The 57,102-nt window shown below is 65.0% G+C and carries 52 protein-coding genes and 2 tRNA genes (1 of these 54 only partly in view); 27 read left to right on the top strand and 27 right to left on the bottom strand.

From position 1 onward, the window contains the following. Positions 1–408, top strand: the final stretch of a protein-coding gene (locus FXV83_RS19480) for a serine protease (RefSeq protein WP_148741015.1). 954 nt of this gene lie to the left of the window's left edge; only the last 408 of its 1,362 coding nucleotides appear in the window; the start codon falls outside the window, past its left edge; it ends in the stop codon at positions 406–408. Between the two features lie 256 nt (positions 409–664). Further along, entirely contained in the window at positions 665–1,405 is a 741-nt protein-coding gene (locus FXV83_RS19475; RefSeq protein WP_148741014.1) for a ParA family protein, read from the top strand. A gap of 274 nt (positions 1,406–1,679) precedes the next feature. Here FXV83_RS19475 and mutM read toward each other — a convergent pair whose 3' ends face one another. Further along, the gene (gene mutM / locus FXV83_RS19470) at positions 1,680–2,561 is read right to left on the bottom strand and encodes a bifunctional DNA-formamidopyrimidine glycosylase/DNA-(apurinic or apyrimidinic site) lyase (protein ID WP_148741013.1); all 882 of its coding nucleotides are present in this window, start codon (positions 2,559–2,561) and stop codon (positions 1,680–1,682) included. Between the two features lie 81 nt (positions 2,562–2,642). On the opposite strand from mutM, the gene ubiE reads away from it, so the two are divergent. The 11 genes from ubiE (at position 2,643) to trxA (ending at position 19,674) form a co-directional block, all read left to right on the top strand. Continuing rightward, positions 2,643–3,404, top strand: coding sequence for a bifunctional demethylmenaquinone methyltransferase/2-methoxy-6-polyprenyl-1,4-benzoquinol methylase UbiE (gene ubiE, locus FXV83_RS19465; RefSeq protein WP_148741012.1), 762 nt, complete (start codon positions 2,643–2,645; stop codon positions 3,402–3,404). Further along, positions 3,401–4,975: a 2-polyprenylphenol 6-hydroxylase gene (gene ubiB, locus FXV83_RS19460; RefSeq protein WP_148741011.1), complete on the top strand. Its 1,575-nt coding sequence runs from the start codon at positions 3,401–3,403 to the stop codon at positions 4,973–4,975. Before ubiE ends, ubiB begins: the two co-directional genes overlap by 4 nt. A 56-nt stretch (positions 4,976–5,031) precedes the next feature. Then, a complete protein-coding gene (gene coaBC / locus FXV83_RS19455) occupies positions 5,032–6,483 on the top strand; it encodes a bifunctional phosphopantothenoylcysteine decarboxylase/phosphopantothenate--cysteine ligase CoaBC (protein WP_148741010.1) in 1,452 nt (483 codons plus the stop codon). Beyond that, positions 6,480–6,938, top strand: coding sequence for a dUTP diphosphatase (dut, locus tag FXV83_RS19450; RefSeq protein WP_148741009.1), 459 nt, complete (start codon positions 6,480–6,482; stop codon positions 6,936–6,938). Before coaBC ends, dut begins: the two co-directional genes overlap by 4 nt. Before the next feature lie 190 nt (positions 6,939–7,128). Further along, positions 7,129–9,633: a sensor histidine kinase gene (locus tag FXV83_RS19445; RefSeq protein ID WP_148741008.1), complete on the top strand. Its 2,505-nt coding sequence runs from the start codon at positions 7,129–7,131 to the stop codon at positions 9,631–9,633. Beyond that, positions 9,630–11,162, top strand: coding sequence for a tRNA (adenosine(37)-N6)-threonylcarbamoyltransferase complex ATPase subunit type 1 TsaE (gene tsaE / locus FXV83_RS19440; RefSeq protein ID WP_148741007.1), 1,533 nt, complete (start codon positions 9,630–9,632; stop codon positions 11,160–11,162). The genes FXV83_RS19445 and tsaE overlap by 4 nt, the downstream gene beginning before the upstream one ends. 86 nt (positions 11,163–11,248) lie before the next feature. Beyond that, complete coding sequence (locus FXV83_RS19435; RefSeq protein ID WP_148741006.1) at positions 11,249–11,566, top strand: PilZ domain-containing protein; 318 nt, start codon at positions 11,249–11,251, stop codon at positions 11,564–11,566. Between the two features lie 120 nt (positions 11,567–11,686). Beyond that, positions 11,687–12,409: a nucleotidyltransferase family protein gene (locus tag FXV83_RS19430; protein WP_148741005.1), complete on the top strand. Its 723-nt coding sequence runs from the start codon at positions 11,687–11,689 to the stop codon at positions 12,407–12,409. Positions 12,410–12,640: 231 nt separating this feature from the next. After that, entirely contained in the window at positions 12,641–15,787 is a 3,147-nt protein-coding gene (addB, locus tag FXV83_RS19425; RefSeq protein ID WP_148741004.1) for a double-strand break repair protein AddB, read from the top strand. Beyond that, entirely contained in the window at positions 15,781–19,290 is a 3,510-nt protein-coding gene (addA, locus tag FXV83_RS19420) for a double-strand break repair helicase AddA (RefSeq protein ID WP_187436009.1), read from the top strand. The genes addB and addA overlap by 7 nt, the downstream gene beginning before the upstream one ends. Before the next feature lie 63 nt (positions 19,291–19,353). Continuing rightward, complete coding sequence (gene trxA / locus FXV83_RS19415; RefSeq protein WP_148741002.1) at positions 19,354–19,674, top strand: thioredoxin; 321 nt, start codon at positions 19,354–19,356, stop codon at positions 19,672–19,674. A gap of 76 nt (positions 19,675–19,750) precedes the next feature. Here trxA and FXV83_RS19410 read toward each other — a convergent pair whose 3' ends face one another. The 13 genes from FXV83_RS19410 to aroA form a co-directional block, all read right to left on the bottom strand. Then, the gene (locus tag FXV83_RS19410; protein ID WP_148741001.1) at positions 19,751–20,179 is read right to left on the bottom strand and encodes an SRPBCC family protein; all 429 of its coding nucleotides are present in this window, start codon (positions 20,177–20,179) and stop codon (positions 19,751–19,753) included. 75 nt (positions 20,180–20,254) lie between these two features. Continuing rightward, positions 20,255–20,995 (bottom strand): metallophosphoesterase family protein, encoded by a 741-nt coding sequence (locus tag FXV83_RS19405; RefSeq protein WP_187436008.1) that lies wholly within the window; start codon positions 20,993–20,995, stop codon positions 20,255–20,257. 140 nt (positions 20,996–21,135) lie between these two features. Then, on the bottom strand, positions 21,136–22,479 hold the full coding sequence (locus FXV83_RS19400) for a bifunctional folylpolyglutamate synthase/dihydrofolate synthase (RefSeq protein WP_148740999.1): 1,344 nt from the start codon (positions 22,477–22,479) through the stop codon (positions 21,136–21,138). Then, positions 22,476–23,417 (bottom strand): acetyl-CoA carboxylase, carboxyltransferase subunit beta, encoded by a 942-nt coding sequence (gene accD / locus FXV83_RS19395; RefSeq protein ID WP_148740998.1) that lies wholly within the window; start codon positions 23,415–23,417, stop codon positions 22,476–22,478. Before accD ends, FXV83_RS19400 begins: the two co-directional genes overlap by 4 nt. A 111-nt stretch (positions 23,418–23,528) precedes the next feature. Next, positions 23,529–24,365 (bottom strand): tryptophan synthase subunit alpha, encoded by an 837-nt coding sequence (gene trpA / locus FXV83_RS19390; RefSeq protein WP_148740997.1) that lies wholly within the window; start codon positions 24,363–24,365, stop codon positions 23,529–23,531. Further along, entirely contained in the window at positions 24,362–25,579 is a 1,218-nt protein-coding gene (gene trpB, locus FXV83_RS19385; protein ID WP_148740996.1) for a tryptophan synthase subunit beta, read from the bottom strand. The genes trpA and trpB overlap by 4 nt, the downstream gene beginning before the upstream one ends. After that, positions 25,576–26,235 carry a phosphoribosylanthranilate isomerase gene (locus FXV83_RS19380; protein WP_148740995.1) on the bottom strand — a complete coding sequence of 220 codons (660 nt, stop codon included), beginning with the start codon at positions 26,233–26,235 and terminating at the stop codon, positions 25,576–25,578. The genes trpB and FXV83_RS19380 overlap by 4 nt, the downstream gene beginning before the upstream one ends. 66 nt (positions 26,236–26,301) lie before the next feature. Then, entirely contained in the window at positions 26,302–26,694 is a 393-nt protein-coding gene (locus FXV83_RS19375; RefSeq protein ID WP_148740994.1) for a lipopolysaccharide assembly protein LapA domain-containing protein, read from the bottom strand. A gap of 70 nt (positions 26,695–26,764) precedes the next feature. Next, on the bottom strand, positions 26,765–27,070 hold the full coding sequence (locus tag FXV83_RS19370; RefSeq protein WP_007598410.1) for an integration host factor subunit beta: 306 nt from the start codon (positions 27,068–27,070) through the stop codon (positions 26,765–26,767). Positions 27,071–27,242: 172 nt separating this feature from the next. Beyond that, positions 27,243–28,223 (bottom strand): signal peptide peptidase SppA, encoded by a 981-nt coding sequence (gene sppA / locus FXV83_RS19365; RefSeq protein ID WP_148740993.1) that lies wholly within the window; start codon positions 28,221–28,223, stop codon positions 27,243–27,245. A gap of 382 nt (positions 28,224–28,605) precedes the next feature. After that, positions 28,606–30,309, bottom strand: a complete 1,704-nt coding sequence (gene rpsA, locus FXV83_RS19360) for a 30S ribosomal protein S1 (RefSeq protein ID WP_187436007.1) — start codon at positions 30,307–30,309, stop codon at positions 28,606–28,608. Between the two features lie 264 nt (positions 30,310–30,573). Next, positions 30,574–31,212 (bottom strand): (d)CMP kinase, encoded by a 639-nt coding sequence (cmk, locus tag FXV83_RS19355; protein WP_148740991.1) that lies wholly within the window; start codon positions 31,210–31,212, stop codon positions 30,574–30,576. Further along, on the bottom strand, positions 31,209–32,546 hold the full coding sequence (gene aroA, locus FXV83_RS19350) for a 3-phosphoshikimate 1-carboxyvinyltransferase (RefSeq protein WP_148740990.1): 1,338 nt from the start codon (positions 32,544–32,546) through the stop codon (positions 31,209–31,211). Before aroA ends, cmk begins: the two co-directional genes overlap by 4 nt. A 160-nt stretch (positions 32,547–32,706) precedes the next feature. On the opposite strand from aroA, the gene FXV83_RS19345 reads away from it, so the two are divergent. The 3 genes from FXV83_RS19345 (at position 32,707) to FXV83_RS19335 (ending at position 33,643) form a co-directional block, all read left to right on the top strand. Next, positions 32,707–33,117: a TIGR02300 family protein gene (locus tag FXV83_RS19345; protein WP_148740989.1), complete on the top strand. Its 411-nt coding sequence runs from the start codon at positions 32,707–32,709 to the stop codon at positions 33,115–33,117. A 66-nt stretch (positions 33,118–33,183) separates the two neighbouring features. Then, a tRNA-Ala gene (locus tag FXV83_RS19340) sits at positions 33,184–33,259 on the top strand. Between the two features lie 141 nt (positions 33,260–33,400). Beyond that, entirely contained in the window at positions 33,401–33,643 is a 243-nt protein-coding gene (locus tag FXV83_RS19335) for a GIY-YIG nuclease family protein (RefSeq protein WP_148740988.1), read from the top strand. Positions 33,644–33,646: 3 nt separating this feature from the next. Here the strand turns inward: FXV83_RS19335 and FXV83_RS19330 are convergent, their stop codons facing one another. Then, complete coding sequence (locus tag FXV83_RS19330; protein ID WP_148740987.1) at positions 33,647–34,108, bottom strand: MarR family winged helix-turn-helix transcriptional regulator; 462 nt, start codon at positions 34,106–34,108, stop codon at positions 33,647–33,649. Positions 34,109–34,265: 157 nt separating this feature from the next. On the opposite strand from FXV83_RS19330, the gene FXV83_RS19325 reads away from it, so the two are divergent. The 8 genes from FXV83_RS19325 (at position 34,266) to FXV83_RS19290 (ending at position 41,826) form a co-directional block, all read left to right on the top strand. Then, positions 34,266–34,691: an organic hydroperoxide resistance protein gene (locus FXV83_RS19325; protein ID WP_148740986.1), complete on the top strand. Its 426-nt coding sequence runs from the start codon at positions 34,266–34,268 to the stop codon at positions 34,689–34,691. A 157-nt stretch (positions 34,692–34,848) separates the two neighbouring features. Further along, complete coding sequence (locus FXV83_RS19320; protein WP_148740985.1) at positions 34,849–36,069, top strand: CaiB/BaiF CoA transferase family protein; 1,221 nt, start codon at positions 34,849–34,851, stop codon at positions 36,067–36,069. A 422-nt stretch (positions 36,070–36,491) separates the two neighbouring features. Then, complete coding sequence (gene ugpB / locus FXV83_RS19315) at positions 36,492–37,808, top strand: sn-glycerol-3-phosphate ABC transporter substrate-binding protein UgpB (RefSeq protein ID WP_148740984.1); 1,317 nt, start codon at positions 36,492–36,494, stop codon at positions 37,806–37,808. A 50-nt stretch (positions 37,809–37,858) separates the two neighbouring features. Further along, positions 37,859–38,740 (top strand): sn-glycerol-3-phosphate ABC transporter permease UgpA, encoded by an 882-nt coding sequence (gene ugpA / locus FXV83_RS19310; protein ID WP_148740983.1) that lies wholly within the window; start codon positions 37,859–37,861, stop codon positions 38,738–38,740. Beyond that, positions 38,740–39,588 carry a sn-glycerol-3-phosphate ABC transporter permease UgpE gene (gene ugpE, locus FXV83_RS19305; protein WP_148740982.1) on the top strand — a complete coding sequence of 283 codons (849 nt, stop codon included), beginning with the start codon at positions 38,740–38,742 and terminating at the stop codon, positions 39,586–39,588. Before ugpA ends, ugpE begins: the two co-directional genes overlap by 1 nt. 20 nt (positions 39,589–39,608) lie before the next feature. After that, positions 39,609–40,697 (top strand): sn-glycerol-3-phosphate import ATP-binding protein UgpC, encoded by a 1,089-nt coding sequence (locus FXV83_RS19300; protein ID WP_148740981.1) that lies wholly within the window; start codon positions 39,609–39,611, stop codon positions 40,695–40,697. A 379-nt stretch (positions 40,698–41,076) separates the two neighbouring features. Then, positions 41,077–41,502, top strand: coding sequence for an Hsp20 family protein (locus FXV83_RS19295; RefSeq protein WP_007598583.1), 426 nt, complete (start codon positions 41,077–41,079; stop codon positions 41,500–41,502). Between the two features lie 51 nt (positions 41,503–41,553). Continuing rightward, positions 41,554–41,826: a BQ00720 family protein gene (locus tag FXV83_RS19290; protein WP_148740980.1), complete on the top strand. Its 273-nt coding sequence runs from the start codon at positions 41,554–41,556 to the stop codon at positions 41,824–41,826. Between the two features lie 599 nt (positions 41,827–42,425). Here FXV83_RS19290 and ptsN read toward each other — a convergent pair. The 9 genes from ptsN to FXV83_RS19245 all read right to left on the bottom strand — a co-directional run bounded on the left by ptsN (position 42,426) and on the right by FXV83_RS19245 (position 50,670). Further along, positions 42,426–42,887 (bottom strand): PTS IIA-like nitrogen regulatory protein PtsN, encoded by a 462-nt coding sequence (gene ptsN / locus FXV83_RS19285; RefSeq protein WP_011083550.1) that lies wholly within the window; start codon positions 42,885–42,887, stop codon positions 42,426–42,428. Positions 42,888–43,105: 218 nt separating this feature from the next. Beyond that, a complete protein-coding gene (hpf, locus tag FXV83_RS19280) occupies positions 43,106–43,696 on the bottom strand; it encodes a ribosome hibernation-promoting factor, HPF/YfiA family (protein ID WP_148740979.1) in 591 nt (196 codons plus the stop codon). Between the two features lie 77 nt (positions 43,697–43,773). Beyond that, positions 43,774–45,387, bottom strand: coding sequence for an RNA polymerase factor sigma-54 (rpoN, locus tag FXV83_RS19275; RefSeq protein WP_148740978.1), 1,614 nt, complete (start codon positions 45,385–45,387; stop codon positions 43,774–43,776). 90 nt (positions 45,388–45,477) lie between these two features. Further along, entirely contained in the window at positions 45,478–46,467 is a 990-nt protein-coding gene (gene lptB / locus FXV83_RS19270) for an LPS export ABC transporter ATP-binding protein (protein ID WP_148740977.1), read from the bottom strand. Between the two features lie 234 nt (positions 46,468–46,701). Beyond that, positions 46,702–47,448, bottom strand: coding sequence for an LptA/OstA family protein (locus FXV83_RS19265; RefSeq protein ID WP_148740976.1), 747 nt, complete (start codon positions 47,446–47,448; stop codon positions 46,702–46,704). Continuing rightward, entirely contained in the window at positions 47,445–48,173 is a 729-nt protein-coding gene (gene lptC, locus FXV83_RS19260) for an LPS export ABC transporter periplasmic protein LptC (RefSeq protein ID WP_148740975.1), read from the bottom strand. Before lptC ends, FXV83_RS19265 begins: the two co-directional genes overlap by 4 nt. Positions 48,174–48,329: 156 nt before the next feature. Beyond that, positions 48,330–48,944 carry a ribonuclease D gene (locus tag FXV83_RS19255; RefSeq protein WP_148740974.1) on the bottom strand — a complete coding sequence of 205 codons (615 nt, stop codon included), beginning with the start codon at positions 48,942–48,944 and terminating at the stop codon, positions 48,330–48,332. 115 nt (positions 48,945–49,059) lie between these two features. After that, on the bottom strand, positions 49,060–50,388 hold the full coding sequence (locus FXV83_RS19250) for a UbiA family prenyltransferase (RefSeq protein ID WP_148740973.1): 1,329 nt from the start codon (positions 50,386–50,388) through the stop codon (positions 49,060–49,062). 195 nt (positions 50,389–50,583) lie between these two features. Beyond that, positions 50,584–50,670 (bottom strand) — tRNA-Leu (locus tag FXV83_RS19245). Positions 50,671–50,831: 161 nt separating this feature from the next. On the opposite strand from FXV83_RS19245, the gene FXV83_RS19240 reads away from it, so the two are divergent. Further along, positions 50,832–51,788 carry a complex I NDUFA9 subunit family protein gene (locus tag FXV83_RS19240; protein WP_148740972.1) on the top strand — a complete coding sequence of 319 codons (957 nt, stop codon included), beginning with the start codon at positions 50,832–50,834 and terminating at the stop codon, positions 51,786–51,788. A gap of 175 nt (positions 51,789–51,963) precedes the next feature. Here FXV83_RS19240 and FXV83_RS19235 read toward each other — a convergent pair whose 3' ends face one another. The 3 genes from FXV83_RS19235 to FXV83_RS19225 all read right to left on the bottom strand — a co-directional run bounded on the left by FXV83_RS19235 (position 51,964) and on the right by FXV83_RS19225 (position 54,947). After that, positions 51,964–52,704 (bottom strand): SDR family oxidoreductase, encoded by a 741-nt coding sequence (locus tag FXV83_RS19235; protein ID WP_148740971.1) that lies wholly within the window; start codon positions 52,702–52,704, stop codon positions 51,964–51,966. A 3-nt stretch (positions 52,705–52,707) separates the two neighbouring features. Then, on the bottom strand, positions 52,708–54,039 hold the full coding sequence (locus FXV83_RS19230; protein ID WP_148740970.1) for an FAD-binding oxidoreductase: 1,332 nt from the start codon (positions 54,037–54,039) through the stop codon (positions 52,708–52,710). Positions 54,040–54,140: 101 nt separating this feature from the next. Beyond that, positions 54,141–54,947, bottom strand: coding sequence for an undecaprenyl-diphosphate phosphatase (locus FXV83_RS19225; protein WP_148740969.1), 807 nt, complete (start codon positions 54,945–54,947; stop codon positions 54,141–54,143). Positions 54,948–55,116: 169 nt separating this feature from the next. On the opposite strand from FXV83_RS19225, the gene FXV83_RS19220 reads away from it, so the two are divergent. Further along, positions 55,117–55,806 (top strand): glutathione S-transferase family protein, encoded by a 690-nt coding sequence (locus tag FXV83_RS19220; protein ID WP_148740968.1) that lies wholly within the window; start codon positions 55,117–55,119, stop codon positions 55,804–55,806. Further along, positions 55,755–56,945, top strand: coding sequence for a tRNA epoxyqueuosine(34) reductase QueG (queG, locus tag FXV83_RS19215; protein ID WP_148740967.1), 1,191 nt, complete (start codon positions 55,755–55,757; stop codon positions 56,943–56,945). The genes FXV83_RS19220 and queG overlap by 52 nt, the downstream gene beginning before the upstream one ends. Positions 56,946–57,102: the final 157 nt, after the last annotated feature.

Below are 57,102 nucleotides of genomic sequence, written 5' to 3'. Positions count from 1 at the left end.
TACGGCGCGCGCGGCCTGAAGCCGCTCGGTCTCGCCGGTGGCGGGGCCAAGACGAACGTCGATGTCATCGGCATCGCGGATCCGCAAAGCCAGGGCGGCGCGGCCGGCGTCTCAAGTGTCAGGTCCGCGCTGGCGCCGGTGACGAGCAACGATTCCGCACTGTCTCCGCCACCGGCCGTGGGGTTTTCCGGCAGCCCGGCGATCGACGGCGACGGCAAGTTTGCCGGCATCGCGCTGCTGAAGCCGGCGATGGTCGCGGGTCCCGCGACATCGGTCCCTGCGTCACAAGCGGTGATGGTGTCCGCGGAAACGGTGCGCGACTTCCTGAAAGCGAACGATGTCATGGCGAACGGCACGTCGACCGATGCAAAGGCCGCCGTGGTGCGCGTGATCTGCGTGCGCAAGTAGGCCAAGGGCAGCATCCCTAATTCCCCGCACCCTTGGGTGGTAACGAGCACGCCCACGTACGACTACGGGTCCAGTAGTGGTACGGATTCGCCGTCATTCCCTATTCCGCCATCATCTTTAGCGTTGATTCGGACATCCGCGGTCCCCTTGGACTGGGCAGGGCACGTCCTGAGCGAGAAGAGCTCAGCATCGAGAAGCGATGCACGTTCGCGTGGCGTTACCCAGAGACCCGAGCGCTCCAAAGGATTCATCTTCCATGCACACGATCGTACTGGCCACCCAAAAGGGCGGCAGTGGCAAGAGCACGCTCGTCGTCGGCCTCGCGCTGGCAGCCAAGCAGGCCGGCTTCACCGTTCGCCTGATCGAGACCGACCTGCAGGGTACCCTGTCCAACTGGCGGCGCCGCCGCACCGCGGATGATCTCGTCGTCGAGCCGATTTATCATGCCATCGACATCGAACCGCGTCTGAAGATGCTGGCCGACAGCGGCCTGCAGCTTGCGATCATCGACACCGCGGCCGGCCTCAGCGCCGCCACCACCGCCGCGATCCGCCATTGCGACCTTTGCCTGATCCCGGCCCGGCCGAGCGTCGCCGACATCGAGGCGACCGCTTCGACGCTCAGCGTCGCGCGCGCCTGGAAGCGGCCCTATAGCTTCGTGCTGAACCAGACCCCGATCCGCGGTCAACGTATCGACAACGCGGCCAACACGCTCGCCGAGGAAGCGGCGCACGATCTGACTGAGGTGCTCGCGCGCCCGCTGATCGTGATGCGCAACGACCACCAGGACTCGCTCGCAGCCGGCCTCGCCGTCAGCGAATTCGCACCGAACAGCAAGTCGGCGGACGAGGTCCGCGGCCTCTGGCAGTGGATCGAGACCCGTCTCGAGCTCGCCGCCACGACCAATGTCCGGAGCGACCAGGTCGTCACGGCCACGGACGGCATGCTGCACGCTGCCGAGCTCTCGTCAGACAAGACCACGATACTGGCGTCCTGAGCGGGGCAATCGCTCAGACGGCAGCCGGGCTCTTCACCATCCGATCGAAGAGCCTCAGCGACGAAGCAATCCGGCCACCAGCCCGGCCGGATTGCTTTGATTCGCGCCTTTCGGAGGCTTCATCCATCTCGTCATTGCGAGCGCAGCGAAGTAATCCAGACTCCTTCCGCGGAGAGATCCTGGATTGCTTCGTCGCAAGGGCTCCTCGCAATGACGGTTGTGGTCAGCTTACCGTCCTTGTCGAATTCGACGCCTCTCGGCCGCTCGCCAGCTCTCACTTCTGACATTTCGCGCACCAGAAGGTCGATCGCCCATTCTGGGTGAAGCGCTTGATCGTGCCGCCACAGCATGGCGTCTTGCAGGTCTCGCCTTCGCGGTCGTAGACCTTGAACGCGTGCTGGAAATAGCCGAGCTCGCCCGAGGTCTGGCGATGGTCGCGAAGTGAGGAGCCGCCGGCCTTGATGGCGTCGTTCAGCACGGTGTGGATCGCGCCAACCAATCGCTTCGCATGGTCGGTCGGCTCGCCCTTCTTGGTCGACAGCGTGGCGGCAATCCGGCGCGGCGACAGATGCGAGCGGTGCAGGGCTTCGCAGACATAGATGTTGCCGAGACCGGCCACCACGCGCTGGTCGAGCAGCGCGGCCTTCAGGCTCGTGGTCTTCCCTGCGCACGACCCCGCCAGCATCGCCGCATCGAACGCGTTGCCGAGAGGCTCGGGACCGAGCCCGCGCAGTAGCGGCTCCTCGTCGAGCGCGTTGCGCGCAATCACTTTCATGTAACCGAAGCGGCGCGGATCGTTGAAGACGATGTCGGCACCCGAGGACATCCGAAACAACACGTGGTCATGCGTGGAGTCCTTGGCCCGCGGATAGTGAAACTCGCCAGGCGCCGCATCGTTGTCCGACTTGATGACGCGGAACGAGCCTGACATGCCCAGATGCATCAACAGCACGTCGCCTGAAGCGAGATCGGCCATGAGATATTTTGCACGGCGGCCGAGCCCGGTGACGAGCTGCCCCTGGAGCCGGGCCACGAAGTCCGGCTGAAAGGGAAAGCGCAGATCCGGCCGCCGGGCCTCCGCGACGAGGATCTTTGCACCTTCCATGACGGGCTGCAGGCCGCGGCGGACGGTCTCGACTTCGGGCAATTCAGGCATGGTCAGGCATTCACCTTATGAGGGCGGTGTGATAGCGCCATTGCGGCGGGCGCGCTATGGTCCGCCTCGTGGAGTAGAGTAATGGATCGGCCGGGCGAAACCACGCATTTTGGCTTCAGGGACGTTCCCTTGGGGGACAAGCAGACGCTGGTGAACGATGTGTTTCACAGCGTGGCTTCGCGCTATGATTTGATGAACGACTTGATGTCCGCTGGCCTGCACCGGGTCTGGAAGGACATCATGATCAACGCGCTCGATCCGCCCAGAAGCGAGCGGCCGTTCGCGTTGCTCGATGTCGCCGGCGGCACCGGCGACATCTCGTTCCGGGCCGCCAAGGCGGCCGGCTCCGGCTTCCATGCCACCGTTTGCGACATCAATTCCGGGATGCTGGCCGTGGGTCGCGAGCGCGCCGCCAAGCGGCATCTCGAGACCCAGGTCGATTTCGTCGAGGGCAATGCCGAAGCGCTCGCCTTCGCCGATCGCAGCTTCGATGCATATACGATCGCTTTCGGCATCCGCAACGTGCCGCAGATCGACCTTGCGCTGCGCGAGGCCTATCGTGTGCTGAAGCCCGGCAGCCGATTCCTGTGCCTGGAGTTCTCCACCGTCGAGATGCCCGGCCTCGACAAGCTTTACGATCTGTTCTCGTTCAAGGTGATCCCGCCGCTCGGCCGCATGGTGACCGGCGACGCCGAATCCTATCAGTATCTCGTCGAGTCGATCCGCAAGTTTCCAAAGCCCCACGCCTTCGCCGACATGATCCGCAACGCCGGTTTCGCCCGCGTGGGCTGGCAGACGTTGACCGGCGGCATCGTTGCACTGCATTCGGGCTGGCGTTTGTGATCTCTGCAATTACCCACACTGCGCGCCTGATGCGCGCTGCGTTCGTGTTTGCGCGCGAAGGCGTGTTCGGCTCCGTCGATCCGAGCCTGGTGCCGCCGCCAGGGCAGCTCGCGCTGAAGGTTGCGCGCCTTATTGAACGGCGCGGTCCCAAGCAAGGACCGCGGCTGTCGCGTGCGCTGACCCGGATGGGCCCGGCCTATCTCAAGCTCGGGCAATTCCTGGCGACACGTCCCGACGTGGTCGGCGTCATCATGGCGCGCGACCTCGAAAGCCTCCAGGATCGCCTGCCGCCATTCCCGCAAGCCGACGCGGAAGCCGCGATCGCGGCTTCGCTGGAGCGTCCGCTGACGGACGCATTCGCGAGCCTCGGCCCGCCGGTTGCGGCCGCCTCGATCGCACAAGTGCATCGCGCTGAAGTCTGGCGCGACGGCATCCGCAAACCGGTCGCCGTGAAAGTGCTGCGCCCCAACGTGGCCTCGCGCTTCCGGCGCGACCTCTCCGATTTCTTCTTCGTCGCGCACAAGGCCGAATCTTACTCGTCCGAAGCGCGGCGCCTGCGCCTCATCGAGGTCATCAACACCATGTCGCGCTCGGTCGCGATGGAGATGGACCTGCGGCTCGAGGCCGCCGCGCTGTCGGAGATGGCGGAGAACACGCGCGACGATCCCGACTTCCGCATACCGACCGTCGACTGGGACCGCACCACGCATAACGTGCTGACGATGGAGTGGATCGACGGCATCGCGCTGAATGATCACAAGCGTCTGGCAGAGGCGCAGGTCGACCTGCCCGATCTCGGCCGCAAGATCATCCAGAGCTTTCTGCGCCACGCGTTGCGCGACGGCTTCTTCCATGCCGACATGCATCCGGGCAATCTGTTCCTGGATGATACGGGCCGGCTCGTCGCGGTCGATTTCGGCATCATGGGCCGGCTCGGCATGAAGGAGCGGCGCTTCCTCGCCGAAATCCTGCTCGGCTTCATCACCCGTGACTATCGCCGCGTGGCGGAGGTGCATTTCGAGGCGGGCTACGTGCCCGCGCATCATTCGGTCGAGAATTTCGCGCAAGCCATCCGCGCCATCGGCGAGCCGATCCACAACCGCACCGCCGAAGAGATCTCGATGGCGCGGCTGCTGACGCTGCTGCTCGAGGTCACCGGCCTGTTCGACATGACTACAAGGCCGGAGCTGATCCTGCTGCAGAAGACCATGGTGGTGGTCGAGGGCGTGGCGCGCGGCTTCGATCCCAAGCTCGACATCTGGAAGATCGCCGACCCGGTGGTGCGCGAATGGATCGAGCGCAATCTCGGTCCGCTCGGCCGGGTCCAGGGTGCGATTTCCGGCACCGGCGACCTCGCGCGCGTGCTGATGCGGCTTCCCGACATCGCGCAGCGCTCGGTCGTGGTGCTCGAGCAATTGGAGACCATGACGCGCGAGGGTCTGCGGCTGTCGCCGGAGAGCATCGCCGCGATGGGGCGCAGCGAGGGCCGCAAGAACCGCTGGCGCACCGTGGCGCTCTGGATCATCGCCGCGACGTTCATCGGCATCCTGATTGCCGTCCGGAATCTATGATTGCATTGCAATCACGCGGCTGATAGCATCGCTATCATTCCGCGCTGGAGAGCGTCATGGCGAGCCTGACCATCCGCAAGCTCGACGAGAACGTCAAAACCTATCTACGCCTGCGCTCGGCCAAGAACCGCAGGTCGGTCGAGGAAGAGGTCCGGGTCATCCTGCGGGAGCTGATCGAGGGCCGTGAGGAGCCGCTGACGCCGTTTGCGGTCCCACCCGCGGCATCTACCGCCACCACATCCCAGCGCACCGGCGCCCTCCCTGAGGCCAGCGTCACCCTGATCATCGGCGGCGGGATCGCGGCCTATAAGTCGCTCGACCTGATCCGCCGGCTCAAAGAGCGCCGCATCGAGGTCCGCTGCGTGCTGACCAAGGCGGCGCAAGAGTTCGTCACGCCTTTGGCGGCGAGCGCGCTCTCCCATAAGCGCGTCCATACCGACCTGTTCGATCCCCAGAGCGAGTTCGACGCCGGCCACATCCGGCTGGCGCGCGACTGCGACCTGATCGTGGTGGCGCCTGCGACCGCCGACCTGATGGCGAAGATTGCAGGCGGCCATGCCGACGATCTCGCCAGCGCGATCCTGCTCGCTACCAACCGAAAGATCCTGCTGGCGCCGGCGATGAATCCGCTGATGTGGAATAACGCCGCGACGCGCCGCAATGTGGCGCAGCTTCAGCGCGACGGCGTGGTGCTGATCGGCCCAAATTCCGGCGAGATGGCTGAAGCCGGAGAAGCCGGCACCGGGCGCATGTCCGAAGCGGTGGAGATCGCGGCCGCCGCCGAGCGGCTGCTGCGGCCGCCGATGCCGCGCCCGCTCGCCGGCAAACGCGTGCTGATCACCGCGGGCCCTACCCACGAGCCGATCGATCCGGTGCGCTATATCGCCAATCGCTCGTCCGGCAAGCAGGGCTTTGCCATTGCCGCAGCTGCGCAAGCCGCGGGCGCCGAGGTGATCCTGGTGAGCGGCCCGGTCGATCTTGGCGATCCCCAAGGCGTGACGGTGAAGCATGTCGAATCGGCGCGGCAGATGCTGGAGCAGGTTCGGGCTTCGCTCCCGGTCGACATCGCCATCTTCGCCGCCGCGGTCGCCGACTGGCGGGTCGCCAGTGAAGGCGAACAGAAGCTGAAGAAGACCGCAGGCAGCATGCCGCCGCTTCAGCTCGTCGAGAACCCCGACATCCTCGCCACGATCTCGAAGCTGACGGACCAGCGCCCGCCGCTGGTGATCGGCTTTGCCGCCGAAACCGAGCACCTCATCGACAACGCCAAATCCAAGCTGGCGCGCAAGGGCTGCGACTGGATCGTCGCCAACGACGTTTCACCCGCAACCGGCGTGATGGGCGGGGACCGCAACACCGTTCATCTTATCAGCCGCAAGAATGGCGAGAGCACCGGCGAGATTGAGGTTGATTCCTGGCCGGTGATGACCAAGGAACAGGTCGCCACCCAACTGGTCGCGCGCCTCGTCAAGAGCGTGACCGGCAAATCCCTGGAGCCCGCATCTTGAGCACGAAAGTCACCGTCGAACTGCAACGCATGGCTCATGCCCAAGGCCTGCCGCTGCCGGCTTATCAGACCACTGAAGCCGCCGGCCTCGACCTCATGGCCGCAGTTCCGGACGGCGAACCTGTGACGCTCGCCCCCGGCCAATATGCGCTGGTGCCGACCGGGCTTGCGATTGCCTTGCCGGCCGGGCACGAGGCGCAGGTGCGGCCGCGCTCGGGGCTCGCCGCCAAGCACGGCGTCACGGTGCTGAACTCGCCGGGCACGATCGACGCGGACTATCGCGGCGAGATCAAGGTGATCCTGATCAATCACGGCGCGGTGCCCTTCGTGATCCAGCGCGGCGAGCGCATCGCGCAGATGGTGATCGCCCCCGTGGTGCAGGCCGCGCTAGTTCCCGTGGCCGAATTGCCGGCAACCGACCGCGCCGCCGGCGGCTTCGGCTCGACCGGCCGCTAACGCGCAGCAATTCCAACCGAATCACACGAACAATGACGGGGCTTGGAACAACGCGGCCGGCATTTTTGTAGGACCGGCTTTGCGTTCACGATCTGGACTCTTACCGGTCGAGTCACGATGAGGATATTGTCGTTTGATTCGCGCGCGGCGGGGGTCGCCGCGCGCAAATCCGTGCGATCTTGGGGCAACTATGTCAGGCGTGATCGTGTCGATGCGTCGGACGCTGCTGTCTTGCACATCGTTGGTGCGCGACGGTCTTGTGGGAAGCGCTCTGGCGGCGCTGTTGCCGGCTGGCCCGGCGCAGGCCGCCGACCTCGCCGACACCCTCTCCACATTGCTGGACTTCAACCGGCAGGAACTCGCGGTGCTGGCGACTGCACTGGCCCTGCTCGGCTTCTCGGTCATGGCCGCAATTCTGCTGATGCGCACGCGTGTGCGCACTGCGAAGAACGAGGCCGGGCTGCGCGCGCGGATCAGGGAGCTGCAATTGCAGACCGATCGCTTCGGCGCGCTGCTGTTCGCCGAGCCGCAGATCCTTATCTCGTGGCCGGCCGGCGATAACCGCGCGCAGATTTCCGGCGACCTCTCGATGGTGCTGCCGCGCGACTCGTCGCCGCAACGCGTGCTGGCGTTCGGAACCTGGCTGCCGCCAGAACCGGCGCTCCGGATCGACCACGCGGTCGAAGCGCTGCGTGACCGCGGCGACGGGTTCCAGCTGACGCTGACCACCACCAACGGCCGCACGCTGGAGGCCCTCGGCCGCGCCATCGGCGGTCAGGCCATCGTCCGGATTCGCGAACTCTCGGGTTTGCGCCGTGAACTGGCCGAGACCAATCTGCGCCACAAGGCGCTCTCCGACGAGACCGAGATGCTGCGCGGCTTTGCCACCGCGGCGCCATGGCCGATCTGGGCCAAGGGCGAGAACGGCGCGCTGACCTACGCCAATCCCGCCTATGTGCGTGCGACCGAGGCGACCAGCGTCAGCGATGCCCAGGAGCGCAAGCTCGAATTGCTCGACAGCGACGACCGTACCGCCATGGAGCGCGGTCTGAAGGACGCCGCCAACTTCACCTCGCGGCTGCCGATCGTGATCGGCGGCGAGCGGCGCATCTATGACGTGCGCGCCGTCAATGTCGGCAGCGGCAGCGTCGGCGTCGCCATTGATGCCAGCGAGGCCGATGCGCTGAGCTCGGCCCTGGTGCGAATGGCCGAAGCGCACCGCCGCACGCTCGACCAGCTCTCCTCCGGGGTCGCCCTGTTCGACGGCCAGCGCCGGCTCGCCTTCTACAACGATTCCTATCGCCGGCTGTGGGACCTCGACCGCAGCTTCCTCGACGCCAGTCCCGACGATTCCAGCGTGCTGGACCAGCTCCGCGCCGCGCGCAAACTGCCGGAGCAGCCGGATTTCCGCGCCTGGAAAGCCAAGCTGCACGAGGCCTATCGCGCGGTCGAGACCGCCAAGGACACCTGGTTCCTGCCCGATGGCCGCGCGCTCTCCGTCGTCACCACGCCGAACCCGGAAGGCGGCGTCACCTATCTGTTCGACGACGTCACCGAGAGCCTCGACCTCGCCCGCCGCTTCGACGGTCTGATCCGGGTCCAGCGCGAGACGCTGGACAGCCTCGCCGAGGGCGTCGCCGTGTTCGGCAGCAACGGCAAGGCGCAGTTGTTCAATCCGGCCTTCGTCCGGATGTGGAAGCTGTCGAGCGACGCTATGCGCGATGAGCCGCACATCCAGACCGTCGAAGGCTGGTGCCATCAGCTGTTCGACGATCCGATTGTCTGGCGGCAGATCCGTGAGGCCCTCACCTCGATCGAGAATCGTGCCGACGTGCCGCTGAAGCTGGAGCGCAAGGACGGCAGCGTGCTCGACGGCATGATCCGGCCGCTGCCCGACGGCGCCACCATGCTGACGTTCCAGGACATCACCGACACCGAGAACGTCGAGCGCGCGCTGCGCGAGCGCAACGAGGCGCTGGAAGCCGCCGACCAGATGAAGGTGGATTTCGTCCACCACGTCTCCTACGAGCTGCGCTCGCCGCTGACCACCATCATCGGCTTCGCGCATTTCCTCAGCGATCCCTCCACCGGGCCGCTGACGCCGAAGCAGGCCGAATATCTCGACTACGTCACCAAATCGACCAACGCGCTGCTCGCGCTCACCAACAACATCCTCGATCTCGCCACCATCGATGCCGGCGCGATGAAGCTGGAGCTTGGTCCGGTCGACGTCGTCAAGGCCATCGAGCTTGCCGCCGAGGGCATCCAGGACCGGCTCGCCACCGACCGCATCCGCCTCAAGGTCGAGATCGCGCCGGATGTCGGCAGCTTCATCGGCGACGAGAAGCGCGTGGTGCAGGTGCTCTATAACCTCCTCGCCAACGCCGTCGGGTTTTCTCCACAGGATTCCACCGTCGGCATCAGCGCGCGCCGAACCGACCGCAATGTCGTCTTCACCGTGACAGATTCCGGGCCTGGAATACCGGCCGACATGAAGGACAAGGTGTTCAACTGGTTCGAAAGCCGCTCGCAGGGCTCGCGTCACCGCGGCGCCGGGCTCGGGCTGTCGCTGGTGCGCTCCTTTGTCGAGCTGCATGGCGGCAAGGTGCGGGTGGATTCGAGCGCGGGCAAGGGCACAGTCGTGGTCTGCGACTTCCCGACCGACCAGGCGGCGCATCGCGACGCCGCCGAATGACCGCGCCCAAGAACATGTCAACGACATTCTCCGTCGCGCTCGTCAACGAGACGGCCACGGCAGAGCTCATGGCCGATCTGGCGCTGCTGGTCGGGCCCGGCGACGTCATCACGCTCACCGGCGATCTCGGTGCCGGCAAGACCGCGGCCGCCCGCGCCATGATCCGCTACCTTGCCGGCGACGAGGCACTGGAGGTGCCGAGCCCGACCTTTACTTTGGTGCAGGGTTACGAGCTGCCGCCGTTCACGGTACTGCATGCGGATCTCTACCGCGTCGAGGACGAGAGCGAGCTCGAGGAGATCGGGCTGTCGCCGCTGCCGGAAGCCACGCTCATCCTGATCGAATGGCCCGAGCGCGCGCCGTCGGCAATGCCGGAGGACCGCATCGACATGGCGCTGACGCATCGGCCGGCGCTGGGTTCGACCGCGCGCGCCGCCGAAATCACCGGTTACGGCAAGAGCGCCGCGCAGGTCGCGCGGCTGAAGGCGCTGCGGGGATTCCTCGATGCATCCGGCTACATCGACGCGGCGCGCCGACGCATGGACGGCGACGCCTCGAGCCGTTCCTATGCGCGGCTGATCCGCGACGACGGCATCGTCATCCTCATGAACTTCCCGCAGCGCGCCGACGGCGCTGCGATGTACAACGGGAAATCCTACAGCGCCGCGGTGCATCTTGCCGAAAACGTCAAGCCCTTCGTCGCCATCGACCAAGGCCTGCGCGCGGCAGGACTCTCCGCGCCGGCGATCCATCATTCCGATCTCGACCACGGCTTCCTGATCACCGAAGATTTCGGCGGCGAAGGCGTGATCGAAGGCGATCCACCGCGCCCGATCGTCGAGCGCTACGAGGCTGCAACCGACGTCCTCGCCGTCCTGCACGGAAAGACGCTGCCAGACACGCTGCCGCTAGGGGGTCAGAGCTACGCCATTCCGGTGTTCGACGCCGAGGCGCTGCTGATCGAGATCGGATTGATGCCGGAATGGTATCTGCCCGACCGCAACGCTCCGCTGAGCGAGGCAGCCCGCGCGGACTTTTTCGCGATGTGGCGCGAGTTGTTGCAGAAGCCGCTGGCGGCGCCGAGGACGTGGATCATCCGCGACTATCACTCGCCCAATCTGATCTGGCTCGCCGACCGTGCCGGCATCGCGCGCGTCGGCGTGATCGACTTCCAGGATGCCGTGCTCGGACCGCAATCCTACGACGTGGTCTCGCTGCTCCAGGACGCCCGCGTCGACGTGCCGGAAAGCCTCGAGCTGACGCTGCTGTCGCGCTACATCAAGGCGCGCCGCGCGGAAGATGCGAGCTTCGACCCGGCCGGCTTCGCCGAGCTCTACGCCATCATGTCGGCGCAGCGGAATACGCGCCTGCTCGGTACCTTCGCTCGCCTCAACCGCCGCGACGGCAAGCCGCATTACCTCCGGCACCAGCCGCGGATCTGGACCTACCTTCAGCGCTCGCTGGCGCACCCCGCGCTTAGCCGTTTGCACGATTGGTACCTCGCCCACGTCCCGCCGCCCCAATCCTGATTCGGGGCCGATTTACCGGCTGTTAGCCAAGGCGCCGGTATTCTGGCTGCGAGGCAGCCGGATCATTACGGGCTGGAGCAGAGCAGATGGCGGTGAAGACGGACCAGCGCGGCAACAGCCGGGTTGTTTTCGAGCGCGGGATTGCAGCCCAGATGATGGGGATCGACGGCACCTGGCGGCGCGACTGCACCATGGAGGACGTCTCCGAGAGTGGCGCCAAGCTGACCATCGACGGCTCGGTCGAAGGCCTGCATCTGAAGGAATTCTTCCTGCTGCTGTCGTCTACCGGACTCGCTTACCGCCGTTGCGAGCTCGCCTGGGTCAATGGCGACCAGATCGGGGTCAATTTCCTCAAGCTGGGCGACAAGAAGAAAAAGGCGCGTTCCACAGCCATCGGAGCGTAAGTGCAACACCCGTCGTACAACCGTCACGGCGGGTGACTAAGGCGACTGAGACGCGGTGCGGCTGACCGGGGCCCGTGCTAGGATTGCTGCGAACGCTCACAAGGTCCGAGAAAGCGAAGGATGTCCGTCAAACCGACCAAAGCCATGGTGCTCGCCGCAGGGTTTGGCCTGCGCATGCGTCCGTTGACGGAGAAGATGCCGAAGCCGCTGGTGCCGGTGGCGGGCCAGCCGCTGCTCGACCATGTGCTCGACAAGCTCGACCAAGCCGGCGTGAGCGAGGCGGTCGTCAACGTGCACTATCTGCCGGACCAGATCATCAACCACGTCGCGCCCCGCCAGCATCCGCGCGTGATCATCTCGGACGAACGCGACGAGGTGCTCGGCACCGGCGGCGGCGTGGTGAAGGCGTTGCCGCTGCTCGGCGATGCGCCGTTCTTCCATGTCAATTCCGACACGCTATGGATCGATGGTGTCCGCTCCAACCTGGCCCGGCTCGCGGAAAACTTCGATCCCGCCCGGATGGATATCCTGCTCTTGATGGCGCCGACCGCGACCAGCATCGGCTATGGCGGCCGCGGCGATTACGGCATGATGCCCGACGGCGCCTTGCGCAAGCGTCGGGAAAACCAGGTGGTGCCGTTCGTCTATGCCGGCGCAGCAATTATGTCGCCATCGATCTTCGCCGGCGCGCCAAAGGGCGAGTTCTCGCTGACGAAAATGTTCGATCGCGCCAATGAGCAGGAGCGGCTGTTCGGCCTGCGGCTCGACGGTGTCTGGATGCATGTCGGCACGCCTGATGCCGTGCACGCGGCCGAAGAGGCGTTTCTGGAAAGCGTGGCGTAGGGCTGCTCTAGCGTCCCCAACGCGGTGCCGTAGGTACAGAGTGGGCAAATCGAGCGTGCCCACCGCTCAAGCTGATGCTTGGTGAGAGACATGGTGGGCACGCGCAAGTGCGCATTTGCCCACCCTACAAGACTACGAAGTGTAGCAAACAGCGGGGAAGACTCCGCCTGCGCGCATGACCATTTGAGTCCGCTTCCCTATATTGGCGCCTGATTCCGAATCAGGCAGCCTATGCGCGTTTTCAGCGTTCCAGTCTCAGTTCCGTTCCTGCGCACCGTCGTATCAGGCCTGCTCGACGGCCGGCTGGTCGATGGTTTCAAGGCGCGCAGCGAGCCGGCGCGGCTTGCGGATGCCACGCTCTATTTGCCGACGCGGCGCGCCATGCGCGTCGTCCGCGAGATCTTCCTCGACGAGATGAAGGCGGACGCGGTGGTGCTGCCGCGCATCGTCGCGCTCGGCGACATCGACGAGGACGAGCTCGCCTTCGCGGGCGAGGCCGAACAGCTTTCCGGCGCGACGCAGCTCGACATTCCGCCGCAGCTTGGCGAGCTGGAACGGCGGCTGACGCTGGCGCGCCTGGTCGCGGCCTGGGCCAAGGGCCCGGTGCTGGCGCCGCTGGTGGTCGGCGGCCCTGCCTCGACGCTGGCCTTGGCCTCCGACCTCGCACGCCTGATCGACGACATGGTCACGCGCGGCGTCGATTGGAGCGCACTTGATGGCCTCGTGCCCGACCAGCTCGATCAATATTGGCAGCACTCGCTCGAATTCCTGCGTATCGCCCGCATCGCCTGGCCTAGTCACCTCGCCGAGATCAACCGGATCGAGCCTGCGGCGCGGCGCGACCTTCTGATCGCGGCGGAGGCGAAGCGGCTGACCGCGCATCCCGGCGGTCCCGTGATCGCAGCCGGTTCGACCGGCTCGATGCCGGCCACCGCGAGATTCCTCCAGGCGGTCGCCTCGCTGCCGCATGGTGCGGTGGTGCTGCCGGGACTCGACACCGATCTGGACGAGGACGCCTGGCGGACCATCGGCGGCGTGCGCGATGCGCTGGGCAAATTCGTGGAGCATCCGGCGTCGAACCATCCGCAATACGCCCTGCACGCGCTGCTAGAGCGCTTTGGCATCAAGCGCGGCGATGTCGATATCCTCGAACCACCGGCGGAAGGCGGCCGCGATCTGCTGGCCTCCGAATCGATGCGGCCATCCGCCAAGACGGAGATCTGGCACGACCGCCTGAAGCAACCGGATGTGGCCGCAAAGATCGCCGGCGGCATGGCTAATCTCGCGGTCGTCGAAGCGCCCAATCCCGAGATGGAGGCGCTCGCGATCGCGATCGCGATGCGCGAGGCGCGGCATCTCGACAAGTCGGCGGCGCTGGTGACCCCGGACCGCGCATTGGCGCGGCGGGTGATGGCTGCGCTCACGCGATGGAATCTCGCTTTCGATGATTCCGGCGGCGACGTGCTGATGGAGACCTCTGCCGGCACTTTCGCGCGCCTCGCGGCGGAGGCCGCGACCAAGGGGCTGGAGCCGCCGACGCTGCTGGCGATGCTGAAACATCCGCTGTGCCGGCTCGGCCGGTCACCTGGCGCGTGGAAGGCGGCGATCGAGGGCCTGGAGCTTGCGGTCTTGCGCGGCACGCGACCGCCCGCGGGGACCGCAGGCCTGCTCCGCGAATTCAACCGCTTTCGCGAGGAGCTCGCAAAGCTGTGGCGCAGTGAAGTTTCTGCGCTGCATCGCGCTGAGCCGCGCGCGCGTCTCAAGGCGGAGGATCTTGATCGCATCCAGGCGCTGATCGATGTCTTGCAAAAGGCTCTGGCGCCGGTCGAGACCCTCGCACCATCGAAACCGTATGACTTCGCCGAGCTCGCGCACCGGCATCGCGAGATCCTGATCGAGCTGTCGCGCGACGAGCAGGGCATCCCGCTGGCCTTCGAGCAACGCGAAGGCCTCGCGCTCGCCGCCGCTTTCGACGATCTCTTGCGCAGCGGCACGACCAGCGGATTGACGGTGCCGCTGTCGGATTACGCGGACGTCTTCCAGACCGCGTTCGGCGATCGCGCGGTACGGCGGCCGGACAGACCGGGCGCACGGCTTCACATTTACGGTCCGCTCGAATCGCGCTTGATGCAGGCCGACCGCGTCATCGTCGGCGGCCTGATCGAGGGCGTCTGGCCGCCGGCACCGCGTATCGATCCGTGGTTGAGCCGGCCGATGCGGCACGAACTCGGTCTCGATCTGCCAGAGCGGCGCATCGGCCTCTCCGCCCACGATTTTGCCCAGCTGCTCGGCGCCGACGAGGTGATCCTCACCCATTCCGCCAAGGCCGGCGGCGCGCCAGCGGTGGCTTCGCGCTTCCTGCACCGGCTGGAAGCCGTCGCGAGCGATGCGCACTGGAAGGCCGCGAAACAGGCCGGCGAGAAATATGTGCAGTTCGCCGGCGCGCTGGACCAGCCGGCCGAAGTCACGCCGATCAAGCAGCCGGAGCCGCGACCGCCGCGCGCGACGCGGCCGCTGAAGCTTTCGGTCACCGCGATCGAGGACTGGCTGCGCGATCCCTACACGATCTACGCAAAACACATTCTGCGGCTTAACGCGCTCGATCCGGTCGACATGCCGCTGTCGGCCGCCGACCGCGGCTCGGCGATCCACGATGCGCTGGGCGAATTCACCGAAACCTATGCAACCCAGCTGCCTGACGATCCCGCCCGCGTGCTGCGTGCGATCGGCGAAAAGTATTTTGCGCCGCTGATGGAGCGCCCCGAGGCGCGGGCGCTGTGGTGGCCGCGGTTCCAGCGCATCGCGCGCTGGTTCGGCGAATGGGAGACGGCCCGCCGCGACGCGATCGAGACAATCGTCGCGGAGACCCGCGGCGAGATCTCGATCCCGCTCGACCATGAGCGCAGCTTTCGCCTCTCCGCGCGTGCCGACCGCATCGAGCGGCGCCGCGGTGGCGGCTATGCTGTCCTCGACTACAAGACCGGCCAGCCGCCGACCGGCAAGCAGGTCCGCATGGGCCTGTCGCCGCAGCTCACCCTCGAAGCTGCAATCCTGCGCGAGGGCGGTTTTCCCGAGATCGACGCCGGCTCGTCGGTGAGCCAGCTCGTCTATGTCCGCCTGAGTGGCAACAATCCGCCGGGCGAGGAACGCATTCTCGAACTCAAGATCAAACCAGGCGACGCGCCGCAGCCGCCGGACGCCGCGGCTGCAGAAGCCAGGGCCAAGCTGGAGGCGCTGATCCGTGCCTTCGACGACGAGCAACAGGCCTACACGTCGCTGAACCTGCCGATGTGGACCAACCGCTACGGCGCCTACGACGACCTCGCCCGCATCAAGGAATGGTCGGCAGCCGGCGGACTGGGGATCGAAGAATGGTGAAAGCACCACGCCCCATCCCGGATGAGGTGCGCGCACGGCAGGCACGCGCCTCCGATCCGACCGCATCCGCCTTCGTGTCGGCCAATGCCGGCTCGGGCAAGACCCATGTGCTGGTGCAGCGCGTGATCCGTCTGCTGCTGGCGGGCGTGCCGCCGGAAAAAATCCTCTGCATCACCTTCACCAAGGCCGCCGCCGCCAACATGGCCGAGCGGGTGTTCACCACGCTCGGCCATTGGGTAACGCTGGACGACACCGCGCTCGATGCGGCGATCCGCGCCGTCGGCATCCCCCACCCCAACGCAAAGCTGCGGCGCGAGGCACGAAAACTGTTCGCCTGCGCGTTGGAGACGCCGGGCGGTCTGAAGGTGCAGACCATCCACGCGCTGTGCACGCGCCTGCTCCAGCAGTTTCCGTTCGAGGCCAACGTGCCGGCGCGCTTCGCCGTGATCGACGAGCGCGACCAGACCGACATGATGGAGCGCGCCAATCTGAAGGTGCTGCTGGAGGCCGCGCGCGATCCCGAGAGTGTCACCGGCCGCGCGCTGCTGACGGCGATGGCGAACGCCGCCGATGTCACCTTCAAGGAGGTCGTGCGCGAGGCTTGCCTGAGCCGCGACCATTTCATGGCCTGGACCGATGAAGCCGGCAGCGCCGAAGCGGCTGCCGCGGAGATGGCGGCGGTGCTGGGCGTCGATGCTCGCGAGCGCATGGAGGATATCGAGAGCGACATCCTCGATGGCCCGTTCCTGCCCCGATCGCGCTGGGACGAGATCGCCTTTGCGCTCGAGGATGGCAGCAAATCCGACAACGACCAGGCGACCCGTCTGCGCGAGGCAAAAGTCTTTTCAGGAGGTGCGCAGGTCGATGCTTATCTCGGCGTTTTCCTCACCGACGAAAAGCTGCCGCGCAAGGCGGTGCTGACCAGGAAGTTCTGCGATCAAAATCCGTCCGTCGCCCGCCTGTTCGAAGCCGAGACGCAGCGCATTATTGGGCTGATCGAAAAGCGCCGTGCGACAGCCGTGCGCGACCGTACCGCGGCCCTGCTGCATATCGCGACGGCTGCTGCCGCAAATTACCGGCGCGAGAAGCAGGAGCGCGGATTGCTCGACTATGACGACCTGATCGACAAGACGCTGGCGATGCTCAACCGCGTTTCTTCGGGCTGGGTGCATTACAAGCTCGACCGCGGCGTCGACCATGTCCTGATCGACGAAGCCCAGGATACCAGCCCGCGGCAATGGGACATCGTCGCGCACATCATCTCGGAATTCACCGCCGGCGAAGGTGCGCGTGAGGGGCTGAATCGCACGGTTTTCGCGGTCGGTGACGAGAAGCAGTCGATCTTCTCGTTCCAGGGGGCAGCGCCGCACGAATTCGATGCGCGCCGGCGCGAGCTGCACCGCAAGTTCACCGCCGCCGGGCTGAAATTCGACCCGGTCGCCTTCACCTACTCGTTCCGCTCGGGCGCGACGATCCTGCACTCGGTCGACCACGTGTTCCGCGAGCCCGAGATCTACAAGAGCATCCATTCGGCCGCGATCGGCCATCCCCTGCACAATGCGCTCGGCGATGCAGGTCCAAGCGCGATCGAGCTGTGGGATCTCGCCGAGGCCGACGATCGGCAGGACATCGAGGGCTGGCGCGCGCCGTTCGATGGCGTCGCCGTCACCAGCCCCGAGGTGAAGCTCGCCCGCCGCATCCAGACCGAGATCAAGCGGCTGGTGGAAAGCGGCACGCTGACGGGACACGAGGGCGAGCGGCGACCGCTGCGCTACGGCGACATGCTGGTCCTGGTGCGCCGTCGCGGCAATGCGTTCGATGCCGTGATCCAGGCGCTGAAGCACGCGGGTGTTCCGGTCGCCGGCGCCGACCGCCTCAAGCTCACCGAGCACATCGCGATCATCGATCTGATGAACCTCGCCGATGCCCTGCTGCTGCCGCAGGACGATCTCGCGCTCGCGGTCGCACTGAAAAGCCCGCTGTTCGGGCTCGATGACGACGATCTGTTCAGGCTTGCCTGGGACCGCAAGGGATCGCTGCGCCGCGCGCTCGGCGAGCATGCGGCCACAAGCGAAAAGTTCGCCGCCGCGCTGCGGCGCCTGGAGGCTTGCGAGAGACGCTCACGCGAGGAGACGCCATTCGCCTTCTATGCCTGGCTGCTCGGCGGCGACGAGGGACGCGCGCGCATCCTGCGCCGGCTCGGCTTTGAGGCCAACGACGCGCTCGACGAGTTTCTGGAGCTCGCGCTCAACTATGAGCGCAAGGCGCCGGCCTCGTTGCAGGGTTTTATGGCGTGGCTGCGCTCGGCCGATACCGAAGTGAAGCGTGACATGGAGATCTCGCGCGACGAGGTGCGGGTGATGACCGTGCACGGCGCCAAGGGCCTGGAGGCCTCCGTCGTGTTCATGGTCGACACCACATCCTCGCCCGCTGATACGCAACGCCTGCGGCTGATCCATGTGCCGCGCGGCAATGGCGGCGAGGTGGTGGTCTGGGCCGGCCGCAAGGCGGACGATCCAATGCCCATCATCGAGGCGCGCAAGGCTATGCTCGAAGAGACCGAGGACGAATACCGCCGCCTGCTCTACGTCGCGATGACGCGCGCGGCCGACCGCTTGGTCGTCGGCGGCTGCATGCCCGGCAACATGAGGACGGTCCGCAAGCTCAGCTGGTACGACCTGATCGACAAGGGCCTCGCCGGATCGGGCTTGGAAAAGCAGGTGATCGAGACGCCGCTCGGCAAGGTGACCCGCTTTGCCCGGCCGGGGGACGCAGCAGTGCTCGGCACCCCCGCAACCGCGGTGGACCAGACGATCGCGTTGCCGGCCTGGCTGCGGGCGGCGGCGCCGCGCGAGACCATCGACGACGATCCGATGCGTCCCTCCGGTCAGGCCGCTGAGGAGGGCCGCCCGGTCCGGACCGGCGAATCGATCCAGACCCGCGCGCTTGCGCTGCAACGCGGCACGCTGGTGCATCGGCTGCTGCAATCGTTGCCGGACATCACCGTCGAGCGCCGGCGCGACGCAGCACTCGGCTTCATGGCGCGCAACGCCTCCGACTGGACAGAGGCTGACCGCGCTGCGCTCGCCGACAAGGTACTCGCGCTCATCGCCGAGCCGCGATTCGCGCCCGTCTTTGCCACCGGCAGCCGGGCAGAGGTCGCCATCGTTGGCCGGCTGGAGCGGCCGGGCCGGTCGCCAGCGCTGGTGTCGGGCCAAATCGACCGGCTGGTGGTCACGTCGGACGAGGTCCTGATCGTCGATTTCAAGACCAACCAGAGCCCGCCGAGGAGCGCCGCCGAGGCGCCGGCGGCCTATGTGCGGCAGCTTGCGCTGTACCGGGCGGTGCTAGCCCGGCTTTATCCCCAAAAGCCGATCCGCGCCGTGCTGCTCTGGACCGAGGCCCCTGAATATATGGAGATTTCCGCGCCCGCGCTGGACGCGGCACTGGCATCCCTTCATCTCAGTGTGAGCGTCCTTGACCCGGCAACGAGCCATTCATAGGTTGACGCCATGATCTCTGGCGCGATTCCCGTCGCGCCCTTCTCTCAGGTACGAGGTATGTCCATGGCCGTTGGTAAGGTTTCCGATTCCGATTTCGAAGCCGAGGTGCTCAAGGCGAACGGCCCGGTGGTCGTGGATTTCTGGGCGGAATGGTGCGGCCCCTGCCGCATGATCGCCCCCGCGCTCGACGAGATCTCCGGCGCGATGGGCGACAAGGTCAAGATCGTCAAGCTCAACGTCGACGAGAGCCCGAAGACTGCGTCGAAGTATGGCGTGATGTCGATTCCGACCCTGATGATCTTCAAGGGCGGCGAGATGGCCTCCCGCCAGGTCGGCGCAGCGCCGAAGGCGAAGCTTCAGCAGTGGATCACCTCCGCGGTCTGATCCGCTTCGCAACTTGCGATGATTTTTTGACAACGGCCGGCAAGATGCCGGCCGTTGTATTTTTTGTCGGCGGCAATCATGCCGATCTCGTTTCGGCAAGTTCGGCGAGACTGGCGAGAACATCGGGAAAGTCCGACGCGACAGCCGGACCGATCTCGGACGCCAGCGGCCCTCGGGCATCGACGGCGTAGACGACGCGCCTGCGCGCGGGTCCAAGGGGGTCGATGCGATGGGCGACCTTGATGACGAGATCGCCGACTCGCGTTTCGTCGATGAAGCACGCGTTCTCGCGGACCTCGATCAGTTGCGAGCGCAGCGCCTCCTCGCCGGGAGGCTTCATCGTGAACCAGGTGCCGGCCGCAAATGGTCCGTCGATGTCGATCTGCTCGATACCTGCGTTCCAGGTTTTCCAACCGGGCACGTCGCGGAAAATGCTCCAGATCGTCTCCGCAGTTGCAGATGTCTCGATCGCGTATTCGCCCTGCCAGAAATTGTCGTCGTTCATGCACGCCGCCCTCTTCAATAGGTGCGCTTATAATAAGCGCGCTTATTAAGGAGTCGAGGCAGTCGGGACGCGCGTCTATCCGATCCAGCCCGTCGCCAATGCGGTCGCCAGCTCCGGCTGGCTGTTTCGACGCGCGAGCGCGGCCATCGCCTCGTGATCGTACGTGACGTGGCGGAACGTGACCTGCCATGCACCATCGACCAACTCCAGGATCGCATAGCGCGCGTGCGGCGTGCCGGCTTCGACGACATGGGGAAACGGATGCACGTCGCGATAACCCGGGCTGCCGACGCTGCCGGGATTGACGATCAGCCGACCGTCACGCAGCCGCACGCTACGGGCGAGATGCGTGTGGGCGCAGAGGATCAGGGACTGCGTGACGTCTTGCGCGAATTGTTCGATGCGATCCACGGGCGACATCGCGACCGTGCCGTCAGGATGCACGGTATCGAGCCAATAGACCTCGTCATTGTCCGGCGTCGCGTGGCAAAGGAAGACCCGGTCGCGAAACACGCGTGTCATGGGCTGGGCGCGCAGCCAGCCGAGATGCGCAGCATCGAGCTGCGCATGCGCAGGGCGATCCCACGAGCCCATCTTCTCCGGGGGACGGTCGAGCAGATGGCGGTCGTGATTGCCGAGCACGTGCACGGCGTCGATTTGCATTAGAATCTCGATGGTCCGCCGCGCATCGAGCGGTCCGCTCAGCATGTCGCCGAGATTGACGATGTCGGCAATGCCCTGTGCCCGGATGTCGGCGAGCACCGCGTCCAGCGCGAGGTAGTTTCCATGGATGTCGGCAATCACGGCAAAACGCATTGGCATTCTCACTCGTGCCCCGGACGCAGCGCAGCGCTTCTTCAGCGATGCGCTGCAGAGCCGGGGCCCATGGAGCCTCTGGGTCCCGGCTCTAAGGCTCCTCGCTTACGCGACGAGCCTTGTCCGGGACACGAGACCCTCTATGCAGGAGGCGTGCCGTTGATGGCGAGCACGTGGCCGGCGAGATAGAGCGAGCCCGTGATCAGGATCCGCGGCGGCACCTCGTAGGCGAGCTTCGCCAATGTACGCAGCGCGGCCTCGATGCCTGGGGCGATCTCGACGCGCATGCCGAGGCTGCGCGCGGCATCCGTGACGCGGTCCACCGGCATCGCATTCTCGGTGCCCGGAATCGGCACCGCGATGATGTGGCGGGTAAGGCCGGCGAAATTGGCGAGAAACGCTTTCGCGTCCTTGTTGGCCATCATGCCTGATATCACGACCAGCGGCCGCGACACCCGCTCCTCGAGATCGCCGAGCGCTGCCGCCGCGACGCGTCCGCCCTCGGCATTGTGCCCGCCGTCGAGCCAGATCTCCGATCCCTGCGGGCCCCAAGCGAGCAGCTCGCCAGACGTGATGCGCTGCATCCGCGCCGGCCATTCGGCACCGACGATGCCGGCCTCGAACGCCGCTTGATTGACCTTGAAAACGTTGGTGGCGCGCAACGTCGCGATCGCAAGCCCGGCATTGTCGAACTGATGGCGGCCGAACAGCCGCGGCGCGGCAAGATCCAGCAGGCCGCGATCGTCGGAATAGACCAGCCGTCCGTGCTCGACATTGACATGCCAGGCTTCGCCTGCGGCAAACAGCGGCGCGCGCATGCGTCTGGCCTGCGCCTCGATCACGGTCATCGCTTCGCCCGCCTGCTCGGCGGTAATCACCGGCACACCGCGCTTGATGATCGCGGCCTTCTCGCCGGCAATCGAGGCGAGGGTATCGCCGAGAAAATCCATGTGATCCATGCTGACCGGCGTGATCACGCAGGCGGCCGGCGTCTCGATCACGTTGGTCGAGTCGAGCCGCCCGCCGAGACCGACCTCGAGCAGCACCGCATCGGCAGAGTTCTGCGCGAACAGAAGGAAGGCGGCCGCGGTCTTGAGCTCGAACACGGTGGCGGCCTCGCCGGCGTTAACGCGCTCGACTTCTAGCAGGGCCGCACGCAATTCATCATCGCCGACCAGCACGCCGCCTCCGGCACGGCCGAGCCGGAAGCATTCGTTGATCCGCACCAGATAGGGCGAGGTGTAGGCGTGGACGCGCACGCCCGCGGCTTCCAGCATTGCGCGCAAATAGGCGAGCGTCGAACCCTTGCCATTGGTGCCGGCGATATGAATCACCGGCGGCAGCTTGCGCTCGGGATGGCCGAGCCGCTCGAGCAGGCGGTGCATCCGCTCCAGCCCGAGATCGATGCGCTTCTGGTGCAGGGCCGACAACCGCCCGATCAATTCACCGAGCGACGGTTTTGCGCTGTCCGCGGAGCCGTTCACGCGTGCGGCGCGGCCGGCGCCACGTCGGCGGCCGACACGATCTGGGTCGGGCTGGCGACCGGCTGCGCCGATTTCGACACGGTCTCGAGCGCCGGCGATCTGGTCAGCAGACGGCAGAGCCGCGCCAGCGTCGGACGCAAATCATGGCGGTGCACGACCATGTCGACCATGCCGTGCTCTTTCAGGTATTCGGCGCGCTGGAAGCCCTCGGGGAGCTTTTCCCGAATCGTCTGCTCGATCACGCGCGCCCCGGCAAAGCCGATCAGCGCACCGGGCTCGGCGATCTGCACGTCGCCGAGCATCGCATAGGACGCTGTGACGCCGCCGGTGGTCGGATTGGTCAGCACGACGATGTAAGGCAGCTTCGCCTCACGCAGCATCTGGATCGCGACGGTGGTGCGCGGCATCTGCATCAGCGACAAGATGCCTTCCTGCATGCGCGCGCCTCCCGACGCCGCGAACACGATGAACGGCGACTTCTTCTCGACCGCGAGCTCGAGCCCGCGCACGATGGCCTCGCCCGCGGCCATGCCGAGCGAGCCACCCATGAAATCGAAATCCTGCACCGCGACGACGACGGCGGCACCCTCGAGCCTGCCGTAGCCGACCTTGATCGCATCGTTCAAATTGGTCCGGGCGCGCGCATCCTTGATGCGGTCGACATATTTCTTCTCATCGCGGAACTTGAGCGGATCGGGGGTGACGTCAGGCAATGCGACGTCGAACCACGTCTCGTTGTCGAAGATCGACTTCAGCCGCGCCACCGCGCCCATGCGCATGTGGTAGTTCGAGCCGGGAATGACGAACTGGTTGGCCTCGACGTCCTTGTAGAACACGAGCTGTCCGGAATCCGGGCACTTGATCCACAAATTCTCCGGCGTCTCCCGCCGCAGGATGTTGCGGATTTTCGGCCGAACCACATTGGTGAGCCAGTTCATGGTTTGCTCCGATGTGCGATTCCGCTCCGGGATCGCCTGAAGGGATATATGGCCGCCGGACCCTGCCCCGGCAAGCCGCCGTGTCGCCCGCCCTGAGAGCGGAATTATGGCCTACTCAGCCGCCGCTCGCGCGCCCCTGACGCCCTCCGCCAGGGACGCCGTCAGTTCAGCGACGGCGTTAATGGTTTTGCCGGTCGCCCGCCCTTCCGCATCGAGGCTGCTCCTGAGCGCATCGACCAGCGCGGTGCCGACCACGGCGCCGTTGGCATGCGAGGCGATGGAGCGGGCGGTCTCCGGCGTGCGGATGCCGAAGCCGACGCAGACCGGCAGTTTGGTGTGCCGCTTGATCCGGGCAACCGCCTCACTGACGGCGGTGGAGTCCGCAGCCCCCGCGCCGGTGATGCCGGTGATCGAGACGTAGTAGACAAAGCCCGAGGTGTTCGCGAGCACCGCGGGCAGGCGCTTGTCGTCGGTCGTCGGCGTCGCCAGGCGAATGAAGTTGAGGCCGGCCTTCATCGCGGGCAGGCAGAGCTCGTCATCTTCCTCGGGCGGCAGGTCGACGATGATGAGGCCGTCGACGCCGGCGGTCTTTGCGTCGGCGAGAAACTTGTCGACACCGTAGATGTAGATCGGATTGTAGTAGCCCATCAGCACGATCGGCGTGGCGTTGTCGTCCTTACGGAAGCCGTGCACGAGCTCCAGCGTCTTCTTCAGCGTCATGCCCGCCTTGAGCGCGCGCAGGCCCGCAGCCTGGATCGACGGACCGTCGGCCATCGGATCGGTGAAGGGCATGCCGATCTCGATCACATCGGCGCCCGCCTTCGGCAGCGCCTTGACGATCTCGAGCGACGTCGCCGGATCGGGATCGCCGGCCATCAGGAAAGTGACAAAGGCCGAGCGGCCCTGCTTCTTCAGCTCGGCAAAACGGGTGTCGATACGCGTGGTCACTTGGTCTTGCCTCTCAGGATTTCGCCGACCTGCGGCACGTCCTTGTCGCCGCGGCCGGAGAGATTGACGACCATCAGGTGATCCCTGGGCCGCTTCGGCGCGAGCTCCATCACCTTGGCGATGGCATGCGCCGGCTCGAGCGCGGGGATGATGCCTTCGAGCCGCGACAGCAGCTGGAATGCGGCCAGCGCCTCATCATCGGTCGCCGAGAGATATGTCACGCGCCCGGTCTCGTGCAGCCAGGAATGCTCCGGGCCGATGCCGGGATAGTCGAGACCGGCCGAGATCGAATGCGCGTCCTGGATCTGGCCGTCGGCGTCCATCAAGAGATAGGTGCGATTGCCGTGCAGCACGCCAGGGCGGCCGCCCGCAATCGACGCCGCATGCAGTTGCGTGAGCCCGTGGCCCGCGGCCTCGACACCGAAGATTTCGACCGAGGGATCATCGAGGAACGGGTGGAACAGGCCCATCGCGTTGGAGCCGCCGCCGATGCAGGCCACCAGCGAATCCGGCAGGCGGCCTTCGACCTCCTGCATCTGCACCTTGGTTTCGTTGCCGATGATCGACTGGAAGTCGCGCACCAGCGTCGGATAGGGATGTGGACCCGCCACCGTGCCGATGCAGTAGAAGGTGTTGTGCACGTTGGTGACCCAGTCGCGCAGCGCCTCGTTCATGGCGTCCTTGAGCGTGCGTGTGCCGGACTGCACCGGGATCACCTTGGCGCCCAGCATCTCCATACGGATGACGTTGGGCTGCTGCCGCTCGACGTCGACGGCGCCCATATAGACCACGCATTCCAGACCGAAGCGCGCGCACAGCGTCGCGGTGGCGACGCCGTGCTGGCCGGCGCCGGTCTCGGCGATGATGCGCTTCTTGCCCATGCGCCGCGCCAGCATGATCTGGCCGAGCACGTTGTTCACCTTGTGCGAGCCGGTGTGGTTGAGCTCCTCGCGCTTCAGATAGATCTTTGCGCCGCCGAGATGCTCGGTCAGGCGTTCGGCGAAATACAGCGGCGAGGGCCGGCCGACATAGTGCTTGAGATAGCCGTTCATCTCGGTTTGGAAGGCCGGGTCGGCCTTGGCGTCGGTGTAGGCCTTTTCCAGGTCGAGGATCAGCGGCATCAGGGTTTCGGCGACGAAGCGGCCGCCGAAGATGCCGAAATGGCCGCGTTCGTCGGGGCCGCTGCGATAGGAGTTTGGTTTGGCGATGTTCATCGGACGCTCAACTCTTGCGTGGCGCGCGCGGCGCGAATGAAGGCCTTGATCATCTCCGGGTCCTTCACGCCGGGGGCGCTCTCGACACCGGAGGACACGTCGACGCCGCCGGCGCGGGTGACGCGAAGGGCCTCGGCGAGGTTCTGCGCATGCAGGCCGCCGGAGACCATGTAGGGCAGGCTCAGCTGAAGGTTTTCGAGCAGGTGCCAGTCAAAGGGCGCACCGAGGCCGCCGGGCCGGGTCGCGTCTTTCGGCGCGCGCGCATCGAACAGGATGCGGTCGGCAATTGCGGCATAGCCGGGCAGCACGGCGAGATCGGCTGATGTTGCGACCGGCACGACCTTCATCACCGGGCGGTCGAACCTCAGCTTGATGTCGCGCAGCCGCGCCACGCTTTCCTTGCCGTGAAGCTGGAGGATATCGGGCGACAGCGCGTCCATGACGTTGCCCAGCGTCGCATCGTCGGCGTCGACGGTGAGCGCCACCTTGAGCGCACGCCCCTTGACCTGGCGGCCGAGCTCGCGCCCCAGCTCCAGCGACAGATGCCGCGGCGACGGCGGAAAGAACACGAACCCCACCATGTCGGCGCCCGCGTCGAGCGCCGCTTCAAGCGTCTCGCGCGTGGACAGGCCGCAGATTTTGACGAGCAGGGACATGGTCTCAAAGCAAATGACGGCCGCGGGCCCGCGGCTGGAGAACCGGGTTTTCGATTGCGGCCGCTTCTACAACGTCGCGCGCTGCTTGTCTCGCCCGATGGGCCCGTAAAGGCCCAGCGCGGAGCGAGCTGGAAGGCGCTGCGGATCGGGCCGCGCCGGGGCCGTCGAGGCCCGCAAATCGGTGAGCTCGGCCCTGGCGGTGCGCGCATCTGCCTCATGCCGTCGCGCCGCCCGCCGCCAGTGCCGCTGGCCGAACCAGACGGCCGAGCCGCCGGCCAGGACACCCAGCGCGGCCACCAGGATCAGAAGCAGGAACAGCGGCAGCGTGATCGACAACGACGGATCGTTCGAAATGAAAGGATCGAACGAGACGGTGACGAAATGCCGGTTGGCGACGGCGAAAACCACCAGGAGCAGGCCCAGCGGAATCACGATCAGCGCGGTCAGGAACTTTCGCATCTGGCTTCGCTCGCCTTGACTCAAGCGTCCGGCCGCATTGCAGCGGCCCTGGGAAATCCTGACGCCGGCCTCAGTCGGGCGCGCCCGGATCCGGATGGTCGCGATTCAGCCGCTCGCGCATTTCCTTGCCGGTCTTGAAGAACGGAACGCTCTTCTGGTCGACAGGGACATGGGCGCCAGTGCGCGGATTGCGCCCGGCGCGCGCGGGGCGATGCTTGACCGAAAAGGCACCGAAGCCGCGCAGCTCGACGCGATCACCGCGTGCGAGGGCCGCTACGATCTCTTCGAGAATCGCATTCACAATGTTCTCGACATCCCGCTGGTACAGATGCGGGTTGTGCTCGGCAATACGCTGAACAAGTTCGGATTTGATCATCGAGAGATAGGACCCGGGAGCGTGCGGATGACCATTTCCGTGAAAATGCCTTGATCTGTCAAGACGCTAAATCAAGGTTGAGTGTCGCGAAAATGCGTGACAAATGCCGAAAAAGCGGGCTGCCCCGACACCCGCAGTGCGGGAAAGGGCTCGGTCGCTCGCGCGGTTCCGGTCAATTCGACGCCGCCGGCTGCCACAAGGCCAGCATTCCATCCATTCCGAAGCGATCAACCGCCTGCGCGACGCCGGTTTGCCCGATCTGATGCGCAATCGAGCCTAAACCCAGCGCTTCCAGCGTAACGGCGGCGGCCGCCCTGAGGAACGTCAGATCGCTGAAGCGCGGCTGAAGCTTGTAGTCGCGCACGTTAAGCCCCTTCTTGACGCCCTTCCGCTCGACCAGCCAGGTGACCGCCGTCTTCTCGTCGCCGATCTGGTCGATCAGCTTGAGATCGATCGCCTGGCGCCCGGTGAAGACGCGGCCATCGGCCACTTTCTCGAGCTGCGTGTCATCCATGCCACGCCGCTCCTTCACCAGTCCCTTGAACCAGGCGAAGGAATCCTTGACCAGCGCGTCGAGCGCGGCGCGCGCCTCGGGGCTGGTCGGCTCGAAACCGTTGGGCGCGGCCTTCAGCGGCGAGGACTTCACCTCCTCGACCTTGACGCCGATGGTCTTCAAGAGCTCGGTGACATTGGGATACTGGAACAGCACGCCGATCGATCCGACCAGCGAGCTCTGCTGGGCGACGATGTGATCGCTGGCGATCGCGGTGATGTAGCCTCCGGAAGCGGCGAGACCTTCGACCACGACGACCAGCGGCTTCTTCGCCTTCAGCCGTACGAGCGAGTCGTAGAGTTGCTCGGAGCCGGCGGTAGTACCGCCCGGCGAGTTGATGTGGATGATGACGGCTGCGGCCTGCGAGTTTTCGAGCCGCTCCAGCGCCTGGGTGCGGTCGGAATCGCTGCGGATCAGGCCGTCGATCTGTACACGCGCAATCGAGCCTGCGGACGCGAAGGTGCCGCGCGCACCAGGCGTCGCGATCAGCGCAAAGCCTGCAATCGCCGCGATCACGATCAGCGCGGCGAAGACTCGCCAGAAGGTCAGCTTGCGGCGGATCCTGCGACGATCAACGATGATGTCCGAATCGAGCGACATCGGAATATCTCCAAATGAAAGGCCAGGCGCGTTGTGCCGTCACAGCGTGACCATCGGCTTATCTGGATACATCAATTGCGGCGCAATTTGAAGAAAACAAGACCGGTCCTGGTTGGGCCGAGATCTTGCCACACGCTCCCTCGTCGTCCCGGACAAGCGCAGCGAAGCGGAGCGCCGATCCGGGATCCGTACCCACAGGATTGAGTTTGGCGAAGACTCGGAGTTGCCAACCCGCGCCAAACCACTCCCTGTGGTTATGGATCGCGGATCTACGCGCGCTTAGGGCGCGCTTGTCCGGGACGACAGCGGAGTTCGCGAAGGCCGCAAACAAAAAGCCCCGGCTCGCGCCGGGGCTTTGATGCTTGCGAAACAGGCGTTTCGCTTACTTGTCACGGTTCTTGAGCGCGGTGCCGAGGATGTCGCCAAGCGTCGCCCCCGAATCGGAGGAGCCGTACTGCGCGATGGCTTCCTTTTCTTCGGCAACTTCGAGCGCCTTGATCGACACCTGGACCTTGCGGGCCTTCTTGTCGAACTGGATCACCCGGGCATCGACCTTCTCGCCGACGGCAAAGCGTTCGGCGCGCTGGTCGTTGCGGTCACGGGCAAGCTCCGAGCGCTTGATGAAGGTCGAGAAATCGGTACCGGTGATCTTCACCTCGATGCCGCTTTCCTTCACTTCGAGCACTTCGCAGGTCACGACCGCGCCCTTCTTGACGTCGCCTGGCTCGGCGAAAGGATCGCCTTCGAGCTGCTTGATGCCGAGCGAGATACGTTCCTTCTCGACGTCCACATCGAGCACCACGGCTTTCACCACGTCGCCCTTCTTGTAGTTGTCGATCACCTGCTCGCCCGGAAGCTTCCAGTCGAGGTCGGAGAGATGGACCATGCCGTCGACGTCGCCCTCGAGACCCAGGAACAGGCCGAACTCGGTCTTGTTCTTGACCTCGCCCTCGACCGTCGAACCGGTCGGATGCCCTTCGACGAAGACCTCCCACGGGTTGCGCATGGTCTGCTTGAGGCCGAGCGAGATGCGGCGCTTGACGGAATCGACTTCCAGCACCTGCACTTCGACTTCCTGCGAGGTCGACACGATCTTGCCGGGGTGCATGTTCTTCTTGGTCCACGACATCTCGGAGACGTGGATCAGGCCTTCGATGCCCGGCTCGAGCTCGACGAACGCGCCGTAGTCGGTGATGTTGGTGACGCGGCCGGTGAAGCGGGCACCCAGCGGGTACTTGGCTTCGATGCCCTGCCACGGATCATCCAAGAGCTGCTTCATGCCCAGCGAGATGCGGTGCGTCTCGTGGTTGATCTTGATGATCTTGACCTTCACGGTCTGGCCGATCGACAGCACCTCGGTCGGGTGGTTGACGCGGCGCCAGGCGATGTCGGTGACGTGCAGCAGGCCGTCGATGCCGCCGAGATCAACGAACGCACCGTAATCGGTGATGTTCTTGACCACGCCGTCGATGACCTGACCCTCTTCGAGGTTCTGCACCAGCTCCTGACGCTGCTCGGCGCGGGTCTCTTCCAGCACCGTGCGTCGGGAGACGACGATGTTGCCGCGGCGGCGGTCCATCTTGAGGATCTGGAACGGCTGCGCGTTGTTCATCAGCGGCGCAACGTCGCGGATCGGACGGATGTCGACCTGCGAGCGCGGCAGGAAGGCCACGGCGCCGTCGAGGTCGACGGTGAAGCCGCCCTTGACCTGGTTGAAGATGACGCCGGTGACCTTTTCGTTGTTCTGGAACGCCTTCTCGAGCTTGCCCCAGCTTTCTTCGCGGCGCGCCTTGTCGCGCGACAGCACGGCTTCGCCGAGGGCGTTCTCGATGCGATCGAGGAACACTTCCACCTCGTCGCCGACCTTGAGCTCGCTGTCACGGCCGGGGCCGGAAAATTCGCGCAGCGCGACGCGGCCCTCGGTCTTCAGGCCGACGTCGATGACGGCCATGTCCTTTTCAATTGCAACTACCTTGCCCTTGATGACGGAGCTTTCCTGCAGGTTGCCACCGGCGAAGGACTCGTCGAGCATCGCGGCGAAATCGTCGCGCGAGGGGCTATAGGTATCAGCAGAAATCGAAGCCATTTGTTCTCCAGTTGCGGATGTCTTGCCGGCCGTTGGGTTCATGGGCGTCTCGGGCGCGCAGTGTCGGAAGGTCCGCAGAACCTTCGGGCGACCGCTCGCTGCTCCGGCTGGCACCGGAACGGCGGAAGCGGGCCGGCTGAGGCCCGCGCGTTCGAAACGTGGAATCTTTTGTCCGGAGCCTGGATCGCGCCGGTCCCAAAACAGGGACCGAGGTATCGACCTCAAAGAGCGGGAGCGGGCGCTTCCTCCAATGACGACCGCGGCTTAACCCCGCGGACGGCCCGCTCGAACGGCCTCGATAATGTCGATGGCGGCCCGGACCCCGCCTTCTATATCCAGTTGGGAGTTATCTAGCAAGTAAGCATCGGGGGCAGGTTTCAGGGGTGCGATCGGGCGATTCTTGTCCCGCTCATCGCGCTGGATGATGTCGGCAAGCACGGCCGCCTCGTCCGCCTCCTCGCCCCTCGCCTTGGCCTCCATAGTCCGGCGGCGCGCGCGCACCCTGGGGTCTGCGACCACGAAAATCTTCACGTCGGCATGGGGGCAGATCACGGTTCCAATGTCGCGGCCGTCCAGCACTGCCCCTGGCGGGTCGGCGGCGAACTGCCGCTGGAAATTGACCAGGGCTTCGCGAACCCTGGGGATTGCCGAGACGATCGAGGCGCCCTCGCCGACCTTCTGCGTTTTCAGGGCGGGATCGCCGAACTTTTCGGGATCGAGTTCGAGCGCTGCCGCGACTGCGGCCGCCTCGTCCCGCAGGTCATGCCCGGACTGCATCAGGGCGTAGGCCACCGCACGATAGATCACGCCGGTATCGAGGTGACGATAGCCGTAATGATGGGCAAGCCGCTTGCCGAGCGTCCCCTTGCCCGAGGCCGCAGGCCCGTCGATGGCGATGATCATGAAAACTCGGCTCCCAGCGAACGCATCATCGGAATGAAATCCGGAAAGCTGGTGGCGATGAAGGCGGTGTCGTCGACGGTGACCGGCTGGTCGGACGCGCAGCCCATCACCAGCGCGGACATCGCGATACGGTGGTCCATGTGGGTGGCGACGAGGCCGCCACCAGGTACATGACCGCGGCCTTCGACGATCAGATCGTCGCCGGAGACCTCGACCTTCACGCCGTTGACGCGCAGCATGTCGGCGGTGGCTTCGAGCCGGTCGGATTCCTTGACCCGCAGCTCCTGCAGGCCGCGCATGATCGTGGTGCCTTCGGCGAAGGAGGCCGCGACCGCCAGCACCAGATATTCGTCGATCATCGAGGGCGCACGCTCCGGCGGCACCTCGACGCCGCGCAGTTTCGAGGCGCGCACGCGCAACTGCGCCATCGGCTCGCCGGCATCGCCGCGAACTTCGCTTTCCTCGATCGAGGCGCCCATTTCACGCAGCGTGATGAACAGGCCGGTCCGCAGCGGATTGGTCATGACGTCGGACAGAATGACGTCGGAGCCTTCCACGATCAGGGCGGCGACGACTGGAAACGCCGCCGAGGACGGATCGGCCGGCACCACGACGACGGCGCCATGCAGTTCAGGCTGTCCCACCAGTGCAACGCGGCGGCCATGCTGGCCCTCCTGCGTCGAAGTGATGTCGGCGCCAAAATGCTTCAGCATCAGCTCGGTGTGGTCGCGGCTGGCTTCGGTCTCGATGACGGTGGTCGTGCCCGGCGCGGCCAGGCCCGCGAGCAGCACGGCCGATTTGATCTGGGCCGAGGCCACCGGGGTTTTGTAGGTGATCGGCAGCGGATCGCGGGCGCCCTGGACGGTTAGCGGCAGACGGCCGCCCTCGCCGCCGGAAACGACCCTGGCACCGATCTTTTCGAGCGGGTCCAGGATTCGGCGCATCGGACGGGTGCGGAGCGAGGCATCGCCGTCGAACACCGCCGAAATCGGGCAGCCGGCAACGGCGCCCATGACCAGGCGGCAACCCGTGCCGGAGTTGCCGAAATCAAGCGCCGCCTTGGGCTCGGCGAAGCCAGCCACGCCCACGCCGTTCACCTTCCAGGCAAAATCGCCGGTGCGCTCGACCCTGGCGCCCAGGGCCTGCATGGATTTCGCGGTATTGAGAACGTCCTCGCCTTCGAGCAGGCCGGAAATCCGGGTCTCGCCGACCGCCAGCGCGCCGAGGATCAGGGCGCGATGCGAGATCGACTTGTCCCCGGGCACCCGTACTTTCCCGGTCAGGGGACCGCTGGCGCGAGACTTGAGCGGCCTCGGTTGGTCGGAATGGGTCAAGATTGTGTCCTTGGATGTGCCCTCAAGCGGCGGGAGCGCAGGTACCACATGGTCCTTGCTCCGTCACGGCATGTCATTCTCCCGTAATGCGCTATTGACAGCGGGCCGCCAACTAGCCAAGTGAAACACCGCTTTTCAGACATTCCAGGATTCCTCTGCCGTGGCCAAGTCCGAACTCGGAACCAAACGTATTTGCCCGACCACGGGCAAGAAGTTCTATGACCTCAATAAGAATCCGGTGATCTCGCCCTATACCGGCGAAGTTGTGCCGATTGCCCCGCTGGCACCGGCTCGCGCGGGCCGTGGCGCCGAAGCCAGACATGCTCCTGTTGCCGACACCACGCCGGAGCCGGCGGAGGCTGAAGAATTGGTCTCGCTCGAGGAGGCCGACGCCGAGGAGAGCACCGGCAAGGTCAAGGCCGTTGTGCCCGAATCCGAGGACGACATCGAGGTCGACGAGACCATCGAGGACGATGACGACGATGATTCGACCTTCATCCCCGACGACGAAGAGGGCGATGAGGACGTGACCGACATCATTGGTGATGTCGGCGGTGACGAAGAGACTTGAGATAATTCCAGAACTGTGGTTCTGGGTCTTTCCCGACGCGTCGCCCAAGGCGCGTCGGACGGTTAAGGGGCCATAGCTCAGCTGGGAGAGCGCTTGCATGGCATGCAAGAGGTCGGCGGTTCGATCCCGCCTGGCTCCACCACGCTTCGCCCTTCGGGCTACGCGTGGCGCAGCCGCGCAGAGCCCGATGGGTGAAGCGTGGTGTCCGGCGAAGCCCGAAGGGCGAAGACGGACTGGCAACGTTGCTTGGCCCGCTTAGCGACTACCCAGGCGAAAATCGTCAATGTGGTACGTCTATATCATCCGCAGCGTCGAATTTCCCGAGCAGGAATACATAGGGGCCACAGAGGATCTGAAACGCCGCATCCCCGAGCACAACGCCGGCAGGTCCACGCACACTGCTAAGTTCAAGCCATGGGTACTCGTCTGGTACTGCGCTTTCCCCGACAAACTCAAAGCTCTGGCATTCGAGAAATACCTGAAGTCGCACTCTGGCCGCGCATTTACGAAGAAGCGCCTTTGCTGATCCCTACTCCCCGGTCACGGCGTTGAGCCTGTCGCGCAGCGCGACGATCTCGTCCTTCATCGTCACCAGTTCCGATACCGAGCAGTCCGATGCCGCCAGGATCGACTGCGGCACGGCGCGTGCTTTTTCCTTCAGCGCATGGCCCTGCGGCGTCAGCGCGATCAGCACCAGGCGCTCGTCATCGCTGGAGCGCGTGCGCTTGACCAGATGGGCAGCCTCCAGACGCTTCAGCAGCGGCGTCAGCGTGCCTGAATCGAGAAACAGGCGTTCGCCGATATCCTTGACCGGCACATCGTCGCGCTCCCACAGCACCAGCATCACCAGATATTGCGGATAGGTCAGGCCGAGCCGGTCGAGCAGCGGCTTGTAGACGCGGTTGAAGGCATGCGCGGCCGAATAGACGGCAAAGCAGATCTGGTTGTCGAGCCGCAGCGGCGCGTCCGCCGCCGATTGTTTCCGAGCCATGTTCGATCTCACGAGATTCGTTCCGCCATTCTGGGACCTGGCGGCCGCGTATTCAATTGCGAACAATTAAATGTGAGGCACTCCAATTTCAATTGCGCGCAATCTAATTGTCTGCGATATAGGTGCCCGCCACCCGAAAAACCACAGGGAGACCACCATGTCCGTGAATGTTCTCTACAAGACCAGCGCCAAGGCCACCGGCGGCCGCGACGGCCATGCCGCAACGCTCGACGGCGCCCTCGACGTCAAGCTCACCACGCCGAAGGAGCTCGGCGGCGGCGGCGGTGCCGGCAACAATCCCGAGCAGCTGTTTGCGGCCGGCTATGCCGCCTGCTTCATCGGCGCGATGAAGTTCGTGGCCTCCCAGGGCGGACCGAAGGTCCCGGCCGACGCCTCCGTCACCTCGACCGTCGGTATCGGCCCGCGTTCGGCCGGCGGGTTCGGCCTCGACATCGATCTTTCCGTCTCGCTGCCGGGCCTTGCCCGTGCCGAAGCTGAGGCCCTGGTCGAGAAGGCTCACCAAGTGTGCCCCTATTCCAACGCCACCCGCGGCAATGTCGACGTCCGCCTGACCGTCGTCTGATCGGAACGGCGGATCGGCTGGCCCGAGATCCCCATCGGGCCGGCCAATTCCGTTTGATTTCCACCGGCGCATGCGGCCCCACGTTTGGGGCCATTGCTGGCGTGCACGAACCTCGCTAGGCCTTGTGATCAACAATCGACACAGGGGAAGCGAAGGCATGAGTTCTGAAGCCGCAGGTTCTGAAGCCGTAATGGGCGCGATGAGCGGACTGCGCGTCATCGATCTCACGCGCGTGCTCGGCGGCCCCTACTGCACCCAGATCCTCGCCGACCACGGCGCCGACGTGATCAAGGTCGAGCCGCCCGCCGGCGACGAGGTGCGCGACTGGGGTCCTCCCTTCCACGAGGAAGACGCGGCCTATTTCGTCGGCATTAACCGCAACAAGCGCTCGATCGGTCTCGACCTCGCCTCCGAGGGCGGCCGCATCGTGCTGCTCAAGATGCTGGAAACGGCCGACGTCCTGATCGAGAATTTCAAGCCGGGCACGCTGGAGAAATGGGGCATCGGCAACGAGGTGCTGCGCAAAAGGTTCCCGCGCCTCGTGCATTGCCGGATCTGCGGCTTCGGCGCCGACGGCCCGCGCGGCGGCAATCCCGGCTATGACGCCATCATCCAGGCCATGACCGGCATGATCGCGGCGACCGGCTCGCCCGAGAGCGGGCCGATGCGGATTGGCGTGCCGCTGGTCGACATCACCACCGGGCTCCATGCGGCGATCGGCATCCTGATGGCGCTGTCGGAGCGGCAGCGTTCCGGCCAGGGCCAGTTCCTGGAGACGACGCTGTACGAGACCGGCCTTGCCATCATGCATCCGCACACCGCGAACTATTTCATGCATGGCAAGCCGCCGGGCCTGACCGGCAACGAGCATCCCAACCTCGTGCCCTACGCGATCTTCCCGACCAAGACCGACGACATCTTCATCGGCGTCGGCAATGACGGCACCTTCCGCAAGCTCGCCAAGGAGATCGGCAAGCCCGAGCTCGGCACTGATCCGCGCTTTGCCCGCAACAAGGACCGCATCGCCAATCGCGAGGCGCTGCGCGCCGAGCTCGCCGCGGTGTTCAGCCAGCACGAGGCCGAGCCGCTGTGCGATCGCCTGCTCGCCGCGGGCCTGCCCGCAGGTCCCGTGCAGAAGATCGACCAGGCCTTGACCAACCCGCACACGATCCACCGCGGCGATATCATCGAGAAGGATTGGTACAAGGGCGTCGCCTCACCGATCCGGCTCGATCGCAGCAAGCCGAGCCTGCGCCGGTTGCCGCCGAAATTCAGCCAGCACGCCGCCGAGGTGCTGGGCGAGTTCGGGTACTCCAGCGCAGAGATCGACGCGATGGTCGAAAAGGGCACCGTCTGCGGACCCGAGCGCAAGCGCTAAGGCTGAGACGAGAACAAGGCCGAGCGGCAGCGCAGGTGCGCTCCCTCTCCCGCTTGCGGGAGAGGGCCGGGGAGAGGGTGCATCCGCAACGGGGCAATCCCCAAGGGGAGAGAGCCCTCACCCGGCGCTCCGCGCCGACCTCTCCCGCAAGCGGGAGAGGTTAAGGGAGACCGGAGCCGCATCGGATCCCCGCCATTCCGCACCGACGGCGCTCGCCTTCCGCATCGTCCGATGCCGCATTGCGGCGCGGGCGCGCGCGTGCACCGCGAACGGATCACGCAGCCCGCGTCTTCGCCTAATTGACGGCTTCCCTTTTGCAGCGCTTGCCGCTTTCGTTTCGGCCGCTTACACAGTCATGTGAACGTCATATGGCGCTGCTAGCGCAAGCGATCAATTTTGACGGCCCTAGGGAGGTTTTCTTGATGGCACTTCGACACTTTGGTGCGGCTGCCGCCGTTGCAGTCACGTTTGGTTTGGGCGCCTCGCCGGCCCTGGCCGTGACTGAAATCCAGTGGTGGCACGCGATGACCGGCGCCAACAACGACGTCATCGTCAAGCTCGCGACTGACTTCAACGCCTCGCAGAGCGACTACAAGGTCATCCCGACCTACAAGGGCAACTACCCCGACACGATGAACGCGGGCATCGCGGCGTTCCGCGCCGGCAACGCACCGCACATCATGCAGGTGTTCGAAGTCGGCACCGCGACCATGATGGCCGCAACCGGCGCGGTCAAACCCGTCTACAAGCTGATGGCCGAGGCCGGCGAGAAGTTCGATCCGAAGATCTACCTGCCCGCCATCACCGGCTACTATTCGACCTCGAAGGGCGAGATGCTGTCGTTCCCCTTCAACTCGTCCTCGACTGTGATGTGGGTCAATCTCGACGAGCTGAAGAAGGCGAACGTCGAGATCCCGAAGACCTGGCCTGAAACGTTCGAGGCCGCCAAGAAGCTGAAGGCTGCCGGTCACGACACCTGCGGCTTCTCCGGCTCCTGGATCACCTGGGTCAATCTCGAGCAGCTCTCCGCCTGGCACAACGTGCCGCTCGCCAGCAAGGCTAACGGCCTCGACGGATTCGACACTGTGCTGGAGTTCAACGGACCGCTCCAGGTCAAGCACCTCGAAACCCTGGTCGAGCTCCAGAAGAACAAGACCTACGACTATGCCGGGCGCACCAACACCGGTGAAGGCCGCTTCACCTCCGGCGAATGCCCGATCTACCTGACCTCGTCGGCGTTCTTCGGCAACGTCAAGGCGCAGGCCAAGTTCAACTTCACCGCGGTGCCGATGCCGTATTATCCGGACGTCAAGGGCGCACCGCAGAACTCGATCATCGGCGGCGCCTCGCTGTGGGTGATGGGCGGCAAGTCGGCCGAGGAATACAAGGGCGTCGCGAAATTCCTGACCTTCCTCTCCGACACCGATCGCCAGGTCTACATCCACAAGGCCTCGGGCTATCTGCCGATCACCAAGGCAGCCTATGAGAAGGCCAAGGCAGAAGGCTTCTACAAGGATCAGCCCTATCTCGAGACCCCGCTGCTCGAGCTGACCAACAAGGAGCCGACCGAGAACTCGCGTGGCCTGCGCCTCGGCAACATGGTTCAGCTCCGTGACGTCTGGTCGGAAGAGATCGAGCAGGCGCTGGCCGGCAAGAAGACCGCCAAGCAGGCGCTCGACGCCGCGGTCGAGCGCGGTAACACGATGCTGCGGCAGTTCGAAAAGACCGCCGTCAAGTGAGGCAATGAGCGGCAGGCCACGCATTCGCGGCCTGCCGCTCTGCTGACATCATGCAAAAGCAAGCCATTTTCCAAGCAAGGCTATTGCCCTATGTGCTGGTTGCGCCGCAGCTCGCGATTGTCCTGATTTTCTTTTATTGGCCGGCCTTGCAGGCGGTGATCCAATCCTTCCTGCTCCAGGACGCCTTCGGCCTGTCGACGACCTTCGTCTGGTTCGAGAATTATCTCGAGCTGTTCAGGGATCCCTCCTATTTCGCGGCGATCGTCCGGACCTTCTTCTTCTCGTTCGCCATCGCCGTCTCGTCGCTGTCCTTCGCGCTGCTGCTCGCGGTGATGGCGGACAAGCCGCTGCGCGGCTCGATTCTCTATCGCACGCTGCTGATCTGGCCCTATGCGGTGGCACCGCCCGTGGTCGGCGTGCTCTGGATCTTCATGCTGCATCCCTCGCTCGGCGTGCTCTCGCGCTATCTGCGTGCGATGGGTGTCGACTGGAATCCGCTGCTCGACGGCGACCAGGCCGCAGCGCTGATCATCCTGGCCGCCGCGTGGAAGCAGATCTCCTATAATTTCCTGTTCTTCCTCGCCGGCCTGCAAGCGATTCCGAAGAGCGTGCTCGAGGCCGCTGCGATCGACGGCGCGCGCCCGATGCGGCGGTTCTGGACCGTGACCTTCCCGCTGCTGTCGCCGACCATCTTCTTCCTCCTGGTCGTCAACATCGTCTATGCCTTCTTCGATACGTTCGGCATCATCGACACCATGACCCGCGGCGGGCCCGGAACGTCGACGGTGACGCTGGTCTACAAGGTCTATTCCGACGGCCTGCTCGGCGGCAATCTCGGCAGCTCCGCGGCGCAATCGGTGATCCTGATGGTCATGGTCATCGTGCTGACGGGAATCCAGTTCCGCTTCGTCGAACGCAAGGTGACCTACTGATGGTCGAGGAAGAGGGCTTCAGGCGCTACGTCGCCCACATCATCCTGTGGATCGGGATCGCGATCGTCGCCTTCCCGGTCTACATCGCGATCATCGCCTCCACCCAGGACAACGCGCTGATCGCCAACGGGCAGATGTCGCTGTTGCCGGGCGGCCATTTCTTCGAGGTCTATTACCAGACCATCTTCGTCGGCACGAGCGGCTCGACCCGCGAGCCCGTCGGCAACATGATGCTGAACTCGCTGGTGATGGCGCTGGCGATCGCAATCGGAAAGATCGCGATCTCGATCATCTCGGCCTATGCGATCGTCTATTTCCGCTTTCCATTCCGGATGCCGATCTTCTGGATCATCTTCATCACCTTGATGCTGCCGGTCGAGGTGCGCATCTATCCGACCTACAAGATCGTCGCCGATCTGCACATGCTCGACAGCTATGCCGGCCTGTCGCTGCCGCTGATCGCCTCGGCCACCGCGACGCTGCTGTTCCGGCAGTTCTTCATGACGGTGCCGGACGAGCTTCTGGAAGCCTCGCGCATCGACGGCGCCGGCCCGGTCCGCTTCTTCTGGGATACGCTGCTGCCGCTGTCGCGCACCAACATGGCGGCGCTGTTCGTGATCCTCTTCATCCTCGGCTGGAATCAGTATCTCTGGCCGCTGCTGATCACCACGCGCGACGACATGCAGACCATCCAGGTCGGCATCCGCAAGATGATCACCACCACCGATGCGCTGACCGAATGGCCGATCGTGATGGCGACTGCCGTGCTGGCGATGCTGCCGCCGGTGTTCGTCGTGGTCGTCATGCAGAAACTCTTCGTGCGCGGACTGGTCGAGACGGAAAAGTAGGTTCTTGGAAGTGAGTTGTTATGGCTAACGTCACCCTGCGCAACGTGCGCAAGACCTATCTCGGCGGCTTCGAGGCCATCAAGGGCGTCAACGTCGATGTTGCCGACGGGCAGTTCTGCGTGCTGGTCGGCCCCTCCGGCTGCGGCAAGTCGACCCTGCTGCGCATGGTCGCGGGCCTCGAAACCGTCACCGGCGGCGAGATCGATATCGGCGGCCGTGTCGTCAACCAGGTCGAGCCCGCCGATCGCGACATTGCGATGGTATTCCAGAACTACGCGCTCTATCCGCATATGAGCGTCTACAACAACATGGCCTACGGCCTGCGCAACCGCGGCATGGCGGAAGCCGAGATCAAGACCCGCGTCGAGGAAGCCGCGCGCGTGCTCGAGCTGACCTCGATGCTGGAGCGCAAGCCGCGCCAGCTGTCCGGCGGCCAGCGCCAGCGCGTCGCCATGGGCCGCGCCATCGTGCGCCAGCCAAAAGTGTTTCTGTTCGACGAGCCGCTCTCCAATCTCGACGCCAAACTGCGCATCGCGATGCGGGTCGAGATCCGCAAACTGCAGCGCCGGCTGAACACGACGTCGATCTACGTCACCCACGATCAGCTCGAAGCGATGACGCTCGCCGATGTTCTCGTCGTGATGAATGGCGGCCAGGTCGAGCAGGTCGGCAATCCGCTGGCGATCTACGAGAAACCGGCGACAACGTTCGTCGCCTCCTTCATCGGCGCCCCGCCGATGAATTTGATGTCGATCCGCCAGGACGAGATCACCTCGCAGCTCGGCGATGGCCGCGCGAGCGAGGCCGGCATTCTCGGCATCCGCCCGGAAGATTTCGTCATCACCGACCAGACACCGGTCGGCGGGATCGCGCTGCCGCTGACCGTGGAGGCGATCGAGCGCGTCGGCGCCGAGACCTTCATCTACGGCGCGCGGGCGCATGACGAGCAGCGCATCGCCGCCAATCCCGGCGAGCTGCCGCCGGGCGAGGTCATCGTCCGGATTCCCGGAACCGAGGCCCCGGCCATTGGCGAGAAAATCCGCGTCGCCGCGGTACAGGCGAAGCTGCATCTGTTCAGCTCCGACGGGCGGACGCGGATCGAAATCTGACCGGTTCCGAAGGGCCGGCAAACAAAAGCGCGAAATCAACCCCATGCACAGTAGCCGGGGGTTTGTTTTCGTTGAGATAAATCGTCCGCGAATCCGTCATGCCCGGGCTTGTCCCGCCTGCGCGGCCGAAGCCGCTTCGGCGAGGCGAAGGCCCGGGCATCCACGTTCTTGGATGTTTTGTGTCGCGCAGATCGTGGATGGCCGTAACAAGCCCGGCCATGACGATGTGGAAATGTCGGCGCGATGGTCCCGAAACCACGATCCACAGCTCCCCGGCTACGTCCTTGAACTGACACGGGGATATGACCATATTGCTGACCAAGGGGTGCCTCTACGGGCCCTGAAACGCCAAAGTCGCTTCGAGAGGACTTTGTAAACTATGTCTCGTGTTCCCACGCTTTCCAGTCCGTTCCTTCTGGGCTTCGACGAGATTGAGCGCGTGCTCGATCGCGTCGTCAAAGGCGCCGACGGTTACCCTCCCTACAACATCGAGAGGTGCGACCGATCGGAGGGCCAGCCCGAGCGGTTGCGCATCACGCTGGCGGTCGCCGGATTCACCCGCGACCAACTCGATGTAACCATTGAGGAAAACCAGCTCGTGATTCGCGGGCGGCAGCAGGACGACAAGACCCGGCAATACATCCATCGCGGCATCGCCGCGCGCCACTTCCAGCGCACCTTCGTGCTGGCGGAGGGGATGCTGGTGCTGGGTGCGGATCTGAAGAACGGATTGCTGGCGATCGATCTTGCCCGGCCGGAACCGGAGAGGATCGTTAAGACAATCGCTATCAATGAGCACGAATAATGGAACGAGTAGCGGACTCGACCGCTTAGTTTCGAGAGAGGAGTCGAGACCATGAGTGAAGGTCATGTTGCGTTCGAATATGAAGCCCAGAATGTCTCTCCGGAGACACTGGCGACCCTCGGCGAAGGCCATATCGCCTATGTGAAGCAGATCCGCTCCGAGGATGTGCCGGGTCTGTTTCCGGAAGCGCCGAAAATCGCGCCGGGCCTCAAGCTCTTCGCGCTCCATTCCGCGGACGGCACGCCGATCATGCTGACCGACAGCCGCGAAGCCGCAATCGCCAATGCCTGGAGCAACGAGCTGCAAGCGGTGAGCGTGCACTGAGCACGCGCACGCCGCACGAATAGAGTTTCAAGCGGGCATGCCTTCGCAGGAAGGCGTGCCCGTTTTGCTTCTTTCCGCATACTGCAGGATTGTCAGCCGGAAGGCGATGACGGGATGCTCAAATCCGGGTCGTGCTCTAGATTTGCCTGATAATCGATATCACCATACAAAATAGCATGATGGCTCCCCACCCAAGTGCCACCCAGTAGAAACACACGCAGGCGCCGAAAACTGTCTCGTTGCTTGTACGGGTTACATAGCCGTTACGGCTCCAAACTTTTCCCTTGGTACTCGCAAGCCGCAATTGCCAAACCACGCTGGCCAACCATCCAAACATGCCGGCGAGTACGAGGAATGTAATCAAGGGAAGATCCTCTTGCGAGGCGTACCGCTTAGTCGTGGAAGCAGGGACTTCTTATTGGATCGATGCCTGCGAGAGAAGGCGTGCCCGTTTCCATTTTGAGAGATGACGTTTCCGCGTCGTCATTGCGAGCGCAGCGAAGCAATCCAGAATCTTTCCGCGGACGGACTCTGGATTGCTTCGTCGCAAGAGCTCCTCGCAATGACGGTGTTGAGAGAGCTTCGCTCGCAATAACGGATTAAGCCGCCGTCGCCGGCGGCAGTGCGAGCACCGAATAGATCGCCTGGGCATCGCGCGAGGCGCGGAGCTTTTTCGCGATGTCCTGGTCGCGCAGCAGGCGGGCGATGCGCGCCAGCGCCTTGAGATGATCGGCGCCGGCGCCTTCCGGCGCAAGCAACAGGAACACCAGATCAACCGGCTGGCCGTCCATCGATTCGAAATCGATCGGACGGTCGAGCCGCGCAAACAGGCCGAAGATCTTTTCCAGCTTGGGCAGCTTGCCGTGGGGAATGGCGACGCCGTAGCCGACCGCGGTGGTGCCGAGCTTTTCCCGCTGCAGCAGCACCTCGAACACCGCGCGCTCGTTCTGCCCGGTCAGCTCGGCGGCCTTGGCCGCAAGTTCCTGGAGCGCCTGCTTCTTGCTGTTGACCTTCAATGCCGGGAGAATCGCCTCGGGCGCGACCAGATCGGTAATCGGCATGGAAGACTTCCGAGGTGAATGAAAACGTCAGGTTCCGAATTGGCCAGCCTGGACAGAGAACCGAGGCGGGCCGGCGTCAAGAAGGTGAAGCAGGAGGCGGACTTAACCCTTGCCTGATGTGGGGGGCTTCTACTCCAACGCAATCCCGGTGCCAACTGCCGCGTGCGGCTTTGTCCCGGTCATTGTTAAGGGGCGGTGGGGGCACGGCCGGCGCCCCCTCAGGCCTTGCCTTCCGGCTTGCCCGCGGGCGGGTCGATCCAGCCGACATTGCCGTCCGCCCGGCGGTAAATGATGTTCACCCGGCCGCTGGAGCCATGCTGGAATACCAGGCAGGGAGCGCCGCTCAGGTCGAGTTCCATGACGGCTTCGCTGACCGAAAGCTGTCTGAGCGAGGTGGTTGCCTCCGCAATGATGACGGGGCTGTAGCCGGTGACCTCGTCCTCGGACGGCGCCTCCAGGACGTAGCTCGTGGCATCGAGCGCGGCGAGTGCCGCGGCAGCGTGGGACTTGCGGCCGGAGCGGTCCTTGAGCCGGCTCTTGTAGCGGCGCAGCCGTTTCTCGATCATCAGCAGCGCCTGGTCGGCACTGGCATAGGCGTCCGGGGCGTTCGAATCGGCCTCCAGCGTAATTCCCGAATCAAGGTGCAGCGAGCAATCGGTGCGGAAGCCGAAGCCGTCCTTGCTCAGCGTGATGTGGCCGGAATAATTGCCGTCGAAATATTTGCGCAAGACCTCGTCGGTTCGCCCGGCAACGCGGCCGCGCAGGGCGTCGCCGACGCTGATGCTTTTTCCCGAAATCCGGAGGGTCATGTGATGCCTCGCTGGTTGAGGGCCTGGCTTCGGTCGCGATGGGGGATTGAGAGTAGCGCGATTTGGCGCCAGCGCAATCAGGCCGGCTCGGTGTTGCGGGAGCGATCGGGCATTGCGGTGGAGAGGACGTTACCAAGAGCGCTCTGCTTGTCGCGTCGGCGTTGCACCGAGGAGGGAATACGCATGGCTTCGCGGTACTTCGCGACCGTGCGGCGGGCAATATCAATGCCCGAGGCGCGCAACCGTTCCACGATGGTGTCATCCGACAGGATCGCGGAGGGTGCTTCCGAATCGATCAGCTGCTTGATGTGGTGGCGCACGGCTTCGGCGGAATGCGCCTCGCCGCCGTCGGCCGACGCGATCGAGGCCGTGAAAAAATACTTCAGCTCGAAGGTGCCGCGATTGGTCGCCATGTATTTGTTGGCGGTGACGCGCGACACCGTGGATTCATGCATCTGGATGGCGTCGGCCACGGCCTTCAGATTGAGCGGCCGCAGATGCGCCACGCCATGGGTGAAGAAGCCGTCCTGCTGGCGCACGATTTCGGTCGCAACCTTCAGGATGGTGCGGGCACGCTGATCGAGCGCGCGCACGAGCCAGGTCGCATTCTGCAGCGCGTCGGTAAAATACGACTTGTCGCCGTCCTTGCCGATCTTCTTCGACAGTTGCGAATAATAGGTCTGGTTGACCAGCACGCGCGGCAAGGTGTCGCTGTTGAGCTCGACATGCCAGCCGCCGTCGGGACCCGGGCGGACATAGACGTCCGGCACCATGGTCTGCAGACGCGCCGAGCCGAACTTCATGCCGGGCTTGGGATTGAGCCGGCGGATCTCGCCGATCATATCGGCGATGTCCTCGTCGTCGACGCCGCAGACCTTGCGCAGGCCCGCGATGTCGCGTTTGGCGAGCAGATCGAGATGCTCGACCAGCGCCTGCATCGCCGGGTCGTAGCGATCGAGCTCGCGCAGCTGGATCGCCAGGCATTCGCTCAAATTGCGCGCGCAGACGCCGGGCGGATCGAATTTGTGCAGCACGGCAAGAACCTGCTCGACGTCTTGCTGCGATGCGCCGAGCCGCTCGGCGGCCTGGCCAAGGTCCGCCGGCAGATAGCCGGCCTCGTCGACGAGATCGATCAGATACTGCCCGATGATGCGTTGCGCGGGACCGGTGAAGGCGACCGAGAGCTGCTCGGCCAGATGGTCGCGGAGCGTAATCTCCGCCGCGACGAAGGCCTCGAGGTTGTAGTCCTCGTCGCTAGAAGCGCCGCCGCCCCATTCAGTATAGGTGGTCGGCGCGACATCCTGCGCGTTGCGCGCAGCCGCCTCGGCCGGCTCTTCGGAGAAGACGTTGTCCAGCCCGGTGTCCAAAGTCTGCTCGATCTCGGCGCGGGTGCCGAGATCCTTGCTCATCCATTCTTCCTGGCCGGGCTCGAAGGCCTCGCCCGGGCCGCCGCCAGGTTCGTCGTTGTGGCCGCCGTCGCTGTCGTTGAACTGACCGGTCTCGGCCGGGGCTTCGCCGGCCGGCGGCTCGTCATTGGCCCGTTCCAGCAGCGGATTACGCTCGAGTTCCTCTTCCACGAAGGTCGTGAGATCGAGATTGGACAATTGCAGCAGCTTGATCGCCTGCATCAGCTGCGGCGTCATGACCAGCGACTGCGATTGCCGGAACTCTAATCTCTGCGTGAGCGCCATGAAGCAAGAACCGTCCCCAAAAATTGGTCCGATTTTTGCTTATCCTAGTCTGAGCCCGATGTACACGTCTTGACGTAACGCAAAAACCGGCTAGAGGCGGAATTCCTCGCCAAGGTAAAGGCGGCGAACGTCCGGATCGTTGACGATCTCATCCGGGTTGCCCTCGGTCAAGATTTCACCGGCATAGACGATATAGGCGCGGTCGGTCAGGCCGAGCGTCTCGCGGACATTGTGGTCGGTGATGAGCACGCCGATGCCGCGATTGGTGAGATGGCGCACCAGGTCCTGAATGTCGCCGACCGCAATCGGATCGATGCCGGCGAACGGCTCGTCCAGCAGCATGTAGTTCGGACGTGTCGCCAGCGCGCGTGCGATCTCGACGCGGCGCCGCTCACCACCGGACAGCGCGATCGACGGCGATTTGCGCAGCCGCGTGATGTTGAACTCGTCGAGTAGCGCGTCGAGCTGCTGCTCGCGCTGCTTGCGCGACGGCTCGACCACTTCGAGCACGGCGCGGATATTCTGCTCGACGGTGAGGCCGCGAAAGATCGAGGCTTCCTGCGGCAGATAGCCGATGCCGAGCCGCGCGCGCTGATACATCGGCAGCTTGGTGACGTCGTGGCCGTCGAGCTCGATCGCGCCGCGATCGGGCTTGATCAGGCCGGTGATCATGTAGAACACCGTGGTCTTGCCGGCGCCGTTCGGACCCAGCAGACCGACCGCTTCGCCGCGGCGCACATAGATGCTGACGCCGCGCACCACCTGGCGGCTGCCAAAACTCTTTTCCACGCTATGCACAGCCAGAAAGCCCGGCCGCTTCAGAAGCTGCGGGCCGCCCGAGCCGTTGGGCTTGGCATTGGCCTTGGCACCGGCTCTGGCCGGTTGAGCCGGCGGCTGGCGCGGCCGCGGCGGCTCGGCGCGGAACTGGTCCGGCTCACGGGCAATGGGGGGCGCGTCCCGCACGGGGCTGGTCACCAGACCGCCGACGCCGTCGCCGAGCGAGGTGATGTCCTGACGCGCAAATCCTGGCCGGCCGCGCTTGGCGGGGCGCCGACGGAACATGCTGAATAGATCGACCATCCCCGCTGTCTCAAGCCTTTCACGGTAATCCCGCACGGCGATCCCGCACGCTGATCCCGCGATCTGCCACGCCGGCGCGCGATTCGCCGGTGCAGCATGAGTGAAAGGATGTCTCATGCCCAGAGAAACACCCCCGAATAAGCGGATCCCGCTTCGAAGCCCGTTGCGCTAGATACAGTCTTGCCGGCCCGGCTTCAACCTCGGATCACCGTCGCCTAGCTCAAGTAATTGAATTTACTTCTGTTTACTTGCGCCCGGCAATTGCAGCGGCGCGCCCGGGCCGGGCTTGACCCCTTGGCCAGCTTGGCCACCTTGGCCGCAATCGTTGCCGCCGCCCTGCGGCAGCAGGGCCTGCACCCGGCCGCTGTCGGATTCCACGCGGGACACCCCGGTCGTCATGTCGACCATTAGCCGGTCGCCGCGCAGCACGTTCTTGCACTGCGTCAGGACCACTCCGCCGAGCATGGTGATGAGATTGGTCTTGGTGTCGAACACGGCGGTCTCGCCGGTCACCACCTGGTCCTTCTGGGTGACGACGACATTGCCGCGCGCCTCCAGCCGCTTGATCGAGGAGGCGCCGCCCGGGCCCGGCGTCGCCGACTGCATCGGCGCCGACTTCGCGCCCTTTGCAGCTGCGCTTGGCGCAGCCGCCGGCTGCGGCGGCTTGTCGCCACCGGATTCGTAGAACACCACCAGCGTCTTCGAGGTCATGGTGGTGTCGCCCTGCACGACCTTCACATTGCCGGCGAAGGTCGCCTCCTTCTTCTTGTCGCGCATCTCGAGCGAGGCGGCTTCGATCTGGATCGGCTGATCGCGGTTCTGCGAAAAGCCCTGCATCGCATTGGGCACGCCCTGCATCGTGCTCTGCGCGAGCGCCGCACCGGCTGCGATCAGCACGATGCCGAAGACGGACGCAATGGCGCCGGCGCTCAGGCCCGCGCTGCGCGTACCGCCCGGAAAAAACTTCGTCATGAAAATCATCTTGAGTTGGCAGGCTTGTTCTGGGGCGCACGCGTCTTTGCCGGCGGTGCGGGCTCGACGGGCGCGGGCTGAGCGGCGGCGGGATCGTCCAGCTTGTCCAGATGCATCACGACATTGCCCTCGAAGCGGATGACGTCGCCGCCTTCGGTGATTCGCAGTCGATCCGACGTCAGCGTGCCGTTGGTCAGCTTGACGTCGACATGCTCATCCGACGAGACGGTGCCCTTGGCCATGTCGACGAAGGCCGAGTTCAAACGCGCCTCATAGCCGGTCGAGGTGCGCAGGAAGATGTCCTTGTGCAGGTCGAGCTGCTGCTGCTTGTTGTCGAACCGGCCGGTGCGGGCATCGAGGAACAGGTTCGATTGATCTTCCATCAGCACTTTCGCGCGCAGATCCGACAGATCGACATGGTCGGGGTCGGTGATGTCCTGTGTCGCGGTCTTGGCCCAGAGCTCGTAGGGCCGCTGGTCCGGGGTGAAGCCGGCCATATGCGGCGATTCCATCGTGATCTTGGTGCCTGTCACCACGAGGTTTCCGGAGTCGAGTTTCAAGGGGATCTGGAACGGGTTCAGAAAGGTCGAGACGGCGACGATCGAGGCCATGGCCACCACCACAGTCACCGGCACCGCGACGCGCAGAATCCGCACCAGACGGCTATGGCGCGCCGCGCGGGCAAACCGCGCCGCAAGCGCAGCGTCATAGGTGGGATACTGGGCCGAGTTCACCGCTGCTCCAGAGCGTCGCTAGCCTTTTCCAGATGAAGGCTCCCATCGAAGGTGCCTCATTGTACCCGGCACCGGCGGAATATGCAGCCCGCGACAGGCCGTTACGACTGTGTCCGAAACGGGGCAGCAGGCCTCCGCCCCAAGCGGCCGAAAGCTTCAGGAATGCGCGAAAATGTCCTCCTCGGCCCAGCCCTGGAGGTCGAGCAGGGCGCGAGTCGGCAGGAAGTCGAAACAGGCCTTGGCCAGCGCCGTGCGGCCCTCCCGCACCAGCATCGCATCCAGCCGTTCGCGCAAGCCGTGCAGATGCAGCACGTCGGAGGCGGCGTAGGCGAGTTGCGGCTCGGACAGGCTGTCGGAGCCCCAATCGCTGGATTGCTGCTGCTTGGAGAGATCGATATTGAGCACCTCGCGCACGAGGTCCTTGAGGCCGTGCCGATCGGTGTAGGTGCGGGTCAGGCGAGAGGCGATCTTGGTGCAGTAGATCGGCCCGGTCATGATTCCGAAGGTCTGGTACAGCACCGCAACGTCGAACCGCGCAAAGTGAAAGATCTTGGTGATCGCAGGGTTGGCCAGCAGCGCCTTCAGGTTCGGTGCGTCGGTATGGCCCTTGGGGATCTGCACCACGTCGGCACTGCCGTCGCCGGGCGAGAGCTGCACCACGCAGAGCCGGTCGCGATGCGGGTTCAGCCCCATGGTCTCGGTGTCGATCGCCACCGCTCCGGTGTAGCGGGACAGGTCGGGCAGGTCGCCGCGGTGCAGGCGTACGGTCATGGCGTGTCAAAACCCTCATTCGAATCGGTGCGTCGGCACAATAGGCTAATCGGATCGACCGCGATGTATCCACTGGCGGCGGGTCGCGCAAGCGCCGGCTCGGCCCTCAAGGCGGTCAGATCGCCGCCAGCATGATGCAGATCATCGCCGCCACGGTGATGCGGCTGGCGCCGTCGCGGTAGGTGTAGAGAATCGGATCGTCCGGCATCTCGCGGCGATGCGCCATCATCAGGGCGCGGCCGAACCAGTACAGCAGCAGCGGGTTGAGCAGCCACAGCATCCAGGGACGGCTGTACAGCGGCGTGACCGCGGACGAGGACACATAGAGCGAAAACACCGTCACCGCATTCATGGCGCTCGCAGCCGCCATGGCGGCGATGATGTGCAGGTCGGTGATCCTGTAGTCGCGGTTGGAGGGATCGGACAGGCCCGCGTCCTCGCGCATGCTGAGCTCGCTGAAGCGCTTGATCAGCGCCAGCGAGGTGAACACGAACAGCGAGAAGATCAGCAGCCATTCCGACAGCACCACGCCGACGCCGACGGCGCCGGCGATGATGCGCAAGCTGTAGAGGCCGGCGAGCGTGACGACGTCGACCAGCATCTTGCGCTTGAGCACGAGCGAATAGGCGATGGTGGTGGCGAGATAGGCGCAGAGCACACCGAGGAAGAGTGCGGAAATGCAGAGGCTCGCCGCGACCGCGAACAACCACAGCACAGGGATCGCGAGCAGTGCCGAGGAGATCGGCAAGTCCCCGGCCGCGAGCGCGCGATGGCGCTTGGTCGGATGCTGCCGGTCGGCGGCAAGATCGAGCAGATCGTTCATCAGATAGGCGCCCGACGCGCAGGCCGAGAACGCCAGGAACGCCAGCAGCGCAGAGCCGAGCGTCGCAAAGTTCAGCTGATGCGCGGTGATCGCCGGCACGAACACCAGCGTGTTCTTGGCGTATTGATAGACCCGCAGCGCGTTTGCCCAGGTATTTACGCTGGGACGGCTGCTGCCGCTTGCTTTGCTGATGCGCGTCATCGAAGCGAGATCGAACGGCAGCTGCTCGGCCGCGGCGAGATGGGCCGGCGCCACGACACCATCGAAGCCGAGATGCGCGGCAATGCCAGCGGCATGTTGGCTGAAGCGGCCGGCGACGAGATAAATCTTCGCGCCCCGCGCCCGCGCCGCCAACGCCTGGTTCAACACGCCGGAATCATAGGGCAGATGGGCGTAATCAATCTTGGCGTCCGCCAGAATATCCGTGAGCGCCACCATGCCTGGGCGTCCGCCCGCGCCAAAGCGGGCCAGCATGCGGCCGGGCGCGCTGAACAGCGCTTCCATCACCAGCTCAGAGCGTAGCAGCGCACCTTCGAGATCGATGAGCAGCGTCCGCGCAGGCGCCGGCATCGCCGATGGCTCGGACGCGCCGCGATCATACTGCCAGGCAGGCTGCTCCATCCGAAAACGCTCGATTGACCGCGACACGACCGGCCCAAAGGCTGGGGGAGGCCGGGAGCAGGGAAATGGACGCGGAGAGCCTAGGCGAGCATTCGCTAAGGGTGGCTTAATTCGGGTGTGGGAGCAGCCGGACACCGGCGCCAAACGCCGGCGAATTCGGCGAAAATCGCTGTCTCATGGGGATGAGATAAAAGATGGTGCCCAGGAAAGGACTCGAACCTTCACGGCTGTTAAGCCACTGGCACCTGAAGCCAGCGCGTCTACCAATTCCACCACCTGGGCATGCCGGTTGGGGCACGGAGGCGGTTACTACGGATCGGTGACGCGGTTGTCAATTCATGCTTGAATCGGGTTGGAACGATCCTTGGGGCTGCGGATTGCGCATCGCAAAATGGCCCGATACAAGCCTCGCCAGGCGCACCCTCCATTAGGAATCGACCCCCATGGCATCGAATCTGGAAACTCTCGTCACGGTTTTCGGCGGATCGGGGTTTTTGGGCCGGAATGTCGTCCGCGCGCTGTGCAAGCGCGATTACCGGATCCGGGTCGCGGTGCGGCGGCCGGAACTGGCCGGCTTCCTGCAGCCCTCCGGCAAGGTCGGACAGGTCCACACCGTGCAGGCCAATTTGCGCTATCCGGCCTCGGTCGAGGCGGCGATGCGGGATTCTGAGGTCGCGATCAACCTTGTCGGCATCCTCACTGAGGGCGGGGCGCAGAGCTTTGACGCCGTCCAGGCCAAGGGCGCCGAGACCGTCGCCAAGGCCGCCGCGGCCGCCGGCGCCCGGATGGTGCATGTCTCGGCGATCGGCGCCGACCCGCAATCGCCCTCGCACTACGCCCGGGCCAAGGCGGCCGGCGAGCAGGCGGTGCTGGCGGCGGTGCCGTCAGCCACGATCTTCCGCCCGTCCGTGATGTTCGGGCCCGAGGATCAGTTCACCAACCGCTTCGCCGCGCTGGCGCGGATCTCGCCGGTACTGCCGCTGATCGGCGGGGGGACGAAGATGCAGCCGGCCTATGTCGGCGACGTCGCCACCGCGATTGCGGACGCGGTCGACGGCAAGGCCAAGCAAGGCGCCACCTACGAGCTCGGCGGGCCTGAAGTGCTGACCATGCGCGAGATCATCGAGACGATTTTGGCCATCACCGAACGCAAACGCACGCTGATCCCGCTGCCGTTCTCCCTTGCTCGCTTCCAGGCCAACTTCCTGCAGTTCGCGCCGGGCGCGCTGAAGCTGACCCCGGACCAGGTCACGCTGCTCGAGCGCGACAATGTCGTCTCGGAGGCGGCGAAGGCGGCGGGGCTGACGCTGGAAGGCCTCGGCATCACCCCCGATTCGCTGGAGGCGATCGCCCCGCAATATCTCTGGCGTTTTCGCAGCGCCGGGCAGTTCCAGCGCTAGAGCACGTGAGCCTACCCCGTCGGCGGTCTTTCCCAACCTCTCCCGCTTGCGGGAGAGGTCGGCGCGTCAGCGCTGGGGGCTTTCTCCTCGTCGGGAGTCTCACTGCGGAGATACCCTCTCCCCAACCCTCTCCCGCAAGCGGGCGAGGGAGCGCACCTTTAGTGCGGCAGCAGCCTCAAAACCTCAGCTTCTTGAACACTGCTTCCGGCAGCGCCTTGATGATTAGCATCACGAGGCGCCATTTGCCGCTGACATAGACGACGTCGGTCTTCCGCTCGACGGCCTGGAGGATCGCATCGCCGACCACGCCTGCCTCGACGGTGAGCGGGCCGATCAGCTTCATGCTCTCGGTCATCTTGGTGCGGACGAAGCCGGGCTTCACGGTGACGACGTGAACGCCGCTGCGGCTGGCGCGGGCGCGCAGGCCGGACAGGAAGGCCGAGAAGCCGGCCTTGGCCGAGCCGTAGACATAGTTCGAGGCGCGGCCGCGATCGCCCGCGACGGAGGATACGCCGACCAGCGTGCCATTGCCGCGGCCCAGGAATTTTTCCGCGAACAGGCCGAGGATCAGCGAGGGCCCTTCGTAATTGGATCGCATGATGGTCGTGGCGTGCGCGAGATCGCTTTGCGCCCTCTCTTGCACGCCCAGCAAGCCAACGATCGAAATGACGACGTCAGGCAATGCGGGAAGGCCGCCGGCAAAGCCCTCGAACGAGGCAGTGTCGAGCACGTCGAACTTGAAGACACCGACATCGACATTGTAGCGCGCGCGCAGATCGGCGGCGTCCGGCTCCAGCGCCGCGATGTCGCGCCCTGCGAGGGCGACATCGTAACCCGCCTTGGCAAAGGCGCGCGCGGCGGTGCGGCCGATATCGGAGGAGCCGCCCAGTACCAAAACGGACTTGCGCGACGTCATGGCTTAAACCTCATCAAGCAAACGCTGTGAAAGTTTCGAGCGGATATTGCCCGCAGGATCGAGCGACTTTCGGATCGCGTTGAAGCGCTGCAGGGCAGGATAGCCGGCCTCGAACGTCGCGCGCGACTGGCGCGCATCCTTGGCGAGGTACAGCCGGCCGCCGGCGGCGACGACGAGGCGGTCGATCTCGTCGAGGAAATTCAGGATGTCGGCCCTCAGCGGGAAATCCAGCGCGAGCGTGTAGCCGGGCAACGGAAACGACAAAACGCCGTCGCCCTGGCCGAGCTTCTTCAGCACCGCGAGGAAGGAAGCATCGCCGCGCTTCGCGACGCGAGCGAGGATCTCGCCGAGCACGTCGCGCGCGCCCTTCTCCGGGATCACGCATTGATGCTGGAGAAAGCCGCGTTTTCCGTAGATGCGATTCCACCCACCGATACTGTCGAGCGGGAAGAAATAAGGGAAGAGCGAGACCACATGACTGCCGCCGGCCCGCCTTGCGCCCATGCGGTAGTAGAGCTCGTTGAAGGCTCGGATGCTGTAGCGGTTCAGCGTCATCGACGGAAAGTCGATGGGCATGGCGAGACTGGAATCCTGGCCGACCGGAAATCGCTCGGCGGATACCGCAAGCTCGTCCGCGCCGGCGTGCTCGCCGAGATAGATCAGCGAGCGGCCGAGATTGCTGCCGCCCGCGGCGCAATCAATCCACGCCACCGAATAGGTCGCGGAAGCACTCGCCTCGAGCGCGCGCATCGCTGCATCGAGATCGGCCGCGGAGATCACCCGCTCGCGAATCCATCCCGTCTCGACCGGCCGCAGCCGGATCGTGGCTTCGAGAATGACTCCGGTGAGGCCCATGCCGCCAACGGTCGCAAAGAAGGCATCGGCATTCTGGTCGCGCGAGGCCTCGATGGTCTCGCCCTGACCGGTTCGCAGCAGGATACTTTCGACATAGCGACCGAAGCCGCCCTCGCAATGATGGTTCTTGCCGTGCACGTCGGCGGCAATGGCGCCGCCGATCGACACAAAGCGCGTGCCTGGAACCACGAAAGGCAGGAAGCCGCGGGGGCCGAACGTGTCGATCAGGTCCGACAGCAGCATGCCGGCTTCGAGACGGATACGGCCGGTTGCCGGGTCGAACGACCTGACCCGGTCGAACCCGGTCATCGCGATCGTCCTGACAGCGCCGATACCAGCGTCGCCATAGGCACGGCCGTTACCCCTCGCCACGCAGCCGCTCATCGCAGCGACGGCTTCACCGACGGCCTCGAACGACCGCGGCCGCAGCACATCGCTATCGACGACCGGGAAACGCCCCCAGCCGCTGACGAGGGTCATGGTTCAGCTCCTGTGCAGGACGCGCGGCGCCTTGCGTTGGAAACTGCCTATCGATCAAAAGCTTATATTAGGTTGAGGCGCGTCAGCGAGTTTTCGAGAGGTTAACGGCCGAGCGCCAGCGCGATCAGGCCGAGCGTGCCGACGACGACGCGCCACCAGGCGAACACCGCAAAGCCGTGCCGGGTGACGTATTCCAGGAACGTCTTGACCACGATGATCGCGGTGATGAACGACACCACAAAGCCGATCGCGACGATGCCGATGTGGTCCACGTTCATCTCGGAACGGTTCTTGTAGAAGTCGTAGGCGAACGCGCCGATCATGGTGGGAATGGCGAGGAAGAACGAAAACTCCGCCGCCGCGCGCTTATCGGCCCCCAAGAACATCGCGGCGACGATGCTGGCGCCGGAGCGCGACACGCCCGGGATCATCGCGACGCACTGCGCGATGCCGATATAGAGATACATCAGCAGCGGAAAGCGGGTGGCATCATACTCGCGCGGCTTGAGATCGATCCGATCGACCCACAACAGGATGGCGCCGCCGACGATCAGCGAGAAGCACACCACCCACGGATTGAACAGCAAGATCTTGATGTATTTGCCGGCGGCGAGGCCGACGACGACCGCGGGCAGGAACGCCACCAGCACGCCGATCACGAAGCGGCGCGCATAGACGTCGCCTGTGAACATGCCGATCGCGACGTCCCACAGTTTCTTGAAGTACAATACGACGATCGCAAGGATCGCACCGAGCTGGATCAGGACCGTGAACGAATCCCAGAAGGCGCCTTCGCCGAGATCGAAGAAGCGCTCCGCAACCAGCAGGTGGCCGGTCGAAGAAACGGGAAGGAACTCGGTCACACCCTCGATGATGCCGAGGATCACTGCCCGTATTGCATCTGACATATTTACGGTCCATTTCCGCTGGAAAAGCGGGGCTCTTCTCGCCTATTCGCCCCCGTGCCGCAATCGCAAAATGCGCCGTCGCGCCCTTGCTTCGCGGTTTTGAGGGACTAGTGTGGCGCCGCACAAACATTGATGGATTCTTAAGCACCATCACATAGTCAAAGGCTTCATGTTTACGCTGTTTCATCATCCGTTCTGTCCGCATTCGCGTTTCATCCGCCTGATCGCGGGGGAGTACGGGCTCGACCTGAAGCTGGTCGAAGAGCGCAGCTGGGAACGGCGCGAGGCATTTCTGCTGCTCAATGCGGCGGGCACGACGCCTGTCCTGGTGGACGAGGAGCAGCCGATTCCGGGCGCGGCCATCATCGCGGAGTATATCGATGAGGCCTATGGCGCCGAGATGGAACCCAAGCGCCTGATGCCGGAGACAGTCGCCGAGCGCGTCGAGGTGCGCCGGCTGATGGCCTGGTTCAACGAAAAATTTTTCGAGGAGGTCTCGCATCCTCTCGTCACCGAGCGCATCTACAAGCGCTTCATGAGCGAGGAGAACGGCGGCGGCGCACCCTCGGCCGACGTAATGCGCGCGGCGAAAGCCAATGTGCGCTATCATCTGGCCTATATCGGCTGGCTGGCGCAGACGCGTAACTTCCTCGCCGGCGACCGGCTCACCTACGCGGATCTCGCCGCCGCGGCGCATCTTTCGGCGATCGACTATCTGGGCGACGTGCCATGGAGCGAGGACGACGCAGCAAAGGCGTGGTACGCGCGGGTGAAATCCCGCCCGTCGTTCCGTCCGCTCCTAAGCGAATGGCTGGCCGGCGTGCCGGCGTCGCGCACCTATGTGGACCTGGATTTCTGAATTTCAATCCGATTGAACTGAAGGCGGCGCTTGCGCGCGAGGCGCGCGCGCTCGGCTTCGACTGCATCGGCATCACCGAACCCGGTACCATCGAAAGCGCTGGAAAGCACTTTCTCGAATTCATCGCCTCCGGCGGCCATGGCGACATGGACTGGCTCACGGCAAGCCCCGAGCGCCGCGTCGATCCGCGCGGGCTGTGGCAGGACGTGCGCAGCGTGATCATGCTCGGCGTCAATTACGGTCCCGACCAGGATCCGCTCGCGATTCTCGAGCAGCGTACGCGCGCGGCGATCTCGGTCTATGCGCAGGGCGACGACTATCACGACCTGATCAAGAAGCGCCTGAAGGCGCTGGCGCGCTGGCTGATCGCGGCGGCGCCTTGTGAGGTGAATCCTTGCGAGGTCAAGGTGTTCGTCGACACCGCGGCGGTGATGGAGAAGCCGCTGGCGCAGGCCGCGCATCTGGGCTGGCAAGGCAAGCACACCAACCTCGTCTCGCGCGAATTCGGCTCATGGCTGTTTCTCGGCGCGATCTACACCACGCTCGAGCTGCCGCGTGACGACGCCGAGATCGATCATTGCGGCTCCTGCCGGGCGTGTCTCGACATCTGCCCGACCGCGGCATTCCCCGCGCCCTACAGGCTCGATGCGCGGCGCTGCATCTCCTATCTCACCATCGAGAACAAGGGGCCGATCCCGCGCGAGTTTCGCAAAAGCATCGGCAACCGCATCTACGGCTGCGACGACTGCCTCGCGGCGTGTCCCTGGAACAAGTTTGCGCAGCGGGGGCGCGAAGCCAAGCTCAGCGCACGGGATGAATTGCGTGCCCCGACGCTGGTTGAGCTGGCGAGACTCGACGATGCTGCCTTTCGTGCGCTGTTTACGAAGTCCCCGGTCAAGCGCATCGGCCGCGACCGCTTTTTGCGCAATGTGCTGATCGCGATCGGCAACTCCGGTGATGCGGAGCTGGCGCAGGAGGCGCGGCGATTGCTGGCGGATGAGAGCGCGCTGGTGCGCGGGGCTGCGGTGTGGGCGCTGGCGCAGTTAGTGCCGCGGGAAGCGTTCGCAGCGGCGAAGGCGGCTGCAATCGCGAACGAGCCCGATGAGAGCGTTCGTGAGGAGTGGCAAGCAGCTTCCTAACCCTCCGCTGTCATGCCCCGCGACGGCGGGGCATCCAGTACGCCGCGGCCCCTCCGTCTCCACTCACCGAGTTCTGTGCGTCAAGGGCACGCAGCGTAGCGGCGGTGTTGGACATCGGCGTTTCTCCCGAGTTCTTTTCTTTCCCTCTCCCCTTGTG

The organism is Bradyrhizobium hipponense (assembly GCF_008123965.1).
Lineage (GTDB): Bacteria > Pseudomonadota > Alphaproteobacteria > Rhizobiales > Xanthobacteraceae > Bradyrhizobium > Bradyrhizobium hipponense.
This window is presented reverse-complemented; position numbering and strand designations above follow the sequence as displayed.

Bases quoted from the DNA above. Each gene is read 5' to 3' on its own strand.
- FXV83_RS19475 (WP_148741014.1), top strand. From the start codon at position 665: ATGCACACGATCGTACTGGCCACCCAAAAGGGCGGCAGTGGCAAGAGC.
- FXV83_RS19370 (WP_007598410.1), bottom strand. From the start codon at position 27,070: ATGATCAAATCCGAACTTGTTCAGCGTATTGCCGAGCACAACCCGCAT.
- trxA (WP_148741002.1), top strand. From the start codon at position 19,354: ATGGCCGTTGGTAAGGTTTCCGATTCCGATTTCGAAGCCGAGGTGCTC.
- queG (WP_148740967.1), top strand. From the start codon at position 55,755: ATGGCTGGCCGGCGTGCCGGCGTCGCGCACCTATGTGGACCTGGATTT.
- FXV83_RS19235 (WP_148740971.1), bottom strand. From the start codon at position 52,704: ATGACGTCGCGCAAGTCCGTTTTGGTACTGGGCGGCTCCTCCGATATC.
- coaBC (WP_148741010.1), top strand. From the start codon at position 5,032: ATGGCGAGCCTGACCATCCGCAAGCTCGACGAGAACGTCAAAACCTAT.
- ptsN (WP_011083550.1), bottom strand. From the start codon at position 42,887: ATGCCGATTACCGATCTGGTCGCGCCCGAGGCGATTCTCCCGGCATTG.
- lptB (WP_148740977.1), bottom strand. From the start codon at position 46,467: ATGGTCGATCTATTCAGCATGTTCCGTCGGCGCCCCGCCAAGCGCGGC.
- rpsA (WP_187436007.1), bottom strand. From the start codon at position 30,309: ATGGCTTCGATTTCTGCTGATACCTATAGCCCCTCGCGCGACGATTTC.
- trpB (WP_148740996.1), bottom strand. From the start codon at position 25,579: ATGAACATCGCCAAACCAAACTCCTATCGCAGCGGCCCCGACGAACGC.
- FXV83_RS19225 (WP_148740969.1), bottom strand. From the start codon at position 54,947: ATGTCAGATGCAATACGGGCAGTGATCCTCGGCATCATCGAGGGTGTG.
- FXV83_RS19290 (WP_148740980.1), top strand. From the start codon at position 41,554: ATGAGTGAAGGTCATGTTGCGTTCGAATATGAAGCCCAGAATGTCTCT.
- mutM (WP_148741013.1), bottom strand. From the start codon at position 2,561: ATGCCTGAATTGCCCGAAGTCGAGACCGTCCGCCGCGGCCTGCAGCCC.
- ugpB (WP_148740984.1), top strand. From the start codon at position 36,492: ATGGCACTTCGACACTTTGGTGCGGCTGCCGCCGTTGCAGTCACGTTT.
- ugpA (WP_148740983.1), top strand. From the start codon at position 37,859: ATGCAAAAGCAAGCCATTTTCCAAGCAAGGCTATTGCCCTATGTGCTG.
- FXV83_RS19435 (WP_148741006.1), top strand. From the start codon at position 11,249: ATGGCGGTGAAGACGGACCAGCGCGGCAACAGCCGGGTTGTTTTCGAG.
- FXV83_RS19320 (WP_148740985.1), top strand. From the start codon at position 34,849: ATGAGTTCTGAAGCCGCAGGTTCTGAAGCCGTAATGGGCGCGATGAGC.
- FXV83_RS19250 (WP_148740973.1), bottom strand. From the start codon at position 50,388: ATGGAGCAGCCTGCCTGGCAGTATGATCGCGGCGCGTCCGAGCCATCG.
- FXV83_RS19430 (WP_148741005.1), top strand. From the start codon at position 11,687: ATGTCCGTCAAACCGACCAAAGCCATGGTGCTCGCCGCAGGGTTTGGC.
- FXV83_RS19230 (WP_148740970.1), bottom strand. From the start codon at position 54,039: ATGACCCTCGTCAGCGGCTGGGGGCGTTTCCCGGTCGTCGATAGCGAT.
- FXV83_RS19375 (WP_148740994.1), bottom strand. From the start codon at position 26,694: ATGCGAAAGTTCCTGACCGCGCTGATCGTGATTCCGCTGGGCCTGCTC.
- FXV83_RS19325 (WP_148740986.1), top strand. From the start codon at position 34,266: ATGTCCGTGAATGTTCTCTACAAGACCAGCGCCAAGGCCACCGGCGGC.
- rpoN (WP_148740978.1), bottom strand. From the start codon at position 45,387: ATGGCGCTCACGCAGAGATTAGAGTTCCGGCAATCGCAGTCGCTGGTC.
- ugpE (WP_148740982.1), top strand. From the start codon at position 38,740: ATGGTCGAGGAAGAGGGCTTCAGGCGCTACGTCGCCCACATCATCCTG.
- FXV83_RS19300 (WP_148740981.1), top strand. From the start codon at position 39,609: ATGGCTAACGTCACCCTGCGCAACGTGCGCAAGACCTATCTCGGCGGC.
- FXV83_RS19445 (WP_148741008.1), top strand. From the start codon at position 7,129: ATGTCAGGCGTGATCGTGTCGATGCGTCGGACGCTGCTGTCTTGCACA.
- FXV83_RS19265 (WP_148740976.1), bottom strand. From the start codon at position 47,448: ATGATTTTCATGACGAAGTTTTTTCCGGGCGGTACGCGCAGCGCGGGC.
- FXV83_RS19380 (WP_148740995.1), bottom strand. From the start codon at position 26,235: ATGTCCCTGCTCGTCAAAATCTGCGGCCTGTCCACGCGCGAGACGCTT.
- hpf (WP_148740979.1), bottom strand. From the start codon at position 43,696: ATGACCCTCCGGATTTCGGGAAAAAGCATCAGCGTCGGCGACGCCCTG.
- FXV83_RS19240 (WP_148740972.1), top strand. From the start codon at position 50,832: ATGGCATCGAATCTGGAAACTCTCGTCACGGTTTTCGGCGGATCGGGG.
- tsaE (WP_148741007.1), top strand. From the start codon at position 9,630: ATGACCGCGCCCAAGAACATGTCAACGACATTCTCCGTCGCGCTCGTC.
- FXV83_RS19410 (WP_148741001.1), bottom strand. From the start codon at position 20,179: ATGAACGACGACAATTTCTGGCAGGGCGAATACGCGATCGAGACATCT.
- FXV83_RS19255 (WP_148740974.1), bottom strand. From the start codon at position 48,944: ATGACCGTACGCCTGCACCGCGGCGACCTGCCCGACCTGTCCCGCTAC.
- FXV83_RS19295 (WP_007598583.1), top strand. From the start codon at position 41,077: ATGTCTCGTGTTCCCACGCTTTCCAGTCCGTTCCTTCTGGGCTTCGAC.
- FXV83_RS19220 (WP_148740968.1), top strand. From the start codon at position 55,117: ATGTTTACGCTGTTTCATCATCCGTTCTGTCCGCATTCGCGTTTCATC.
- FXV83_RS19405 (WP_187436008.1), bottom strand. From the start codon at position 20,995: ATGCGTTTTGCCGTGATTGCCGACATCCATGGAAACTACCTCGCGCTG.
- FXV83_RS19335 (WP_148740988.1), top strand. From the start codon at position 33,401: ATGTGGTACGTCTATATCATCCGCAGCGTCGAATTTCCCGAGCAGGAA.
- accD (WP_148740998.1), bottom strand. From the start codon at position 23,417: ATGAACTGGCTCACCAATGTGGTTCGGCCGAAAATCCGCAACATCCTG.
- ubiE (WP_148741012.1), top strand. From the start codon at position 2,643: ATGGATCGGCCGGGCGAAACCACGCATTTTGGCTTCAGGGACGTTCCC.
- FXV83_RS19330 (WP_148740987.1), bottom strand. From the start codon at position 34,108: ATGGCTCGGAAACAATCGGCGGCGGACGCGCCGCTGCGGCTCGACAAC.
- sppA (WP_148740993.1), bottom strand. From the start codon at position 28,223: ATGTCGCTCGATTCGGACATCATCGTTGATCGTCGCAGGATCCGCCGC.
- addB (WP_148741004.1), top strand. From the start codon at position 12,641: ATGCGCGTTTTCAGCGTTCCAGTCTCAGTTCCGTTCCTGCGCACCGTC.
- cmk (WP_148740991.1), bottom strand. From the start codon at position 31,212: ATGATCATCGCCATCGACGGGCCTGCGGCCTCGGGCAAGGGGACGCTC.
- addA (WP_187436009.1), top strand. From the start codon at position 15,781: ATGGTGAAAGCACCACGCCCCATCCCGGATGAGGTGCGCGCACGGCAG.